General features: G+C 61.2%; 35 protein-coding genes and 9 pseudogenes (2 of these 44 cut by a window edge). 24 read left to right on the top strand and 20 right to left on the bottom strand.

Annotated elements, in window-relative coordinates:
- A protein-coding gene (xylB, locus tag JN403_RS15720; protein WP_205483101.1) for a xylulokinase crosses the window boundary here: on the top strand, positions 1-1,266 show its 3' portion. The gene continues 219 nt to the left of window position 1, outside the view; only the last 1,266 of its 1,485 coding nucleotides appear in the window; its start codon lies off the left edge, out of view; it ends in the stop codon at positions 1,264-1,266.
- Between the two features lie 7 nt (positions 1,267-1,273).
- A complete protein-coding gene (locus tag JN403_RS15725) occupies positions 1,274-1,807 on the top strand; it encodes a GNAT family N-acetyltransferase (protein WP_205483102.1) in 534 nt (177 codons plus the stop codon).
- 1,148 nt (positions 1,808-2,955) lie between these two features.
- Here JN403_RS15725 and JN403_RS15730 read toward each other — a convergent pair.
- From JN403_RS15730 to JN403_RS15770, 9 genes and pseudogenes are all read right to left on the bottom strand, one after another.
- A pseudogene (locus JN403_RS15730) lies at positions 2,956-4,010 on the bottom strand (permease).
- A gap of 84 nt (positions 4,011-4,094) precedes the next feature.
- The gene (locus tag JN403_RS15735) at positions 4,095-5,687 is read right to left on the bottom strand and encodes an ABC transporter ATP-binding protein (RefSeq protein ID WP_205483103.1); all 1,593 of its coding nucleotides are present in this window, start codon (positions 5,685-5,687) and stop codon (positions 4,095-4,097) included.
- Between the two features lie 8 nt (positions 5,688-5,695).
- Positions 5,696-6,718: an ABC transporter permease gene (locus tag JN403_RS15740; protein WP_205483104.1), complete on the bottom strand. Its 1,023-nt coding sequence runs from the start codon at positions 6,716-6,718 to the stop codon at positions 5,696-5,698.
- Entirely contained in the window at positions 6,718-7,788 is a 1,071-nt protein-coding gene (gene yejB, locus JN403_RS15745) for a microcin C ABC transporter permease YejB (protein ID WP_205483105.1), read from the bottom strand. The genes JN403_RS15740 and yejB overlap by 1 nt, the downstream gene beginning before the upstream one ends.
- 1 nt (position 7,789) lies before the next feature.
- Positions 7,790-9,729: pseudogene (locus JN403_RS15750) on the bottom strand (extracellular solute-binding protein).
- Between the two features lie 60 nt (positions 9,730-9,789).
- Complete coding sequence (locus JN403_RS15755; RefSeq protein WP_205483106.1) at positions 9,790-12,528, bottom strand: TonB-dependent receptor; 2,739 nt, start codon at positions 12,526-12,528, stop codon at positions 9,790-9,792.
- A 217-nt stretch (positions 12,529-12,745) separates the two neighbouring features.
- Complete coding sequence (locus tag JN403_RS15760; protein WP_205483107.1) at positions 12,746-13,147, bottom strand: biopolymer transporter ExbD; 402 nt, start codon at positions 13,145-13,147, stop codon at positions 12,746-12,748.
- Positions 13,147-13,854 carry a MotA/TolQ/ExbB proton channel family protein gene (locus JN403_RS15765; RefSeq protein WP_205483110.1) on the bottom strand — a complete coding sequence of 236 codons (708 nt, stop codon included), beginning with the start codon at positions 13,852-13,854 and terminating at the stop codon, positions 13,147-13,149. The genes JN403_RS15760 and JN403_RS15765 overlap by 1 nt, the downstream gene beginning before the upstream one ends.
- 52 nt (positions 13,855-13,906) lie before the next feature.
- Positions 13,907-14,764 (bottom strand): energy transducer TonB, encoded by an 858-nt coding sequence (locus JN403_RS15770; protein WP_205483112.1) that lies wholly within the window; start codon positions 14,762-14,764, stop codon positions 13,907-13,909.
- Between the two features lie 1,196 nt (positions 14,765-15,960).
- On the opposite strand from JN403_RS15770, the gene JN403_RS15775 reads away from it, so the two are divergent.
- Positions 15,961-17,076, top strand: a complete 1,116-nt coding sequence (locus JN403_RS15775; protein ID WP_205483114.1) for a DUF2817 domain-containing protein — start codon at positions 15,961-15,963, stop codon at positions 17,074-17,076.
- Between the two features lie 173 nt (positions 17,077-17,249).
- Here the strand turns inward: JN403_RS15775 and JN403_RS15780 are convergent, their stop codons facing one another.
- Both JN403_RS15780 and JN403_RS15785 read right to left on the bottom strand, forming a co-directional pair.
- Positions 17,250-18,092, bottom strand: coding sequence for an NAD-dependent protein deacetylase (locus JN403_RS15780; protein ID WP_205483116.1), 843 nt, complete (start codon positions 18,090-18,092; stop codon positions 17,250-17,252).
- A 233-nt stretch (positions 18,093-18,325) separates the two neighbouring features.
- Entirely contained in the window at positions 18,326-19,150 is an 825-nt protein-coding gene (locus JN403_RS15785; protein WP_240356597.1) for an HDOD domain-containing protein, read from the bottom strand.
- A 280-nt stretch (positions 19,151-19,430) separates the two neighbouring features.
- On the opposite strand from JN403_RS15785, the gene JN403_RS15790 reads away from it, so the two are divergent.
- Together JN403_RS15790 and JN403_RS15795 are read left to right on the top strand one after the other, a co-directional pair.
- Positions 19,431-20,450: a branched-chain amino acid aminotransferase gene (locus JN403_RS15790; RefSeq protein WP_122625417.1), complete on the top strand. Its 1,020-nt coding sequence runs from the start codon at positions 19,431-19,433 to the stop codon at positions 20,448-20,450.
- 227 nt (positions 20,451-20,677) lie between these two features.
- Positions 20,678-21,919 carry a serine hydrolase gene (locus JN403_RS15795; protein WP_240356600.1) on the top strand — a complete coding sequence of 414 codons (1,242 nt, stop codon included), beginning with the start codon at positions 20,678-20,680 and terminating at the stop codon, positions 21,917-21,919.
- Between the two features lie 257 nt (positions 21,920-22,176).
- Here JN403_RS15795 and JN403_RS15800 read toward each other — a convergent pair.
- The 5 genes and pseudogenes from JN403_RS15800 to JN403_RS15820 form a co-directional block, all read right to left on the bottom strand.
- Positions 22,177-23,102: pseudogene (locus JN403_RS15800) on the bottom strand (LysR substrate-binding domain-containing protein).
- Between the two features lie 48 nt (positions 23,103-23,150).
- Positions 23,151-24,079: pseudogene (locus JN403_RS15805) on the bottom strand (AEC family transporter).
- Positions 24,080-24,248: 169 nt separating this feature from the next.
- Positions 24,249-24,569, bottom strand: a complete 321-nt coding sequence (locus JN403_RS15810; protein WP_172612454.1) for an RcnB family protein — start codon at positions 24,567-24,569, stop codon at positions 24,249-24,251.
- Between the two features lie 82 nt (positions 24,570-24,651).
- Entirely contained in the window at positions 24,652-24,960 is a 309-nt protein-coding gene (locus JN403_RS15815; RefSeq protein WP_205483121.1) for an RcnB family protein, read from the bottom strand.
- A gap of 142 nt (positions 24,961-25,102) precedes the next feature.
- Positions 25,103-25,960: an SDR family oxidoreductase gene (locus JN403_RS15820; protein ID WP_205483123.1), complete on the bottom strand. Its 858-nt coding sequence runs from the start codon at positions 25,958-25,960 to the stop codon at positions 25,103-25,105.
- Between the two features lie 84 nt (positions 25,961-26,044).
- Here JN403_RS15820 and JN403_RS15825 point away from each other — a divergent pair, with 84 nt between their 5' ends.
- The 4 genes from JN403_RS15825 (at position 26,045) to JN403_RS15835 (ending at position 31,925) form a co-directional block, all read left to right on the top strand.
- Positions 26,045-26,458, top strand: coding sequence for a helix-turn-helix domain-containing protein (locus JN403_RS15825; RefSeq protein WP_122625411.1), 414 nt, complete (start codon positions 26,045-26,047; stop codon positions 26,456-26,458).
- Positions 26,459-26,789: 331 nt separating this feature from the next.
- Positions 26,790-30,962, top strand: coding sequence for a DUF6531 domain-containing protein (locus JN403_RS15830; RefSeq protein WP_205483124.1), 4,173 nt, complete (start codon positions 26,790-26,792; stop codon positions 30,960-30,962).
- A complete protein-coding gene (locus tag JN403_RS25900) occupies positions 30,863-31,345 on the top strand; it encodes an RHS repeat-associated core domain-containing protein (RefSeq protein WP_345945850.1) in 483 nt (160 codons plus the stop codon). Before JN403_RS15830 ends, JN403_RS25900 begins: the two co-directional genes overlap by 100 nt.
- A gap of 58 nt (positions 31,346-31,403) precedes the next feature.
- Complete coding sequence (locus JN403_RS15835) at positions 31,404-31,925, top strand: Imm15 family immunity protein (protein ID WP_240357000.1); 522 nt, start codon at positions 31,404-31,406, stop codon at positions 31,923-31,925.
- 85 nt (positions 31,926-32,010) lie between these two features.
- On the opposite strand, the gene JN403_RS15840 is transcribed toward JN403_RS15835, so the two are convergent.
- The 4 genes and pseudogenes from JN403_RS15840 to JN403_RS15855 all read right to left on the bottom strand — a co-directional run bounded on the left by JN403_RS15840 (position 32,011) and on the right by JN403_RS15855 (position 37,424).
- Positions 32,011-33,141 (bottom strand): SMP-30/gluconolactonase/LRE family protein, encoded by a 1,131-nt coding sequence (locus JN403_RS15840; protein WP_240356602.1) that lies wholly within the window; start codon positions 33,139-33,141, stop codon positions 32,011-32,013.
- Between the two features lie 544 nt (positions 33,142-33,685).
- Complete coding sequence (locus JN403_RS15845) at positions 33,686-34,912, bottom strand: cytochrome c (protein WP_122535778.1); 1,227 nt, start codon at positions 34,910-34,912, stop codon at positions 33,686-33,688.
- A pseudogene (locus tag JN403_RS25905) lies at positions 34,909-36,671 on the bottom strand (GMC family oxidoreductase). Before JN403_RS25905 ends, JN403_RS15845 begins: the two are co-directional and overlap by 4 nt.
- 6 nt (positions 36,672-36,677) lie before the next feature.
- Positions 36,678-37,424 carry a gluconate 2-dehydrogenase subunit 3 family protein gene (locus JN403_RS15855; protein ID WP_205483126.1) on the bottom strand — a complete coding sequence of 249 codons (747 nt, stop codon included), beginning with the start codon at positions 37,422-37,424 and terminating at the stop codon, positions 36,678-36,680.
- Between the two features lie 553 nt (positions 37,425-37,977).
- Here JN403_RS15855 and mrdA point away from each other — a divergent pair.
- The 15 genes and pseudogenes from mrdA to phnD form a co-directional block, all read left to right on the top strand.
- Positions 37,978-39,911, top strand: a pseudogene (gene mrdA, locus JN403_RS15860) (penicillin-binding protein 2).
- 283 nt (positions 39,912-40,194) lie between these two features.
- The gene (gene poxB, locus JN403_RS15865) at positions 40,195-41,916 is read left to right on the top strand and encodes a ubiquinone-dependent pyruvate dehydrogenase (RefSeq protein ID WP_205483127.1); all 1,722 of its coding nucleotides are present in this window, start codon (positions 40,195-40,197) and stop codon (positions 41,914-41,916) included.
- A 307-nt stretch (positions 41,917-42,223) separates the two neighbouring features.
- Complete coding sequence (locus JN403_RS15870; protein ID WP_205483128.1) at positions 42,224-42,988, top strand: hypothetical protein; 765 nt, start codon at positions 42,224-42,226, stop codon at positions 42,986-42,988.
- 17 nt (positions 42,989-43,005) lie between these two features.
- Positions 43,006-43,566 (top strand): hypothetical protein, encoded by a 561-nt coding sequence (locus tag JN403_RS15875; protein WP_240356603.1) that lies wholly within the window; start codon positions 43,006-43,008, stop codon positions 43,564-43,566.
- A gap of 76 nt (positions 43,567-43,642) precedes the next feature.
- Positions 43,643-44,932: a hypothetical protein gene (locus tag JN403_RS15880; protein ID WP_205483131.1), complete on the top strand. Its 1,290-nt coding sequence runs from the start codon at positions 43,643-43,645 to the stop codon at positions 44,930-44,932.
- Between the two features lie 434 nt (positions 44,933-45,366).
- Positions 45,367-46,218 (top strand): MurR/RpiR family transcriptional regulator, encoded by an 852-nt coding sequence (locus JN403_RS15885; RefSeq protein WP_205483132.1) that lies wholly within the window; start codon positions 45,367-45,369, stop codon positions 46,216-46,218.
- 178 nt (positions 46,219-46,396) lie between these two features.
- Positions 46,397-46,951, top strand: coding sequence for a D-alanyl-D-alanine dipeptidase (gene ddpX, locus JN403_RS15890; protein WP_240356604.1), 555 nt, complete (start codon positions 46,397-46,399; stop codon positions 46,949-46,951).
- Between the two features lie 263 nt (positions 46,952-47,214).
- Entirely contained in the window at positions 47,215-48,738 is a 1,524-nt protein-coding gene (locus JN403_RS15895) for an ABC transporter substrate-binding protein (RefSeq protein ID WP_205483133.1), read from the top strand.
- A gap of 123 nt (positions 48,739-48,861) precedes the next feature.
- On the top strand, positions 48,862-49,878 hold the full coding sequence (locus JN403_RS15900; RefSeq protein WP_205483134.1) for an ABC transporter permease: 1,017 nt from the start codon (positions 48,862-48,864) through the stop codon (positions 49,876-49,878).
- A gap of 1 nt (position 49,879) precedes the next feature.
- Positions 49,880-50,778: pseudogene (gene ddpC, locus JN403_RS15905) on the top strand (D,D-dipeptide ABC transporter permease).
- 2 nt (positions 50,779-50,780) lie between these two features.
- Positions 50,781-51,815 (top strand): ABC transporter ATP-binding protein, encoded by a 1,035-nt coding sequence (locus JN403_RS15910; protein WP_205483136.1) that lies wholly within the window; start codon positions 50,781-50,783, stop codon positions 51,813-51,815.
- Positions 51,812-52,794: pseudogene (locus JN403_RS15915) on the top strand (oligopeptide/dipeptide ABC transporter ATP-binding protein). The gene JN403_RS15910 and the pseudogene JN403_RS15915 overlap by 4 nt, the downstream one beginning before the upstream one ends.
- 836 nt (positions 52,795-53,630) lie before the next feature.
- A pseudogene (locus tag JN403_RS15920) lies at positions 53,631-55,522 on the top strand (methyl-accepting chemotaxis protein).
- A gap of 719 nt (positions 55,523-56,241) precedes the next feature.
- Positions 56,242-57,075, top strand: a complete 834-nt coding sequence (gene phnC / locus JN403_RS15925; RefSeq protein WP_122535790.1) for a phosphonate ABC transporter ATP-binding protein — start codon at positions 56,242-56,244, stop codon at positions 57,073-57,075.
- A gap of 73 nt (positions 57,076-57,148) precedes the next feature.
- Positions 57,149-57,671, top strand: the 5' portion of a protein-coding gene (phnD, locus tag JN403_RS15930; RefSeq protein ID WP_205483138.1) for a phosphonate ABC transporter substrate-binding protein. 482 nt of this gene lie beyond the right edge of the window; 523 of the gene's 1,005 nt are visible here — the first part of the coding sequence; the start codon lies at positions 57,149-57,151; the stop codon falls past the right edge of the window.

The raw sequence follows: 57,671 nt of genomic DNA on the forward strand, positions 1-57,671 counted from the left end.
ATCGGCTGCATCGGTTTGTCGGGGCAGATGCACGGCGCGGTTCTGCTGGATGCGGCCGAGCAGGTGCTGTATCCGGCGATTCTCTGGGACGACTCCCGCGCCGTGCAGCAGGCGTCGCAGCTTAACGAAGATTTCCCGGAGTACGCCGAGGTCACCGGCAGCCTGGCCATGGCCGGGCTTACTGCGCCGAAGCTGTTGTGGATGCGGCAGGACGAACCGCAGCTGTTTGCGCGCATCGCCAGCGTGTTGTCGCCGAAGGATTACCTTCGTTTGTTGCTGACCGGCGAACAGGTCAGTGACATGTCCGACGCCGCTGGCACGTTGTGGCTGGAGGTGGCGAAGCGCGGATGGTATGCGCCGATGCTCAATGCCACCGGGCTGACGGTCGAGCAGATGCCCCGGTTGCTGGAAGCGCATCAATGGTCTGCCGGGCTGAGCGCTGAGGCGGCGGATGCGCTGGGTTTGCCGTTGGGTCTGCCCGTGGCCGCAGGCGGGGGTGACAACCCGGTTTCCGCGGTAGGCATCGGCGCGATCAACGCCGGCGATGCGTTCGTCACCCTCGGCACCAGCGCGGCCATCGTCGCGATCACCGATCATCCGGCGGGCAACCCGGCCAGCGCCGTGCACAGCTTTTGCCACGCACTGCCGCAGCGCTGGTACACGATGGGGGCGATGCTGGCCGGAGCGAGTTGTCTGCGCTGGGTCACCCGATTGTTGGGTCAGACCAGTGAGCAAGCCTTGCTCGATCAGGTTCACGCTGCGTTGCCGGTCGATCGGCCGGTGGCGATTTCAAATCCGCTGTTTCTGCCGTACCTCGCCGGTGAGCGCACGCCCCACAACGACCCGCTGTTGCGCGGTGGGTTCATGAGCCTGGGCCATGACAGCACGCCCGCGATGTTGGGTTACGCGGTGCTTGAAGGCGTCGGTTTCGGGCTGCTGGACGCGATGAACGCTACGCTGTCGGCCGGCGCCACGGTCAACGCCTGCGCCCTGGTGGGCGGCGGCGCTCGCAGCGAATACTGGGCGCAGTTGCTGGCCAATATTCTGGATCGCGAGGTGTACACGCTGCACTTCAGCGAACTCAGCGCGTGCATCGGCGCGGCAAAGCTTGGGTATTTGTCGATCGGGGAAGGGGCTGAGCTGTTGAAACGGGGAATGCCGGTGAAGGCGCGCTATCAGCCGATGCCGGAAGTGCAGGGTGCGTTGCAGGTGCGTTATCAGAGGTTTCGCGGATTATTGACGGCAGCGAAGGGATTACGGGAGTGAAAGCGAGATGATCACGACGATCAAGCGACTGACCCCTGAATATGCCGCGGCTTATCGAGCACTGATGCTCGACGCATACCGACTGCACCCGGACGCGTTTACCTCCGATGTCAGCGAGCGCGAAGCGCTGCCAATCGGCTGGTGGGAGAAGCGGCTGGCAGTGGGTTCTGAGGTGGCGGACGTGGTGTTTGGCGCAGTTGATGGGGGCCATCTGTTGGGGGTTGCCGGTCTTTCCGTTGAAAGCAGAAAGAAGGCCCGTCATAAATCTACGCTGTTCGGGATGTACGTTCCGCACCCCCATCGCGGCAAGGGTCTCGGGCGGGATTTGGTTGTAGGCGTGCTGGATCATGCACGGGGCCAGTCGCAGCTGTTGCTTGTTCAGTTGACGGTTACGCAGGGCAATCGCAGCGCCCAGGGCCTTTATGAGCGGATGGGGTTTGAGGTGTTTGGCGTGGAGCCGTATGCGGTGGCGGTGGGCGAGGGGTATGTTTCAAAGGTGCATATGTGGTGCGATTTGAAAGGGATAACGGCAGGCGATTGAGGGCAGATCAAGATCCTTAAGGTCAAGATTCTTAAGATCAAGATCCTTAAGGTCAAGAGCGTCTGCCTGGGGGCAGACTGTTTCGCCTTCGGCGAGTTACTTGGAAAAGCACCCCAAGTAACCAAGGGTGCTTGCTCCTGGTTGGGCCCGACTTCGTCGGGTTCCTTCACTCCGGTCCCGCTCCGTGGGCCCGCGCCGAACGGGCATCCATGCCCTGACGGCGCTCTCGCCGCATCCATGCGGCTCGGCCCACTCCGCGATACCTGCGTTCAGCCTGCACCCAAGTCGCGGTTGGCGGTGACTGGGCTTTTGCGCATGAAGATCTAAAGCAGATCAAAAGCAGATCGAGGGCAGATCAACGGCAGGTCACGGGAACGGACTTGTGAGAGTGAGCTTGCTCACTAAGGGGGCGGTACATCCAGTGGATCTGGTATTTGAGATGAAGCGTTCGCGAGCAAGCTCGTTCCCACAGCTATGGGTGGTAGCAGCAAAATTGTTGGTGTATGGGCTGGCCTCTTCCCGGCTAAAGCCGGTCCCACTGATAGACCGCGTACGCCTGCAGGACTGGCTTCAGCCGGGAGGCCGCAGCGGCAGGTCGGGGCGATGGACTTGTCGGAGTGAGCTTGCTCACGAAGGGGGCGGTACATCCAGCGGATATCTGATGTTTGAGATAACGCACTCGCGAGCAAGCTCGTTCCCATAGGTAGGGGTGGCCTCAGCAAGAATGTTGGCGTCTGGGCGGGCCTCTTCCCGGCTAAAGCCGGTCCTACTAAGAAATCGCATGCATCCAGCGGGATGGGCGCCGACTGTAGGACCGGCTTTAGCCGGAAGCTCGTTGATCTTGATCTGCTATTGGTCTTGATCTTCATACACAGCTAGCCCAGACGACACCCATCGCGACTTTGGTGCAGGCTGAACGCAGGTTTCGCGGAGTGGGCCGAGCGGCATGGATGCCGCGAGAGCCGCCCCCGCCATGGATGGCGGATGGCGGCGGGCCCACGGAGCGGGACCGGAGTGAAGGAACCCTGACGAAGGAAGGGCCCAACCGAGAGCAAGCACCCTTGGTTACTTGGGGTGCTTTTCCAAGTAACTCGCCGAAGGCGAAACAGTGTGCCCCCAGGCAGACGCTTGTGATCTTGATCTCAGCCTTACAACAAAGCGGCGCCTACCAACCCACTTACCACGCCGACCAGCATGGTCAGCACCCCCACGACCACCAGCACCTTGGCGTCGAAGGATTTGCGCAGCATCAGCAGCGACGGCAGGCTCACGCTCGGCAGCGTCATCAGCAGCGCCACCGCCGGCGCAGTGCCCAGCCCCAAAGCCAGCAGCGTTTGCACGATCGGAATTTCAGCAGCGGTCGGGATCACAAACAGCGTGCCGACGATCGCCAGCGGCACCAGCCACAACAGGCTGTTGCCCATCGCACCGTCCACGTGAGGGAACAGCCAGACCCGCGCGGCGCCCAGAATCAGCACGGCGATGACGTAAATCGGGATGGTGGTCCAGAACAACTGCCAAATCGTCTTGCCCCATCGCACCAGCAAGCTGCCTTCGTCCGGCATTTCGGCGTTGGCCACGGCCTCCAGCGCCTGCTCTGGCAACACTTCCGGACGAGAAATGCGTTGCGCAATCAGGGAAACACCGATCACCAGCACCAGGCCCGCCACCAGTCGCAGGGCCGTAAAACCCCAGCCCAGCACGAAGCCCATGAACACCAGCGTGGCCGGATTGAGCACCGGGTTGGCGATCCAGAAGGCCAATGCTGCGCCCACCGAGACGTTCTGCTTGCGTAAGCCCGCAGCCACCGGCGCTGCGCAGCAGCTGCACATCATGCCCGGCAGGGCGAACAGGCCGCCGCGAATCGTCGAACCCGGCCCGGCACGGCCGAACATTTTCAGCAGCCAGTCCCGGGGATCAGCACCTGTAGCAGCGAGCCGAGGATGACTGCCAGCACGGCGGCCTTCCAGATGGCCAGAAAATAGACCTGGGCGTAGGCCAGCGCGGCTGCCCACGGCGTGGCCGGGTTGTCGTTGATGATCGAGCCACCGATGGTGTGGGTGTCGGCGGCGATGAAGGACTTCAGGTAATACGGCGACCACTTGACGTAGTACAAGCCGATGGCGGCCACCAGCAGGAAGGCCAGGGGTTTCCACCAGAACGACCAGCCGCGGCGTTCGGAGGTGAGCGGGAGGGCAGTCATGACAGGCACCAGAGCAGGAAATCGAGGGGGCGGGATGATACGCCGTGGCCGGGCATTATAGTAGGTGTCGCAAGGTATGTCGGCTCATGCCCGTCCGCCGAAATCCAGCCCGGAGGCGCGCAACAGTTCCTGGGTGTAGGGCTGGCGCGGGTTGCCGAAGATCGCCCGCGCCGGGCCTTGCTCGACCACCTTGCCGTCTTTGATCACCAGCACGTCGTGGGCCAGGGCGTGAACCACCGCCAGGTCGTGGCTGATGAACAGATAGCTGAGGCCGTGGCGAATCTGCAAATCCCGCAGCAGGGCGATTATCTGCTTTTGCACGGTGCGGTCCAGCGCGGAAGTGGGTTCGTCGAGCAGGATCAGCTCCGGTTCCAGCACCAGCGCCCGGGCAATGGCCACACGCTGTCGCTGACCGCCGGAGAATTCATGGGGGTAACGGTGACGGCTGTTCGGGTCCAGGCCGACTTCGCCGAGCACGCGGATCACCGTCTGTTCACGCTGGGCCGGGGTGCCGATGCCGTGGGTCAGCAGCCCTTCGGCGATGATCTGCTGCACCGTCATGCGCGGACTCAAGCTGCCGAAAGGATCCTGAAACACCACCTGAATGCGCTTGCGCAAGGGCCGCATCAGTTGCTGGCTGCGCAGGCTCAGTTCCTTGTTGCCGAAGCGGATACTGCCTTCGGAGTCGATCAGCCGCAGGATCGCCTGGCCCAGGGTCGATTTGCCCGACCCGGACTCGCCGACGATGCCCAGGGTCTGGCCCTTCAACAGCTCGAAACTCACCCCATCCACCGCCTTGATGTACTGCCGCTCGCGCCGCAACAACGGTTTGGGCAACGGAAACCAGACCTTCAGCGCGTCCACCGACAGCAGCCTCTGGGTGTGCTCGCCGGGCACCGGTTCGCCGTCGGGTTCGGCATTGATCAGCAGGCGGCTGTAGGGGTGTTGCGGATCGGCGAACAGCGTCTGGCACTCGGCCTGCTCGACGATTTCCCCGGCGCGCATCACGCAGACACGCTGGGCAACGCGCCGGACCAGATTGAGGTCATGGCTGATCAGCAGCAGCGACATGCCCAACCGTTGTTGCAGGGATTTGAGCAGCTCCAGAATCTTCAGCTGCACCGTGACGTCCAGCGCAGTGGTGGGCTCGTCGGCGATCAGCAGCTCGGGTTCGTTGGCCAGGGCCATGGCAATCATCACCCGCTGGCGCTGGCCGCCGGACAATTGATGGGGCAGCGCCTTGAGCCGTTGCGGCGGGTTTTGAATGCCCACCAGCCCGAGCAACTCCAGGGTGCGCTCGCGGGCGGCCTTGCCCTTGAGGCCCTTGTGCAGGGCGAGGATTTCGCCGATCTGTTTCTCCACGGTGTGCAAGGGGTTCAGCGAGGTCATCGGCTCCTGGAAGATCATGGCGATGCGGTTGCCGCGCAGCCCCCGCAGTGCTTTGTCGCTGGCTTTAAGCAGATCGACGCCCTTGTAGCGAATGCTGCCCTGGGTGCTCACGGACTTGGCCGGCAGCAGGCGCAGGATCGAATGCGCCGTCACCGATTTGCCCGACCCGGACTCGCCGACCAGCGCCAGGCATTCGCCGGGCTGGATGTCGAGGTCGATGCCGTGCACGACTTCGGCACCGTTGAAGGCCACGCGCAGGTTGCGGATCTGGATCAGAGGGTCAGTCATGGCAGCGCTCAAGTTCGGGGGTCGAAGGCGTCACGGCAGGCTTCGCCGATGAACACCAGTAGCGTGAGAATCAACGCCAGGGCGCAGAACGCCGTGACGCCCAGCCACGGCGCCTGCAAGTTGCGTTTGGCCTGGCCGATCAGTTCGCCCAGGGACGCGCTTTCAGCGGGCATGCCGAAGCCGAGGAAATCCAGCGCGGTCAGTGTGGCGATGGCGCCGGTGACGATGAACGGCAGGTAGGTGAGGGTGCTGGTCATGGCATTGGGCAGAATGTGCCGCCACATCAGAGCGCCGTCGCTGAGACCCAGGGCGCGGGCGGCTTTGACGTATTCCAGATTGCGCCCGCGCAGGAACTCGGCGCGGACCACGTCGACCAGCGCCAGCCAGGAAAACAGCGACATGATCCCCAGCAGCCACCAGAAATCCGGCTCGACGAAACCCGACAGGATGATCAACAGGTACAGCACCGGCAGCCCCGACCAGACTTCCTGCAAGCGCTGGCCGATCAAATCCGCCAGTCCGCCGTAGTAGCCCTGAATCGCCCCGGCGAACACGCCGATCACCGTGCTGATGGCGGTCAGCGCCAACGCGAAGAGTATCGACACGCGAGTGCCGAACAGCACCCGCGCCATCACGTCCCGGGCCTGGTCGTCGGTGCCCAGCCAGTTGCGCGCACTCGGCGGGCTGGGCGAGGGCTCGCGGAGTTCGTAATTGACCGTGTCGTAGCTGAAGGGGATCGGCGCGAAGAGCATCCAGCCGCCCCTGTCGGCGATCAGTTTGCGCACGTAGTCGCTGGAATAGTCCGGCTCGAAAGGCAGCTCGCCGCCGAAGTCGGTTTCGAGATACTGATGCAGGGCCGGGAAGTACAGCTCGCCCTGATAGCGGACGATCAACGGCTTGTCGTTGGCGATCAGTTCGCCGCACAGGCAGATGACCAGCAACGCAACGAACAGCCACAGCGACCACCAGCCGCGACGGTTGGCCTTGAAGTTGGCGACACGGCGCTGGTTTTGCGGGGAAAACTCGAACATCAGGCGCTCCTCGCGGAAAAATCGATGCGCGGGTCGACGAGCGTGTAGCACAGGTCGCCCACTAGCTTGATCAACAGGCCGAACAGGGTGAACAGGAACAGCGTGCCGAAGACCACCGGGTAATCCCGGGAGACGGCCGCTTCGTAGCTCATCCGGCCGATGCCATCGAGGCCGAAGATGGTTTCGATCAGCAGCGAGCCGGCGAAGAACACCTCGATCAGCGCCTGGGGAATGCCCGCCACCACCAGCAGCATGGCGTTGCGGGACACGTGGCCGTAGAGCACGCGCTGCTCGCTGAGGCCCTTGGCCCGGGCGGTGACCACGTACTGGCGGCCGATCTCGTTGAGGAAGCTGTTTTTAGTGAGGATCGTCAGCGTCGCGAAGCCGCCGATGACCAGCGCGCTGACCGGCAACACCAGATGCCACAGGTAATCGCGCAACTTGCCAAGCGGCGAGAGACTGTCGAAGTCGTCGGAGAACAGCCCCTGGGCCGGAAACCAGCTCCAGTAGCTGCCGCCGGCAAACACCACGATCAACAGAATGGCGAACAGAAACGCCGGGATGGCGTAGCCGATGATGATCACCGTGCTGCTCCAGACATCGAAGCGGCTGCCATGCAGGACGGCCTTGCGGATGCCCAGCGGGATCGAAATCAGGTACGTGATCAGAGTTGCCCACAGTCCCAGAGAAATCGTCACTGGCAGCTTCTGCAGAATCAGCCCGGTCACCGTGGCGCCGCGAAAGAAGCTGCTGCCGAAATCCAGCTGCGCGTAGTGGGTGAGCATCAGCCACAGCCGCTCGTGCAGCGGCTTGTCGAACCCGTATTGGTGCTTGATGGCTTCGACCAGTTCAGGGTCCAGGCCTTGGGCGCCGCGGCTGATCCCGCCGGTGGCCGCTACTTCGCCACCGCCCCCACCAATGCCGCCCGTTAGGCCCATGCCCTGAACCCGGGCGATGGCTTGTTCGACGGGACCGCCGGGCGCGGCCTGCACGATAAGGAAATTGACCACCAGAATGCACAGCAGCGTGGGAATGATCAGCGCCAACCGGCGCAGGGTGTAGGCGAACATGTCACTGGCCCTCCGTTGTCAGTGCGGCACGGGTATTGGCGATGCTGCTTTGGGGCGCCAGACGCGCAGCCATCTGCGCATCGGTCAGTGGCACTCGGCTGACTTCCCACCAGCTTTCCAGGCCGACGTCGTAGATCGGCTCGATCGCCGGCTTGCCAAAACGGTTGGCAAACACCACCGGCGTGCCTTGGGAGTAGTAGTTGGGAATCATGTAGAAACCCCACAGCAAAACCCGATCCAGCGCCCGCGCGTAGTGCAGCATGTCGTTGCGGTTATTGGACGCGACCAGGCCGTCGATCAGGCGGTCGACCGCCTGATTGCGCAGCACCATGGCGTTGGAGCTGCCGACCTGTCGGGCGCTTTGCGAACCGAACAGGTTGTACAGCTCACGGCCGGGGAGAGGATCGGATTGCCGTTGCTGGGCAGGGTGACCACGATCATGTCGTAGTCCCGCGCGTTCAATCGGTTCATGTACTGCGCCGAGTCCACGCGACGAAAATTCAGGGTGATGCCGATCTGCGCCAGCACGCGCTTGTACGGCAGCACCAGCCGTTCGAAACCACCCTGGCCGTCGAGGAAGGAAAATTCCAGCGGCTGACCGGCGGCGTTCACCAGCCTGTTGTTCTTCGCGTGCCAGCCGGCATCTGCCAACAGCTTCAGGGCCTTGAGCTGCTTGTCGCGGATGTAGCCGCTGCCGTCAGTCTTCGGTGCGCGCCAGACCTGATCGAAGACTTCATCCGGGATCTGCCCGCGCAACGGCTCGAGAAGACTCAGCTCCTGAGCGTCGGGCAGCTCGGTGGCGGCCATTTCGCTTTTCGGGAAGTAGGTTTGTTCGCGCACATAGAAGTTGCGCATGATCTGGCCGTTGACCCACTCGAAATCCCAGAGCATCGCCAGGGCTTCACGGACACGTTGGTCCTGGAACATCGGTTTGTCGAGATTGAACACGAAGCCCTGACCGGCCACCGGGCGGCGCTTGGCCAGAATGGTCTTTTGCAGGCGGCCGTCCTGCAGGCTCGGCGCGGTGTAGCCGACGACATAGCCGGCCGACGAGAACTCGCGGTTGTAATCGAAGTTGCCGGCCTGGACCAACTGACGGGCCACGTCGACATCGCCATAGAAATTCACCGTCAGCGCGTCGAAGTTGTAGAGCCCACGGCTGACCGGCAGGTCTTTGCCCCACCAGTCCTTGACCCGCTCGAAGCTGACGCTGCGCCCGGCGTCGACCCGCGCGACCCGATACGGCCCGCTGCCCAGCGGCGGTTCGAAGCCGCCACCCTTGGTGAAATCGCGGGTCTTCCACCAGTGCTCGGGCAGGATGCGCAGGCTGGCCAGGTCCAGGGCGAGGGTGCGGTTGGTGCCGGTCTTGAAATCGAAACGGATCTGCCCCGGCGCTTCGATGACCGCATCCTTGACGTCGGCGTAGAGCGGTCGATAGCTGAAGCTGCCCTGGGTGATCAGGGTTTGCCAGGTGTAGCGCACGTCTTCGGCGGTGATCGGCGTGCCGTCATCGAAGCGCGCCTTGGGGTTGAGGTAAAAGCGCACCCACAGATTGTCGGGATCGCGCTCCATCTTCTCGGCAACCAGCCCGTACACCGTGTAGGGCTCGTCCAGTGAGCGGTAGGCCAGTGGCGCATACACCCACGTATCGATCTGGCTCACAGAAATGCCTTGATCGACATAGGGCGTGAGGTAGTTGAACTGGCCGATCTCCTCGGACGCGCGGCTCATCGAACCGCCTTTGGGCGCGTCGGGGTCGACGTAATCAAAGTGCTGGAAATCAGCAGCGTATTTCGGCGCTTCACCATAAACGGTCAGCGCGTGCACCGGTGCGGCGAAAACCTGAGGAGCGCCAAACAACAGCGATGTAAAAAACAGCACCGTGTACAGAAATGCCACGCCCGGCAACAGTCGTGGCAAGGAAAAGGGTGTGGCAGACATGCGGACAATCCTTGTGAGCAGCCCGACGCGCCGCAGGAATGGCGCGTCGGGCACTAGCGCTTAGAAGTGATACGTCGCCCGCGCGAACAGCGTGCGGCCCAGTGGATCGGCATAACGAGGGTCGTAGCCGGACTGAAAGTTGTACGCCTGGTTGGTGAACGGCGGGTCGCGGTCGAACAGGTTGCGCACGCCGGCATCGAGGTCCAGCACCTTCTCGAAGGTATGGCCCACAGACAGGTCCCACAGCGAATACGACGGCACGGTGCCGTTGGTGCTGCGGTCGTAGTCGTTGTAGCCGCTGGTGAAGCGGTTGGTCAGGGAGGCACGGCTGTCGCCCAGGGTCCAGCTGCCGATCAACACGTGTTTCCAGCGCGCAATCACGCCATCACCCTGGAAGTCGCCAACCTTGTCGGTGTACGGACCGTCGATGATGTTCTGGAAGTCGTAGCGGTTGACGTAGGTCCCGGTCAGCCCCAGACCGAACTGGCCATACGGCGTGTTCGGGAAGCGGTAGTCCAGGGTCACGTCGACACCGTTGGTCTTGACGATGCCCAGGTTGGAGTTGCCGGTCACGATGTTGGCGATGGAGCCGTCGGCGTTGCGGATGATGCGATCGCCGTACAGGTCCGATTGGTCGAACACGGTGGATTCCGGGAACGACTGGATCTGGTTGGAGATGTGAATCCACCAGAAATCCAGGCCCATGGAGAGGTTGTTCATCGGCTGATACACGAAGCCCAGGGTGACGTTGCGGGCTTTCTCCGGGGACAGGCTCGCGTTGCCGCCGCTGCGGTTGAGGAACTGCTGATTACAGTCACGACCGGCCTGACCGCCCGGTTGCACGGTACCACCGGCGCAAAGCGTCGGATCATCGTAGTAACCCTGGCTGTAGGCCAGGCTTTGCGGGGCATACAGCTCGTACAGCGACGGCGCACGGAAACCTTCGCTGTACGCGCCGCGCATGACCAGCTCTTTGAACGGCTGGAAGCGGAACGAGTATTTCGGGTTGGTGGTGCTGCCGAAGTCGCTGTATTTGTCGTGGCGCACGGCGGCCGTCAGTTCCAGGCTGTCGATGACGGGGACGTTGAGCTCGGCGTATTCGGCCTTGACGGTGCGATCGCCGGACACCGAGCCTGCCGAATCCAGGCCTAGGCTGTCGATGTCGTCGACGAAGTCCTCGTAGTTCTGGTGCAGCTTTTCCTTGCGGTATTCGCCGCCCAGCGCCAGGCCGGATTCGCCGGCACCGAACCAGTTGCCGATCTCGCGGCTGATCCGTCCGTCCACGCCGTAGACGCGGCCGACGGCGGTGGAGTATTCGCCGTGGTACGCGGCGTCGTCGATGAACTGCTGACCCGCCGCCGATTGCGGGCCGAACGGGTTGAGCAGGCCGCTGGCCAGGCCCGCCTTGAGGGCGGCGTCGCTGGCGTAACCCGATGTCACGCTGGAAACGACCTTGCTCTGGTTGTAGTTGGCGCCCAGGTTGTAATCCCAGCCGCCGACGGTGCCGTCGAAGGTCAGCAACAGGCGCTGGTTGGTGTTCTGGTCCTTGCTGCCACGGGGGCCGGCGGCCGTTTCACGCCAGGCGGTGTCCACCGGCTGGGTCGGGTCGAGGGCGAAGTTGTTCGGGCCGGGGGTAATGCCGTTGCCGGGGTAATACGGGGAGGACGGGTCGATGCTCAGGCCGGTCAACGGCGCCGGGCCGATGCTGGTGGCGTTGTTGTTGCGGGCGAAGAAGTATTCGAGGCTGACGTTGTGGTCTTCGGCCAGCTTGCCGGTGGCGCGACCGAAGAACGAGGTCTTCTCGGTCTGCGGCACCAGGTCGATGTACTCGCGGGTACTGAACCGGCACAGCCCGTTCACGCTGACCAGGCTGGCTCCGTTGCAGTTGGGCGCGAGGGGGTTGCTGCTGTTATTGCCTTGGTAGTAGTTGCCGGGGTAAGCGGTGCCCGAGGTCTGGTTGAGGCCGCGGCCCGGGACGTAATCCTTGTCGAAAGAGCGGTCGTTGGCGTCGAGGTTTTGCTGCTTGTTGTAGTTGAACACGCCCATGACGTTGAAGCGGTCTTCATCCAGATCGCCGAAACCCCAGCTGGCGCTGACGTCCTTGCTGGCGCCGCCGCCGCTGGCCGTCGGGGTGTCGCCGCCGAGGCTCAGGGTGCCGTCGGTCAGCGACTTCTTGGTGATGAAGTTGATCACCCCGCCGATGGCGTCGGTGCCGTACAGCGCCGAGGCACCGTCGCGCAGCACTTCGATGCGGTCGATGGCGGCGAACGGAATCATGTTCAGGTCGATGGCGCTGCCATTGGGCGTGCCGACGCCGGACAAGGCGTTGTTGGCCAGACGACGGCCGTTGAGCAGGATCAGGGTTTTGTTGGCACCGATGCCGCGCATGTCGGCATAGGACGCGCCGCCGGTTGACGCACCGACCGAGCCTGCGCTGTTCATCATTGACTGGCTGCCAGTGATGCGCTGGACCATTTGTTCGGTGGTAGTTACGCCCTGTTTCTTCAGTTCATCGGCGCGCAGGATGGTCACCGGCACGGCGGTTTCCGCATCGGCCCGGCGCACGGCCGAACCGGTCACTTCCACCCGTTTGAGCTGGGTGGTCGCCGGCGCGGCAGCCACCGCTGCAGCGGGCACAGCGGCTTCACTGCCGGTCGCGGCCTCGGCTGCGCTGTCCGTGCTGTCGGCGCCATAGGCCGGGCTCATGCCGACCGCCAGTGCGCAAATCAGCGCACGAGGGTGGCGTTGTACGGCAACAACAAGGGGCTTGAGGGTAAAACCGGGAAAGCTCATCAGCATGGTAGTTTCCGACTTATTCCAGATGTTATTGAAATGGCCTTGTGAGCCCTCGTTGCTCCGACGCGGTGATAGCGGTCGGGAATTTCCTTATTTCAAGCAAGCCGCTCCCCTCCGGGGCAAAAACCCAGACGGCGGTGAATCGGGAGTAGGGTGCGCAGGGCCGCAGCGGGGTGCGGCGCCTGCTTCAGGTGCAGATCAGGTGCGGGTCATGGGCCGATCATTTGGACGTCATCACTGAAATCTTGGTGATGCCCGAGCGCTCGATGGACGCCATCGCCTTGGCCACCTGGCCGTAGTTGACGTTGGTGTCGGCCTGCAATTGCACGCGCACCTCCGGGTCCTTGGCCTTGACGTCCTTGAGGCTGAGCTCCAGGGATTCCGGCGCGACTTCGGATTTGGCCAGGTAGAACTTGCCGTCCTGATCAACGCTGACCACCACCGGGTCTTTCTTGTCGGCGGCGGCGACAGCGTCGGTTTTCGGCAGGTTGACCTTGATCGCGTTGGTCATCAGCGGCGCGGTGACGATGAACACCACCAGCAGCACGAGCATCACGTCCACCAGCGGTGTGACGTTCATTTCGCTGAGCACTTCATCGCTGTCTTGGGTGGAGAACGACATCAGCTCGCCTCCCGCACAGCCTGGCTGTGCTTGCTGGCGATGGCCTGACGGTTGATGGCGAAGGCGCTGCGCTGGGCGAGGGCGTCGAAGTCGTGGGCGAAATCATCCATGTCGGCGACGGCGAGCTTGAGACGACGCAGGAAGAAGTTGTAGATCAGCACCGCCGGCACGGCGACGGCGATGCCGACACCGGTGGCAATCAGCGCGTGACCGATGGGGCCGGCGACGGTTTCCAGGCTCGCCGAACCGCTGGCGCCGATGCTCTGCAATGCTTCCATGATCCCCCAGACCGTCCCGAACAGGCCGATGAACGGCGCGGTGCTGCCGATACTGGCGAGAATGGCCTGACCGGCTTCCAGGGCGCGGCGTTCTTTCTGGATCTGCTGGCGCAGGTTGCGTTCCAGGCGGTCGGAGCGGTTGATGGTGTGGGCGAGCTGCTGGGTGTTGCGCGGCGTTTCGTCCACCGCCATGGCTTCGAAACCGCTGTTGGCGATGCGTGCCAGAGAGCCCGGGTATTGACTGGAGTGCTCGGCGGCGGTGAGCAGATCCGGCGCCGCCCAGAAGGCTTTGGCGAACTGTTTGTTCTGGGTCTTCAAGCGTACGTACTGTGCGGATTTGATCAGCAACAGTCCCCAGCTCAGCACCGAAAACACCACCAGCGCCCAGAGTACGCCGGGGACTATCATCGAAGAGATCGATTCGTTCATGGTTACACCTCACCCGCTATATTAAGAGTTATTGTTGATGGGCTGACCGGGTTCATTCGGGCAGCTTGAAGTCGATGGTTTGCGTCGCGAAGCCTTCGATCGGGGTGTCGCCGCGCTTGGCCGGAATAAACTTCCAGTTGCGCACCGTTTCCACCGCCGCATCGTCCAGCACCTGCTTGCCGCTGGATTTGGTCACCTCCACCGTGCCGGCGCGGCCGTTCGGCAACACCTTGATGCGCAGGATTACCCGGCCTTCCATGCCCTTGCGCAACGCCGCGCCGGGGTATTCCGGTGGCGGGTTGCCCAGGCTGGCGAGCCCGGAAATCGCCGCCGACTCCTTGACCGATGCCGCCGGTGCAGCAGCCGGCGCAGGTGGCGCTGGCGAAGGTGACGGGGCGGCAGGCGCCGGTGGGCTCGGCGCAGCCGGTGCAGCCGGCGCGGGCGGTGTGGGCTTTTTCACCGGTTCGGGTTTCTTCACCGGCTTGGGCTTCTCGACCTTCGGTTTTTCGACGGGCTTTTCCACCGGTTTCGGCGGCGGCTTGACCGCGTCGGGGTCCTCGACCGGTTGCTCCGGTTCAGGGGGCGGCGGTGGTGGCGGTGGCGGTTCAGGCGGCGGCGGTGGCGGTGGCTCAGGTGGAGTTTCCGGGGTTGGCGGTGTCGGGCTGGTCAGTTCCACGGTCATCTCGGGCACTTGCGGCGCCACTTCCGGGACGTCGGCTTTGGCGGTTTGCATATACCACCAGAGGGCGCCGTGAATAAGGACCGAGGCGGCAATCAATATCAACACGTGCGACCGGCTTAATTCACCCGGGCGCGATGTGTTTTCCTTGAAAGGAATACGCGGCCAGGCCATGGACAGTGCGTCCGGCGCCGGGTCAGGTATGGCTTTCGTTTTTACCGCGTCATTCATTAAAGCTCCCTCGGGTCGTTGAAGGGCAATAAGGGTCCGTTCAAACAAGTTGCCCTGTTTGAAGTTGACGTCCGTGCTGTCGCAAGCACGAGACCTGGGAGAGCAGGTCTCTAAAGAACCACTCTTATAAGAGCTGTGGCAGCGTGAGCTATGGAGACGACATTGCAGTTCCCTGATTGCTTGTTGAGTACGAAGAAGTACGTCTTTGTTTCAGCGTCACTGGCTAACGAACATCGCTATTGCAACCGCTATGCCAGTCCAGGGCTCTAGCCAGCGCTTTCTGGCTTGTACAGGGACGATGTCGCATTCCTGTAACTTTTTAGCGAATTTCGTCAGAGGTGGGTCTGTTCGCTCTATGGAAGCAGGGCAAGTTGCCGAACCATGGGGCGAACCTATCCACACAGGTTCACCGCGGGTTTGCAAGGTGACCTGTTCCGATTGAATCAGAAGTGCGTTGCACCAAACTTGAGTAAGTGGGTGCAAGTTGGTGCGTGAGTGCTTAGGTGATCATTGTGGTAAGTCCTGAAAGTGTGACTTGTCAGTCATAAGGTGAAGGGTTGCTAACAGCGACGCACACTTCCTGAAAATGATGACTGATCGTTTTTAGTGTGTATGGATCAACAGCAATCCCTCCCGCTCGTTATTTAAAACGTTATTTGAGCGGGCGTATCTATGCCGAGAGATGACCATAAAAAGTGGCGGCCGGATCGCTATAAAAGCAACAGCCATTGAAACGAAAAAAATATCGGGCACTCCAGCGAGTGACCGCCGCGTCTCAGCCGGAGCGCTGAAGGGAAATGTGGCGGACGGCAGGCTCGCCGAGAGATGGGTGCAGCGGAAAAGGCAAGGTGCGGCGCGGGCGTGTGGGGTATGAAGGGCGCATGTCTGGCACGAATCGAATTCCTTATCGACGGACGCCAGACTTCTGGTCGGCGTCCTGCACTGTTTCGGACGGGGTAGTGTCCGGTTCCTGCACACGGGTGCGGGGTTCGCACCGTTCGGCAGCGTAGACTCTCGGCAGCCTGGGCTGGACGCGAGGCATTTCGTGGTACTGACGTTCCACTCGAGAATTACTAGAAAAAGTGTGCCAAAACGTGTCCGGTTGTAACATTTCTGACGCAGTGTCTCTTCTTCGTGGCGTACGGCCTGTCTGGTACGGGCCTGGACGCTCGGTGTCACCCCTTTGGAGCGCATTCATGAGCCACCTTTTTCCCGATCGTCCGGGCTATCGCCAGCTTCGCGAGCGCTTCATTGCGGCAGCGACCACTGCGGGTGCGCGGTTGAGCGAATACGTCCATCCGCTGGCCGGGCCTTTTGGGGAGACGCTGGCCACGGACGTCGCCTGGCTCGGCGATCCGCAGGCGCGGCGGGTGTTGGTGGCGTTGAGCGGCACCCACGGCGTCGAGGGCTATTACGGTTCCGATTGCCAGAGCCGCTGGCTGGAAGATTTTGATCCAGGCGCATTGCCCGAGGGCGTGGCGATCCTGATGATTCACCTGATCAACCCCTGGGGCACGGCGTGGATGCGTCGGGTCAACGAGGACAACCTCGATCAGAACCGCAACTACCTGGACTTCAGCCGACCATTGCCGGACAACCGTGCCTATGGCGACGTCCACGGCATTTATGCCTGCGAGGAGCTGCGCGGGCCAAAGCGCGACCAGGCGGATGCGCAGTTTCAGGCCGCGATCGATGGGCTGGGCTGGGCAGGGTTGATGTCCGTGGTGGAAGCGGGGCAGTACGCATTCCCCGATGGGTTATTATTCGGCGGCAGCGAGCCGAGCTGGTCCAATCGCACGCTGCGCAGCATCGTCGGGGAGTACTTGCAGGATGCCGAGGTAGTGAGCTGCTTTGACCTGCACACCGGCGCGGGGGATTACGGTCATCCGATGCTGATGAGCATCGTCGAGTCAGCCTACCCCGCGCTGGAGGACGCCAGGGCGTTGTTCGGGCCCTGGTTGTTTACGCTGATCACCGGCGCCAATCGGGTCAGCGCAACCGGTGTCGCGGCGACCTCCACCGGATACACCTCGCAGATGCTCCTCGACGCCTCGCCGGGCGTGCATTTAATGCCGTTTGTCATCGAGTGCGGCACGTACCCGGGCGCGGCGGTGCACGGGCATTTGCGTGATGATCACTGGCTGCACCTGCACGGCGATCCGCTGGACGAGACGGGGCGGCGGATCAAGCAAGGGCTGCTGGAGCAGTTCTATCCGGCGGACCCGGACTGGCAGGAGGTGGCGTGGGTCAGGACGCGGCAGGTGTGGAACAGGGCGTTGGCGGCGTTGCCGGGGATTCGCGCAATCAGATGAGGGATCGGGCAAGGTGGGAGCGGACTTGCTCACGATATAGGGTGGCCATCCGCCAGATCTTCAGCGACTGAAATGGCTTCTTCGTGAGCAAGCTCACTCCCACATGGACGAGGTTTGCCGCGCGACAGCCCTGGGTCAGGAAGGCGGAGATCTCCCACCTGTCATTGCATCCGTTAACCCACCAGCAGCCGCTGCGCCAAGGCCGGCAACAACACCTCGCAGGAGGCTTCAATCTTGAGATCCAGCAGATCATCGGCCCGTGTTTTCCCCAGATTGATGGCGATCAGCGGTTTGCCCTGATCTTTGATCGTGCGGCACAGGCGAAACGCCGAGAACGCCATCAGCGACGACCCCACCACCAGCAGGCCCTGAGCGTCTTCCACGCGCTGCATGGCCTTGGCTGCAGTGGGTGGCGCCACGTTCTCACCGAAAAACACCACGTCAGGTTTCATGCGTTCACCGCCACAGTGGGGGCAGTGGGGCACCTGGAAGCGCTCTTCGAAGGCGGGGTCGAGCAAAGTGTCGCCATCAGGCGCCTGCACCGCATCGACGCCGGCCAGGTAAGGGTTTTGCTCGACGAGGGTCAACTGAACGATGTCCCGCTCTGTGCGCTGGCGGCAGTCCAGGCACACCACCCAATGCAGGCTGCCGTGCAATTCCACCACGTCATGACTGCCGGCCTGATCGTGCAAGGCGTCGACGTTCTGGGTGATGACCCCGCTGATGAGATCGTGCTGCTGCAAGCGGGCAATCGCCTCGTGGGCGGGGTTGGGTTGCGCGGCGCGAACCCGGGGCCAGCCGAGCATCGCCCGGGCCCAGTAACGACGCCTGGCCTCGGGCGCGTTGAGGAATTCCTGAAACATCATCGGCTGCCGACCCCGCCGCACGCCCTCGCTGTCGCGGTAGTCCGGAATCCCGGAAGAGGTGCTGATCCCGGCGCCGGTCAGCACGACGAATGAGCGGTCTTGCATCCAGTGCAGCAGGGTGTCGACATGGGTATCGGGTACATCAGGCATGCACAGGTCCTCAATCGCGGCTGTGCGCTGATACTAGTAGGACCGGCTTCAGCCGGGAAGGGGCCTGAGTGAGCACCATCGGTTTTGCAGTGTGACGCCTGACGCTTTCCCGGCTGAAGCCAGTCCTGCAGGTTGACCGCGTTGTGTCAGTCGGACCGCGGTCAATGTGTGGGACCGGCTTCAGCCGGGAAGAAGCCGGTGTAAGCACTATCAATCTCCAACCCGGACCTTGACTAGCTCAACAACTCCGCAAACGCCTTGTCATCCTCAAGCACCTTCGGCAGCGCCGCGAACATCGCATCCAGGTCAACACCCTCCAGCAACGGGCCATCCACTTCCTGCTTCGCCTGCACGGTGGCGCCGCCGTGATTTTCCAGCGCGGCAGAAATAGTCAGTGCCTGAGCAACAATCCGTGGCTGGGTTGCGTCCCCCGGCGCCTGCATCGGCCGCGCCTGATAGGCGATGGCGTTCTGGATGACCGCCGGCAGTCCCCAGCGCCGGGCCAGTTCGGCACCGACTTCCGGGTAACCAAAACCCAACTGCAACGTTTCAATCGCCGCACGCCCGGTCGTACCGGTCTTGGTCACGCCGTTGATGCGCTCGGCAACGGCGGGCGCGCCGGTCTGGATCAACAACTCGCCGATGTCGTGCATGACCCCGCAAGTGAAGGCGATTTCCCCATCGGCGCCGGACTGTTTCGCCAGCAGACGGCAGATCCCTGCCACCTGAAAGCTCTTCAGCCAGAAACCCTTCAAATCAAAACTGGGTCCTGCCTTGAAAGCGCCGGTCACCGCCGACGCCAGCACCAATGTGCGCAAGGTGTTGAAGCCCAGGCGCATGGCGGCATCCTCAATGCTCGACGACTCCCGCGCCCCGCGAAAGCGCGCGGAGTTGGCCAGCCGCAGGATTTTCGCCGCGATCACCGGGTCCTTTTCGATATTGCCGGCGATACTGCCCAAGTCCGACGACGGGCTGTCGAACTGTTTGATCAGGTCCTGCGCCACCTTGGGAATGCTGGGAAGACTGCTCAAATCGGCAAACAACTGATCGATACCCATGGGTGCTGCTCCTGTCTCGGACGATTTACACACCATAGGCAACATTGGCGAAACTGCACGGGTCCGCCAGCGGTTTTGCTACAGACGGCACAAACACCAACGCTTGAGTCGGGCCCCGGCGGATCTTTTTCAGCTCATCTGCCGGCGAGGCGGTTTGCGCGGAGAAAAATCAGTAATATGGCGACACACCGGAACGGGTCGCGTCCTGCTCCGGGCCTTATCGATGAAACGCCAGACGCCGGACACTCCCGGCCGCGCTGGCCTGGACATAGAGGGTGTCATGGGTAACGAAAGCATTAACTGGGACAAGCTCGGCTTCGACTACATCAAGACCGACAAACGCTACCTGGCTCACTGGCGGGATGGCGCGTGGGACCAAGGCACCCTGACCGAAGACAACGTGCTGCACATCAGCGAAGGCTCCACTGCGCTGCATTACGGCCAGCAATGCTTCGAAGGCCTCAAGGCCTATCGCGCCAAAGACGGCTCGATCAACCTGTTCCGCCCCGACCAGAACGCCGCGCGCATGCAGCGCAGTTGCAGCCGCCTGCTGATGCCCCATGTGCCGACCGAGCAGTTCATCGAAGCGTGCAAGCAAGTGGTTCGCGCCAACGAGCGTTTCATTCCGCCGTACGGCACCGGCGGGGCGTTGTACCTGCGTCCGTTCGTGATCGGCGTCGGCGACAACATCGGCGTGCGTGCTGCGCCCGAGTTTATCTTCTCGGTGTTCTGCATCCCGGTGGGCCCGTACTTCAAGGGCGGCATGAAACCGCACAACTTCGTCATCTCCAGCTATGACCGCGCCGCGCCACAAGGCACCGGCGCTGCCAAAGTCGGCGGTAACTACGCAGCGAGCATGATGCCCGGCGCCGAGGCCAAGAAAGCCAACTTCGCCGATGCCATCTACCTCGATCCGTTGACCCACACCAAGATCGAAGAAGTCGGCTCGGCCAACTTTTTCGGCATCACCCACGACGACCAGTTCATCACGCCGAAATCGCCGTCCGTGCTGCCGGGCATCACCCGCCTGTCGCTGATTGAACTGGCGCAAAGCCGTCTGGGCCTGAAGGTCACCGAAGGTGAGGTGTTCATCGACAAGCTCGACCTGTTCAAGGAAGCGGGCGCGTGTGGCACTGCGGCGGTGATCACCCCGATCGGCGGCATCAGCTACAAAGACAAACTGCACGTGTTCCACAGCGAAACCGACGTCGGTCCCGTGACCCAGCGCCTGTACAAAGAGCTGACCGGCATTCAGTCCGGCGACATCGAAGGCCCGGCGGGCTGGATCGTCAAGGTCTGATCCGACGCGTTCTGCAAGCCTGAAAACCACCGCTTTCGTGCGGTGGTTTTTTCGCCCTCGCTTCGCTCACGTACGTCATCGCAGATGTCAGGGTATGAAATCAGTGAACTGATCGCCCGGTGCAACGCCGGTGGGTGGGCTATGGTTGGAACGGGCGCGTGCTTTCAGTAGCACCGGCTTTAGTCGGGAATTCAGCGTCCTTTACCGACGACAAAAAAGGATACGTCATGCACTCACCCGTCTTTCGTCCTGCCGCCTTCAGCCGGCCGCTGGCCCTGTCCCTCGGTTTGCTGGCCGCCGTGTCCGTGTCCACCGTGTGGGCCGACGACTATCCCCACGCCCAGGAGCCCATCGGCACGGTCGAGCAGATCTACGACGGCGCCATGCTCCCGGACCTGGCGGTCAGCACCTATCGCAATATCGGCCGGCTGTTTCCCACCCACACCATCAAGGCCGGCGAACACCCCTATGCGCTGCCCAAGTCAGACCGGCAACTGCCCAACGTGCGCTTCACCGTCGAGGGCACAAAGTACGACCTGTACGACTTCGTGGCGCTGGACAGCATTACCGCGATGCTGGTGATCAAGGACGGCAAGATCGTCTTCGAGACGTACCAGCGCGGCAACACCGAGAAAACCCGCTGGATGTCGATGTCGATGGCCAAATCCATCACCTCGACCCTGACGGCGGCGGCGATCAAGGATGGCTTGATCAAGGGCCTCGACGCCCAAGTGGTCGATTACGTGCCGGCCCTCAAAGGCAGCGCCTATGAAGGGGTGACCGTGCGCAACGTGCTGATGATGTCGTCGGGGGTGAAGTGGAACGAAACCTACACCGATCCGGCGTCGGACCGCAGGGCCTTGCTCAAGGCGCAGATTTCCCAGCAGCCTCACTCGGCCATGACGCTGATGGCGAGCCTGCCGCGCGCTGCGGAGCCTGGTACGGTGAACAACTACAGCACCGGCGAAACCCAAGTCCTTGGCGAGATTGTGCGCGGGGCGGTGAAGATGCCGCTGGCCGAGTACCTGTCGAAGAAAATCTGGCAGCCGTTCGGCATGGAAAGCGACGCGACGTGGTGGCTGGACTCCCCTGACGGCGTGGAGATCGGCGGCAGCGGGATCAGCGCCACGCTGCGGGATTACGGGCGCTTCGGGCTGTTCTTCATGAACGATGGCAAGATCAACGGCACCTCGATTCTGCCGGACGGCTGGGTCAGTGAAGCGACGCGGCCGACCACCCTCAAGGGCGGCAAAAGCCTGGATTACGGCTACATGTGGTGGACCGCCTGGACTGCGCCCTCGGTGAAGGACGGCGCCTATTCGGCGGTCGGCATTCAGGGCCAGAACATCTACGTCAACCCGGCCAATAACGTCGTGATCGTCACCTTCGGCGCGCAACCCAAACCGGTGGACAAAGAACCCATCGACCCGATGGCCTTCTTCGATGCGGTGGTCGCGGCGTTGAAGTGATTGATGAGTGAGATATATAGCCGGGTCCACTGGATGTACGCGACCTCAGTGGGACCGGCTTCAGCCGGGAAGAGGCCTGTGCAAACGACATCATTTTTGCGGAGTCTTCGCAGACGCCTTCCCGGCTAAAGCCAGTCCTACTCATGCGTTCACTCACCCTCTTGCTGAATGCACGCGATCCCTCGTGGGACCGGCTTCAGCCGGGAAGAAGCCGGTTCACGCGCTATCAATTTCACGGTATGACATTTGATGCCCTGCTAACGCCGGTCCCGTGATCCCTTCGGTTCAACCCCGTACTCCGCGAGCAACACCTCCATCCAATCCATGAACACGCGGCACCGCTGGGGAGGTGCCGGCGATGGGCGTACAACAGCGACACCGGCATCGCCGTCGGCCGGTACTCGGGGAGGATTTCGATCAAGTCACCGCGCTGCTGCTGGTAAGGGGCAGCCAGGCGCGGAATCTGGATGATACCCAGGCCGCCGACACACGCCGCTTCATAGGCTTCGATGTTGTTCACCGTCACGCTGCAGGGCATCGACACGTGGAAATCCCTGCCCTCGCGACAATATTCGAACAGCGCATCGGCAGCGCCAAATGCCGGCGCATAGTTGACCAGCCGGTGCTGCTGCAGCTCTTCCAGATTCCGCGGAATGCCGAAGCGGTCGGCGTACCCCTGGCTCACGCAGTTGATCATCCGAAACAGGCCGACGCTGCGCGCGACCAGCGGCGTGTCCGGCAACGCGCCGATGCGCAGCACGCAATCAAAGCCCTCGCGGACCAGATCGACGCGCCGGTCCGTGCTGCTGATCTCAAGTTCGATCAGCGGGTGCCGCTCAAGAAAATCACCCAGCCGTGGCAGCACCAGCCGTCGCGCGATGGCGGTGGGCATGTCCACCCGCAGCCGCCCGCTGAGCGCCGAGCTGTCCTGCCGGAACAAACCTTCAAGCTCGTCCATCTGGCCGAGCAGATCCTTGCTGCGCTCATACAGCGCCTGCCCGTTGGGCGTTACCTGCACCTTGCGCGTGGTGCGCAACAGCAGTCGCGCGCCGAGCAGTTCTTCGAGGCTGCGCACATGCTCCGACACCGTCGAGCGCGGCAAGCCCAAGGCATCACCCGCGTGGGTGAAGCTCGACAGCTCGGCGACCCTGACGAAGGTTTTCAGCAAGTCCAGCTTGTTCATTGCGACGCACCCACCTCTATGCCCGAGCTTTTGCCCGACGCCCGCTCTTCAACCGTTGATGTAGTAAATGCACAGCGACAGCGTCACCAGCGAGCCCAGCGTCGAGATCAGGATCGTGCTCGACACCACCGACGCTTCGCGCTTGTAATACTCGGCCAGCATGAACGGCCCGGTGCCGGTGGGGAGGGCGCTCAGCAGCAGCGCCGAGTTGGCCCACAGCGGCGGCAGGTGAAACACCCGAAAGGCCAGAAACCAGGTCAACAGCGGGTGGGCAATCAGCTTGATCAGCACCAGCAGCGTCGTGCCCTCACGGGGGCCCTGCTGTTTCTGGGCGAGAAACAGGCCGAGGGAAATCAGCGCGCAGGGCGTCGTCGCAGCACCCAGCAGGGTCAGGAATTTGTCCAGCGCACCCGGTAAGGCCACGCCGGTCGATGCCCAGCAGGCGCCGAGGATCGGTGACACCACCAAGGGGTTTTTGCCAGCGCCAGCAGCACTTTGAGCACGATGCGGTGAACCCGGGCCTCGCTTTGCAGGCCGATTTCGATGCACACCAGGGCGATGCCGAACACCACGCAGACCACCAGCAGCGACGCGATGAGCGCAGGTTCCAGGCCGTCCTGGCCCAGCACCATGACGCACAACGGAATGCCGATGTAGCCCGTGTTGGCGTAGGAAGCGCTGAGGGCATCGATGCTGGCATCGGCAAAATGACCCGCCTTTCTGCGCCGCAGCAGCAAGGTAATGACGAACATTGCCATGGTCGAAAGGGTAAAGGTCAGTACAAAGCCCGGGTGCCAGATCTGTTCCCAGGTGGCGCGTGCCGTGGCGGTGAACAGCAGCGCTGGCAAACACAGCCAGACCACCATTCGATTGATTTCAGAGGCGGCGGTGGGTCCGAGGCGGTTGGTGCGGCGACAGAGGTAGCCCACCATGATGAGGGCGAAAATGGGCAGCAAAACATTCAAGACGGAAGACATCGAACCCGGGCCTATGGCGCAACAAACGAGAGCGGCAGAGTAGAGGGCGCGATCGTTAGGCTGCAACCTTTCTTCTCAGCGAAAAAACCAAGGGGGCGGGCGTTTGCATGGCGAGGCGGACAAAGCGATGCCCGACGGGCGTCGGGCACGGTGACGGGCATAGCGGTAATTACTTTTTCAGCGGTTTGAGGTTGCCCGGCGCGATGTCGAGGACCTTGCCGTCTTCCATGTTAATCAGCGCGTATTTATCGCTGATCAGCACCCATTGCGTACCTTCCTTTGGCGCGTGCAGGCCCTTGCCCTCCCAGTCCTTGACGCCGACACGCTCGTCTTTGTACAGGTCATGGGTGGTGTCGCCGACCTTGTACTGTTCATTGGTGTGTTCCGCCTGCACGCTCTTAGTCGCAGGGGTTTGCGCCATGGCAGCGGCGCTGGCCCCACCCAGACAAGTGACCACGGCCACACTGGCCATCAGTTTTTTCATGTTCATGGGAATTCCTCTGGTCGTTCTTATACGTTCTTGGCGTTGGCGCGCGCCACGCAAACCCGGCGCGCTGGGTCAGTGCCCCGGCTTATTTTTCAACCGGAACAATCTTGGTGATCTGGCCGTTGGTGGTCTGCACTTCGACGTACTTGTCGTTGATGCGCACCCACTGACTCATCTTGGCCGGTTCTTCCAGACCCTTGGTTTTCCAGTCCTTGATGGCCGCTGCCGGACGCTGAAATTCCTGCGGTGAACGGCTGCCGACTTCAAGCTCCCGCATGTTGTCTCTGGAAGGTTGAATGGTCGGCTCCGTGGCGTCGGCGGCTTGCACCGTGAAACTCGCAACGGAAATGCATCCCAGAATCGCCAGACTGGCAATGAGCGATTTGCTGTTCATTCGAAACTCCTTGGCCAGCGCGTGATGCGCTGTCACTAGTTCCGACCGTGCAGGGCGAAAATCATTCACTGCCCGTGCTGGCTCGCCGCACGCCTGCGGTTGCGGTTGCGACTGCTGATACGGGACGGGGGCGGCAGCGAGTTTACCGGGGTAGCGCTTCAGCAATACTGCTGGCCAGCGGCGTGGTGGGCCGGCCCATCAGGCGGCTTAACTGCCGACTGTCGTCGAACAGCGCACCTTTGGCGGCGGCGGTATCGGAGTTGGCGAGTAACTCGGCGACGAATTCCGGAAGCCCGGCCTGCAGCAACGCACCCTTGTAATCGGCTTCTGGAAGATCGGTGTAGATAACAGGCTTGCCGGATTGCTCCGCGATCTGAGCGGCGAATTCCTTCAGCGTGTAGGACTCGTCGCCGGCCAGCTCGTACACCTTGCCCGCCTGATCCTCAGCCGCTGTCAGCACAACGGCTGCCGCCCGCGCGTAGTCGGCCCGCGCGGCAGAGCTGATTCGGCCTTCGCCCGCGCTGCCAAAGTGCGCGCCGTTCGCCACCGCGTGGGTCACGCCGGCGGTGTAGTTCTCGTGGTACCAGCCATTGCGCAGCACCACCGCCGGAACGCCGGATTGCGCCAGCGCTGCCTCGGTTTGCCTGTGTTCTTCGGCCAGCCCCAGCGCGGAGGTGTCGGCGTGGAGCACGCTGGTGTAAGCCAGCAGTTTCACCCCGGCGCGCTTGGCCGCGTCGATCACCGCCTGATGCTGAGTGACACGCTGGCCCACTTCACTGGAGGAGATCAGCAGGACCTTCTCGGCACCTTCGAAGGCGCCGTCCAGCGTGGCGGGCTTTGAATAATCGGCCTGGCGGACCTGCACGCCCTTGGCGGCAAGATCGGCCACTTTGGCCGGATCTCGGACGGCCGCAACCAGACGCGAGGCGGGTACGGTTTCGAGCAATTGAGCGATGACGAGGCGGCCTAGCTGACCTGATGCACCGGTGATGACGATCATGATGAGTCCCGAACGAGATTGAATGAGCCTCCAGCATAATCACCATGCTAACCTTTCGTAAGTACGCACAAAAAGGTAAGCGTGATGAACGACAGTGCTATTCCCGCAGCAGGCAGCGTTTCCTTGCTGGAGCGCATCCGTACCGGTGAGGTGTTGGCCAGGGATTGCCCGTCGCGGGAGATCCTCAATCATGTGTGCAGCCGCTGGGGCGTGCTGGTGCTGGTGGTGTTGCTGGACGGCATGCACCGGTTCAGCGAACTGCGGCGCAAGATCGGCGGTGTTAGCGAGAAGATGCTTTCGCAGACGCTGCAAAGCCTGGAACAGGACGGGTTTGTCGACCGCAAGGCACTGCCCGTGGTGCCGCCCCACGTCGAATACCGCCTGACGCCGATGGGCGAGGAGGTGGCGTTGCAAATGGACGGGCTGACGACCTGGATCGAGGAAAATCTGCCGCGCATTCTGGCCGCGCGGGAGGGTAGGGCAGCGGTGGTGGAGTGATCGGGTAGGGTGGGTTAGGGCCTTGGTGTTGTAGTGCCATGATGCGCAAGAACTTGCGCAGTTGATGGTTGAAGTTTGTGTGGTTAATACGTTTGAGGCCACGTTGTCCGTGGCCTGCAGACGAGTGCGCAAGAAGTTGCGCAGGGGTGCGCAACTTCTTGCGCACTTTTATTTGTTCTTAGGGTTGGCGTTCGCTAAAAAACCTCGCTTTTCTTCTTAAACTATTGATTTTGCTTGGCTAATTCATAGCTGGCACAGCCCTTGATATCTCCGTGGCCCCCGGATTGGCATTCACGCCTTCTCGGATGGTTTTTGAGCACGGAGAGCATCCTTGGCAAACCCCGCAGTTACGTCCGGCAGCGACGCAAAAAACGAGCCTCAGCTGGCGATCGTTCCGCTTGATCTGATTCAGCTTGAGGACGTCGGGGCCGGCGCGGCCCATGTCGATGCCTGGCTGCAGGACATCAGCGGCGGGGTCGTCTCCCTTGAGCGGATCAAGAGCGCTGCCGGTTTTTTGCCCGTGGTGGGCAACATCATGGCGCTGGTTGATGCGCTGAATGACATCGTCCGGCTGGCGACCAGTGAGAAACGCGACCCTCTGGATTGGGTGAGTCTAGGCATCAATTTGATTGGCGTCTTGCCGACACCGCCGACCATGGCGGCAGCGCGGATGAGCCTGCGGCCGACGCTGTTTCTGGTGCGTCAGGAGATGCGGCAGGCCGGCAAGATGGTGCTGGGTGACGCGCTGATCGAGATTTTGATCGGGCACCTCAATGCCACCATCGTCGGGACCCTTGATGACTTTGTGACGCAGGCGCAGGGGAAACTGCCCGGGATTCTTGAGGATGCCGGGAAACTTGGGGAAGGCGTGCTCCTTGAGATCGCTGCCGGTCTTGAACAGCTGGTTGACCCGAAGCTGAACGCCAAGGCTGATTTGCTTGAGGCGCAGCAGCTGGTTCAGGCCGCAGGCGATCTTTGGGCCTACGATCCTCAGGCGGCCATTGGCAATATCTTTGCGGCGGCTGCGGATGTTTGCGTTGCTGCGGGCAAGGGTGCGGTGAATGGCGCCGTCGAACACCTTGTGCCTGAAGCGGTTAAAAAGGAGGTGGGCAGGCAGGCCAAATTGTTGCGCGCCATGGGGTCAGAGCTTCGGGTCCAGATTAATAGCCTAGCGGATCCTGGGGTTCAAAACTCGATTGGGGCGTTGCTGCAGACGTTGGCCGGGGCAGTTGTAAGTTGGCGTTCCCGCAATGGGCATGGTCAGTCTTTCAACATCAAACCGGGGGTGGTTAATCAGGCCAAGCGACGGGGCAGCGAAGGCAAACTCGAAGTTGTTCAGCGTGAGAAGCCTGCCAAGGGCCGGCCCAACGTACTGAAGAAGTGCACATGTGCCTGTCCTTGCGCCTGTAACTGCGGCTCAACGGGGAACAGCATCAGTTTTGCGATGGGCTCGGAGTCGGTCAGTCATACCGATTTCAGCCTGCCGGGGCCGTTTCCGATTGAGTGGACGCGGACTTATTGCTCAAGTCTGGATGCCTACGATCATGACGTGGTGGGCGCGCGATGGATCACGCCGTTTACCACGCGCTTTGATCTCGTCGGCGATGGTTTGGTGTTTCATGACTCGGATGGGCGTAGTCATGAATTTCCTCTGCCCAAGTTAAAACTCTTTCACTTCAACGCCATTGAAAACCTGACGGTCGTTCGCCTCAGCAAAGATCGGCTATTGCTGATGCGTGGCCTGGATCATCGGGAAACCTATGTTCGGCGGGGCAAGCGCTTTGTTCTGATTAACAAGGTTTTGCCTAATGGCGCAGGGGTGATGCTGCATTACGAGCATCGCCATGATGGGCAGTTGGTGCTCTCCGAGTTAGTGACTTACTCCGAAAAGGACGTAAACAAAGTCCATCTTCGCCTGGGTACTTTGATTGATATTCAGGGGCGTCTGACCGGCCTTTGGGAAGTTCGTGACGGCGACGTCAAACGCCAACTTTGCGCGTATCAGTACGACAATTCTGGTGACCTTGTTCTGGCTCAGGATGAGAACGGCGCTGCATGGCGGTACCAATATCAAAACCATCTCATCACCCGATACACCGACCGCACTAATCGAGGCTTGAACCTGCAATGGCAAGGCACAGGTCCCGGCGCAAGAGCTGTTCGCGAGTGGGCCGACGATGGCAGTTTTGATACTCGATTGGCGTGGGATGAAAACATTCGTCTGACCTACGTCACTGACGCTTTGGGTCATGAAACCAGGCATTACTACGACAGCCTGGGTTACACCTATCGCATCTGCCACGCTGACGGCCGTTCGGAGTGGTTCTTTCGCGATGCCGCCAAGAACATCATCCGCCACGTCCACACCGACGGCAGCACCGACCGCTATCGTTACGACAAGCTCAGCAACCTCACCGAACACACTCGCGCCGATCACAGTGTGATGAACTACGCGTACGATGATAAGAGTCATCTGATCAAGATCAGCGATGGCGAAGGCGGGTTGTGGAAACGGGACTATGACCATCGCGGAAATCTGGTTGAAGCGATTGATCCGCTAGAGAACGTTACTGAATACGCCTACAACTCGTTCGGTCTTCCTACAGCGATCAAGGACGCCAACGGCAACACGAAGGCGTTGGCCTACAACGACGCCGGACAACTCGTTAAGTACACCGACTGCTCGGGCAAGGTCAGCGAGTGGGAGTACGACGAACGCGGCCAAATGGTTCGCTTCACCGACCCGGCCGGGCACAGCACCACGTACGAATACAAAGCCGGTCAGCTTGTCCTGATCAGGCACCCGGACAAAACCGAAGAACGCTTCAGCCGCGACGCCGAAGGTCGTTTGCTTGCCCACTCCGATGGCCTTGAACGCTGCATCACTTGGCGCTATTCAGCTGCGGGCTTTATCGCCGAACGCGTCGACGCCGCCGAGCAAACCTTGCGTTACCGCTGGGACAAACTCGGTCGTCTCGTTGCGCTGGAAAACGAAAACGAACGCCGCGCCCATTTTCATTACGACCCGGTCGGCAGGCTGCTTGAAGAGCGCGGCTTCGACAATCGCTCGACTCGCTATCAGTACGATCCCGAAACCGGCCGCCTTGCCGAGACTATTAACGGCCAGCGCAAGATCGCGCTGACCTTCGACCCGATGGGCCGTCTCACCGAGCGCCGGGCAACCCTCGGCGACAAGTCCCAAAGCGAAACCTTTGCCTACGACGGCAACGGCCATTTGGTCATGGCGACCAATGCCACCAGCAAGCTGCAATGGTTTCACGACCCGGCCGGCAACCTGCTACGCGAGCACCAGCATTATTCGAATCTGGATAAACCCCTGGTTGCCGTCTGGCAGCACGAGTACGACGCCCTTAATAATCGCGTCGCGACCATCCGCCCGGACGGGCATCGCGTCAGCTGGCTGACTTACGGCAGCGGCCATCTGCTGAGCCTGAAGCTGGACGAACATGAACTGCTCAGTTACGAGCGCGATGACCTGCACCGCGAAGTCGCCCGTCATCAGGGAAATCAACTGGTGCAGACCCAGCAATGGGACCCAGCGGGACGCTTGCAAGCCCAACTACTGGGCCGAGCAGACGACAAAGCCACACTCATCAAACGCGCCTACACCTACGACGCCGCCGGCCAACTCACCGACATCAAGGACAGCCGTCGCGGGCAACTGAGTTACCGCTACGACCCAGTCAGTCGCCTGCTCAGCGCTACCAGCCGCCTGGGCGTGGAAACATTCGCCTTCGATCCCGCGAGTAACCTGCTCGACGCCAGCGCCGCGCCCGTTCGCCGTCCGTTAGATCCGGAGCCGACTCAAAACAAACTCGTGGACAACCTGCTGCGCGACTACGCCGGCAACCACTACGAATACGACGAACGCGGCAACCAGACAGCCCGCTGGACCAACGGGCTGCGCAGCGAACTGCACTGGGACCTCTTCGATCGCCTCGCGCATTTCCGCGATCCGCGCCTCACCGTCGACTTCGGCTACGACCCATTGGGACGGCGCCTCTACAAACTCTCAAAAGCCCACTACAGACCGCGCCCTGAAGCCGGCACTGGCTGGAACGAAAACGAACACGCCCGCAAAGAGCGCGAACTCGGCTGCGGCTTCACGCTTTACGGTTGGGATGGCGACAACCTGGCTTGGGAAAGCAGCCCCCGCCTTACGCCGGAGCGCTCGGCCGCACGGTCCATTACATCCACGAGCCCGGTACTTTCGTCCCGGTTGCCCAGGCCATCCGCCACGAAACCATCCGCCTCGTCAGCCAACCGACCTATCAGGGCCGCTACAACTTCAAAGAAGACCCGTTGTGGACCTACAAACCCGTCGCGCTACCGATTGATGCACTCGCCTGGTACCAGTGCGATCACCTCGGCACGCCCCAAGAAATCACCGACCAAAACGGCAACACCGCCTGGAGCGCGCAATACAAAGCGTGGGGAGAGGCCCAAGAGCAGCGCTCTAAATTCGCCCAACAGATCGGCCTAACCAACCCAATCCGCTTTCAGGGCCAATACCACGACCACGAAACCGGCCTGCACTACAACCGCCATCGGTACTATGATCCAAAGGTCGGGCGGTTCATCAGTAAGGATCCGATTGGCTACAGTGGCGGGCTAAACCTCTACCACTACGTGCCGAACCCGACGGGATGGATTGACCCGCTGGGGCTCGCCAAAATTGGCGGGCGAACGGGGGTACGCCCAGACAGGCACAACAAAAAGTCGAAAAACGTCAGGGTCCTGCTGACATCACTCGGATTGACCGTCCAGAGGAGGACGTGCCATACAGTCAGTGGCATGCCCACTGCAAGTGCGGATCTGGCTATAACCTTGACGGATCAATCCATGACAAAGGCAAGGGAGAGGTGAAGTTTTCTAGAAAGACTATCGACTGGCTGAACAGTCATGGATGGAGTATTCCGAAAAAATGAAGTTAACGAAGCTATTTCGCAAAATAATCAGTAAAGAACCCTATAACGATTTGAGCGTATTTTTCTCAGATTTCGAAAGTTTCGAAGAAATACCTTTGATTTCTAGGCATCACCGATTGAAGCTTTTAACGAAAAGTATGGAGAACGACAATGTTTCGGATTTTTTGATCGGTCTTTCATTCTTTCTCATGACCTCGATTAGGACGCTTTCAGTCACTAAGAAAAGCAAAGATATCTTTTTCGCGGTAAGTTTTCCTGACTTTGATCTGTTCGCAGAACAGGGTGTGTTGATGCCGCACATATTCATATACCCAGCGGCAGTCTCAACTTGTTTCGTGGAAAAGATAAAAGCCAAGCAGAGAACTGAAAGCTCACGAGAGATGAATGAAGTAAAAAGACATTTTGCAAGATGCAACCTTGAACCGATTTTTGAATTTTATGAAAGCCGATTCCACGACTCGGCTAGCGGGGAGGACATAATAAGGATTTACGCAGTCCCTAAAAAACTTGGGGTGTAAAAACCCTAAAGGGTGCGGTCCCCTTTAGTCCAAGAGCAGTGCGCAGGTAGACGGTCGATTGACCGTCTTATGATCCAGTCAGCCCCTACACCGCAAACCCTGTCCCACGCGTATTCACAAAAAGCGAATAAATCGAGTGACTGCTCGCCATGAACAACCGATTCCCCTCGCGTCCGCCGAAGCACAGGTTCGGGCAGCGTTCTGGCAGCGAGATGTGCCCGATGGCCTTGCCCTGGGGGTTGAACACGCGCACGCCGTCGAGTTTTTCCAGGTCGGCCTTGGGGTCGCCATTGCCGCCCCAGCCGCACCACAGGTTGCCGGCTTCGTCGCACTTCATGCCATCAATGGCGGCGTAGTCCAGGCCTTCGATGTGTTTGCGGCGTTCGCCCAAGGTGCCGTCGTCCTTGACTGCGATGGCCCAGATCAGGCGGTTCGGTTTGGCGCGACCTTCGACGACGTACAGGGTCTTCTCGTCAGGGGAGAAGCACAGGCCGTTGGGGCCGGCGAGGTCGTCGATCACCCGGGTGACTTTCCTGCTCTCGCCGTCGATGCGGTAAACCGCATGGGGCTGGGTCGGGGTGATTTTGTGGCCTTCGTAGTTGTTGCTGGTCTGGAAGGGCGGGTCGCTGAACCAGATCGAGCCGTCGCTTTTGCAGACGATGTCGTTGGGGGAGTTGAAGGGTTTGCCGTCGAAGCTGTCGGCCAGCACGGTGATGGTGCCGTTGTATTCAGTGCGGGTGATGCGCCGGCCTTCGCTGGTGGTGGTGGAACCCTCGCAGACGATGAGGCGGCCCTGGCGATCGCGGCACATGCCGTTGGAGAAGTTGGAATGCTCGCGGTAAACGGTGAAGGTGTCGGTGATTTCGTCCCAGCGCATGATGCGGTTGTTGGGGATATCGCTGACCAGCAAATAGCGTCCGTCGCCGACCCACACCGGCCCTTCGGCCCAACGCATGCCGGTGGCGAGTTTTTCGACGCTGGCGTTGAAGACCCGTAGTTCAAGAAAGCTGTCGTCGAGAATGTGAATGAGCGGATCCGGGTAGCGCTGGCTCAAAGGTTCGGCGGCGGACGCGAGGCGGGGCAGAGCGGAGCTGCCGACGGTGGCCAGGGTGGCGGAAACGGCGAGGGATTTTTTCAGGAAGCTGCGGCGGGTGTTGCCGCTTGACGGTTCTGGGGTTTCAGCGTGCTCGGGCAAGGCGGACAGGTATGAGTCCATGTAGCGATCTCCGTTGTTTTATTTTTTTACGGGAACGTTAGTAATACCTTCTGATAGGACATCGTACAAGTTAATGATCGCTTGTGTATCGAGCCCACCCTCCGAAGGCATCGGCGCCCAGACTGGCCTCTTCCCGGCTAAAGCCGGTCCCACTAAAAGCATCACATGCGGTCAGTGGGACCGGCTTTAGCCGGGAAGCTTTTGATCTGCTTTTGATCTTCTACGCGGTAGTCCAGACACCACAAAACGCGACTTGGGTGCAGGCTGAACGCAGGTTTCGCGGAGTGGGCCGAGCCGCATGGATGCGGCGAGAGCTGCCCCCGCCATGGATGGCGGATGGCAGCGGGCCCACGGAGCGAGACCGGAGTGAAGGAACCCTGACGAAGGAAGGGCCCAACCGAGAGCAAGCACCCTTGGTTACTTGGGGTGCTTTTCCAAGTAACTCGCCGGGGGCGAAATGTCTGCCCTTAGGCAGACGCCCTTGATCTTCCCCAAGGCCGGGCGCGCTCCCAGGCCAGGCCAGGCCAGGCAAAGAACGAAAAACCTACTTCGCCCTCAACCCCTCCCGCACATCCTTCACATCCGAACCGGACACCGCCGGCGCCGCATTGCCCCACGTATTACGCACATACGTCAGCACATCCGCGACATTCTCATCCGACAGATTCCAGCCAAACGCCGGCATCGCCGGAGCCGTAGGCGCAGCATCGGTAGCACCGGCACGACTGCCTGCCAGCACCACACGAATCAGCGAAGACGGGTCATTGCTGTTCACCAACGGCGCCATCGCCAGTTTCGGGAACAGATGGGCCGCACCTTCACCCGTCGGCGTATGGCACGCCGAGCAACGATCCGCGTAAATCGCCTTGCCCGCCACCATCGCCGCATCGTCTGCAGCAATCGGCTTGGCCGCTTCCACCGGCTTGGCGCCATCCTTCAAGTACACCGCCACCGCCAGCAAATCCTCATCCTTCCAGTGCTGGGATGAATGCTCCACTTCCTCGGCCATCGGCCCGGACGCGATGTCGAAACGGTTCGCGCCGGTCTTCAGGTATTTGACGATGTCGGCCTCGCTCCACGCACCGATGCCATCGTGGCCCGTGGAGGTGATGTTCGGCGCGACCCAGTTCTGCAGATTGGCGCCGGTGAGGAACTGATCGTTCTTGTCACCGCCAATCAGGTTCTTCGGGGTGTGGCACGTGCCGCAGTGGCCCAGACCTTCCACCAGATACGCGCCGCGGTTCCACTGCTCGGACTTCTGCGGATCGGCCTTGAACTCGCCTTCCTTGAAGTTGATCAGGTTCCAGCCGATCAGGCTGGTGCGCACGTTGAAGGGGAAGGGCAGCTGGTTGGTTTCAACCTTGTTCTCCACCGGATCCACTGTCTTCAGGTACGCGAAGATCGCCAGATTGTCTTCACGCAGCACCTTGGTGTACGCGGTGAACGGCATGGCGCCATACAGGCGCTTGCCGTCCAGGCCGTGACCCTTGGACATGGCGTTCTGGAAATCCTCGAAGCTCCAGCGGCCGATGCCGGTCGCAGGGTCAGGCGTGATGTTCGCGCCCGCCAGCTTGCCGAACGGCGTATCGAGGATCACGCCGCCGGAAAACAGCGGTTTGCCCGGGATGGTGTGGCACGCCGTGCAGTCGCCGAGGGTAGTGAGGTAGCGGCCTTTTTCTACGATGTTGTAGGAATCGGCGCCGGTTGCTGCGTGCGCAAGGGAAACAGACAAACCGATAACGCCTGCGCAGACTGTCAGAAGAGTTTTCATACGCTGATCATCTCCCCTGGACGCTTGAGATAGCGGGTGCGGATGGCATCCGCCGCTTTGAAGGCCAGTGCCGCGACGGTGCCGGTCGGGTTGTAGCCCGGGTTTTGCGGGAAAGCGGAGGAGCCGACCACGAACAGGTTCGGCACGCCCCACACTTGCAGGTGCTTGTTCACCGAACTGTTTTTGGATCAGCGCCCATGATGAAGCCGCCGACGATGTGCGACGACTGGTATGGCGCGCTGTTCCAGTGCCCCTGCTGAGAGCTGGGCACCATCTGCCGCGGGTTCATGCTCTTGGCGATCTCGCCGACCTTGCCGGTGACGTACGCGGCCATCTTGCGGTCGTTCTCCGGGAAGTCGAAGGTGATGCGCAGCAGCGGGCGACCCAGCGGATCTTTATAGGTCGGGTCCAGCGACAGGTAATTGGTGCGCGTCGCGTAACTGCTCGCTTCGCAGCCGATGGACATGGTGGCGGCGTAGTTCTTCACCGTGGCTTTCTTCCATTCCGAACCCCAGGCCGGGGTGCCGGGCGGGAGAGGGCGGGAGTCGATGGGCGCAGCGCCGATCGGGGTGACGCGGGTGCTGCCGCCGCCAACGAAGCCCAGACCCGAGTGGTCGAAGTTGTCGTTGTTGAACTCGTCGATGCCCATGCCGATGGCGCCGCCGCCGATAAACGGGTTGAAGTTCTTGTCATCGAAGAACATGCGCACGCTGTTGGCGGTCTGGTAGGCGTAGTTGCGGCCCGTGGTGCCGGTGTTGGTCACCGGGTCGTACGGCTGGCCGACGCCGGACAACAGCATCAAGCGCACGTTTTCGAAGATGAACGCGCTGATCACCACCAGTTCGGCGGGCTGTTCCCATTCCTCGCCGTTGGCGTCCATGTAGATGATGCCGGTGGCGCGCTTGCCGCTGCTGTCCATGGTCACCCGCAGGACTTCGCAGTTGGTCATCGCGGTGAAGTTCGGCTTGCGCACCAGCACCGGCAGTACCGTGGTGATAGCGCTGGCCTTGGAGTAGTTGGCGCAGCCGTAGTTGGTGCAGAAACCGCAGAACGTGCAGGCGCCCATGGCCACGCCCAGGGAGTTCACATAGGGGCGCGAAAGCAAGGCCGACGGCACCGGAAACGGCTTGTAGCCGAGGTTTTTCGCGGCTTCGGCGAACAGCGTCGGCGCGTAGGTCTGTGCCGTCGGCGGGTTCGGGTATTCCTCGGAACGTGGACCTTCGAAGGTGTTGCCGCCTTCCTGGATCACGCCCTTGATGTTGCCGGCCTTGCCGGAGATGCCCGCCAGGCGATCGAACTTGGCGTAGAACGGCTCCATCTCGTCCCAGTCGGTGCCCCAGTCCTGCAGGGTCAATTCTGGCGACAGCTCCTTGCCGTAACGCTCGGTCAAGTAGCTGTGCAGCCGGAATTCGTGGGGCTGAAAACGGAACGTGATGCCGGCCCAGTGATTGCCGGCGCCGCCGGTGCCGTTGCCGGGGTGGAACGAGCCCCAGCTACGCATGGGTAGCGCTGTCTCGGTCACGCTGTTACGAATGGTCGTGGTGTTTTGCCGGGTCCTCAGCATCAGGTCCTGACGGCGGTTGTAGCGCAGTTCATCCGCGGCCGAGGCCACGTTGAAGTCAGCAGCGGTGTCGCGCCATGGGCCGCGTTCGAAGCCGATGATCTTCAGGTTTTCGTCAGCCAGTTCATTGGCGATGATGGATCCGGCCCAGCCGAGCCCGACAACCACGACGTCCGTGGATGGTAGTTTTTTGGCCATGTCGAATTAACCCTTCTTGGTCCAGGCGGAGCTGCCGATGATGGAGAGCGGCACCAGATTGAGCTTCTGGTTGTGCAGGCCGATGTACTCGCGGTAGTCGTAGCGGGCACCAGGGAAGCCGATCATTTTCCACGACACCATGTCGCGGTTGCCGCCGTAGACCGGGTCGGCGAAGAAGCCTTCCATGGTGTTGCCGAGCACTTGCTGGAAGAACAGCTTGGCGTCGATGCCCTCCAGCGTGATCTCGCCCTTGTCCAGGCCGGTGAGGACCTTGTCCTGCTGTTCCGCGGTCAGGGCGCTGAAGTTTTTCTGGAACTGCTTCTGGCAGTACCCTTCGAGGCCTGCGAGGCCGAGACGATAGCGCTGGCGCGGCACCAGTTCCGACTGGTCACCCTGCATCGGCGTGCCCCGTACGAACGGGCCCTGCATGTACAGACGGCTGAACGTGCCGTACTCGCCAGCGAGTTGACGGTCGATGAACACCGCGCAACCGGCGTCCTTGCCGCTGACGCTGAGGTCATCGGCAGGGATCAGGCGGGCGACGATGGCTTCCACCGCAGTGGCTTCGGCGTCAGTGAAGAATTGCCAACCGGGCGTGTCGTAGTGCATCGGACCGTTGTGGTCGAAGGGCACCCACTGCGGAACGCCGACGACGGTGGCGGCCTGGGCCGTAGCGGCGGCGCCCACGGCCAGCGTGGTGGCTGAACCTTTCAGCAACTGGCGGCGGGTGAGGCCTTTGGATTTCTCTGTCATTCCGGGCTCCTGCAAAACCACGCCCCCACAGGCCATTGGGGAATGGTCCGTGCCGGGGCTATGCTCTGCGTTCTTTATCACGGGTATTGCCGCGCATACGATGTGCACGGCAAGTGGCTCTTGGCGGGGTGTGACATTGGGTCTCTGGCAGGCCAGCATGCGAAAGGCGCACGCTAGGCGGGGAATTGCCGCAACTGATCATCATCTTTTCACGCCAACTGCCATGGTAGATGTGTTGCGAGTTATTGCCACGGACGATTTTCGTAAATGACTGTTGCCGATTCCGTAACAGTCAGGCCTCGCCCCAGTAACAATGGGCTTTCGCGGAACCCCGGTCAGGTGACCGCAGCGAGTCAGTCATCCGCCCCATACACATGAACCGCGCATGCTCCCGGCCTGCGCGCACTCGCGCAACGGCGTGAATCTGACAGAATCTTCATGAAGGGTAGCCCGTCCCCAGAGCCACTTATTGGTATCGTGCACGCCATTTGCGTCCTGCATCTTCACGCGGGGCGCTGACTGTGCCGTTCATTTTCACCGAGTAGCGACAGAAATGCCCGATCCGATACCCCTAAAAGACCACGAGAAGGAAACCCGGCTGGTCAACAAGCGCTTGATCGCCTGCGCCGTTTTCGTGGCCATGCTCAGCGTTGCGCTGGTCTGCCGCATGTACTTCCTGCAAGTCACCGAATTCGCCTACCACTCCACCATCTCTGAAAACAACCGCGTCCACGTGCTGCCGATTCCGCCTGAGCGCGGGCTGATCTTCGACCGTAACGGCGTGATCCTCGCCGATAACCGGCCCAGCTTTAACCTGACCATGACCCGCGAGCGCGCAGGGGACTGGCACGCGGTAATCGACGAGCTGATGCAGATCCTCAACCTGCCCGACGAGGACCGCATCATCTTCGACAAGGCGATGAAAAACTCGCCCCACCGCTTTGTGCCGGTAACCCTGCTGTATGAGCTGACCGAAGATCAGATCGCGCTGCTGGCGGTCAACCAGTTCCGCCTGCCGGGGCTGGACGTCGAGGCGCAGTTCGTTCGCCATTACCCGCTGGCGGAGCATTTTGCCCATTCCATCGGCTACGTCGGCCGAATCAACGAGAAGGAAGCGACCCAGCTCGACCAGGTCGAATACCGCGGCACACAGTCCATCGGCAAGACCGGCGTCGAGCGGTTCTACGAAAGCGAGCTGCACGGCCATGTCGGCTATGAAGAAGTGGAAACCAACGCCCAGGGCCGCGTGTTGCGGGTGCTCAAGCACACCGATCCGGTGGCGGGCAAAAACATCACCTTGAGCCTGGACATCAAGCTGCAAGAGGCGGCGGAACACGCGCTGGGGGATCGTCGCGGCTCGGTGGTCGCCATTGATCCGGCCACCGGCGAGGTCCTGGCGATGGTCAGCAAGCCGAGCTTCGACCCGAACCTGTTCGTCACCGGCATCAGCTTCAAGGAGTATTCCGCGCTGCGGGATTCCGTCGACCGGCCGCTGTTCAACCGCGTGCTGCGCGGGTTGTACGCGCCGGGCTCGACGATCAAGCCGGAGGTGGCGATTGCCGGCCTGGACAGCGGCGTGATCACGCCGTCGACGCGGGTATTTGACCCGGGCTATTTCCAGCTGCCGGACTTCGATCACAAGTACCGCAACTGGAACCACAGCGGCGATGGCTGGGTGGACCTTTACGCGGCAATCATGCGCTCCAACGACACCTACTTTTACGACCTGGCGCACAAGCTGGGCATCGACCGACTGCACGATTACCTGACCATGTTCGGCATCGGCCAGAAGGTCTCCCTGGACATGTTCGAAGAATCGGCGGGCCTGATGCCGTCGAAAGAATGGAAACGCATCACCCGCCGTCAGGCCTGGTTCCCGGGGAAACGGTGATCCTCGGTATAGGCCAGGGCTACATGCAGGTCACGCCGCTGCAACTGGCGCAGGCAACAACGCTGATCGCCAGCAAAGGTGTGTGGCACCGTCCGCACCTGGCCAAAGAGATCGGCGGCGTGGCGCCGGTGGACGAGCATCCGATGCCGAACATCGTGCTGCGTGATTCCCACGAATGGGATCAGGTCAACAATGGCATGCAAGCCGTGATGCACGACGCGCGTGGTATCGCCCGTGCGGCCGCCCAGGGTGCGCAATACCGCATCGCCGGCAAGAGCGGCACCGCGCAGGTGGTGGCGATCAAGCAGGGCGAACGCTACAACCGCAACAAGACCCTGGAACGGCACCGCGACAACGCCTTGTTCGTCGGTTTTGCGCCGGCGGCCAGTCCCAAGATCGTCGTCGCGGTGATGATCGAGAACGGCGAGGCGGGCGGTCGCGTGGCCGGTCCCGTGGTGCGGGAAATCCTTGATGCCTGGCTGCTGGGTCAGGACGGCCATTTGAAACAGCAATACGCTACGCCGAGTGTCACGCCGATCAATCCGAAGGTGCAGATCGCTGCGCCGAACAAGCCTGCGGGCCAGCCGCCGGTGTGAGGTGTCCTCACTGCACCGGTCGGCAGGAGCGCCACCCCGGTCCCGCCCGGAAGGTTTGCGATGTTCTTGACGCGGGCTGACGCTTCGCCCTTGAAAGGCCGACGCTTGATCCGTGAGAGCGGCCTTGCCCGCGAAGCCTTTGGCGCGGGCACTGCAAGCACAGCCTGCCCCGCGCATCCTCAGAAGCACTGAACTGTCCCCGACGCTACAGGTCGATTTGAGACCACGCGTGGGGTCTGTTTCGGCCTCGCGCGCCAATTCGACTCGACAAGGAATTTGCCCCATGTCCAGCAGAACCATCGCCGACTACCTCGCCCAAACCCTCGCCGCAGCCGGCGTCTCGAAGATCTGGGGCGTCAGCGGCGACAGCCTGAACGGCCTGACCGACAGCCTCCAGCGCCTGGGCAAGATCAAGTGGATGCACACCCGTCACGAAGAAGTCGCGGCGTTCGCGGCCGGTGCGGAAGCAGCGTCCACCGGCAAGCTGGCGGTGTGCGCAGGCAGTTGCGGTCCGGGTAACCTGCATTTGATCAACGGCCTGTATGACTGCCACCGCAGTGGTGTGCCGGTTTTAGCCATCGCCGCGCAGATTCCATCTTCCGAGATCGGCCTGAACTACTTCCAGGAAACCCACCCCACCGATTTGTTCAAGGAGTGCAGCCACTTCGTCGAAACCGTCAGCACCCCCGAGCAGTTTCCGCGGGTACTGGAGCGGGCGATGCGCGCGGCCATCAGCCAGCGCGGCGTGGCGGTGATCGTGGTATCCGGTGACGTTGCCCTGAGCGCAGCGCCGGACATTAAGCCAGAATGGGTCGATCACGCCCCAGCGCGGGTCATCCCGGCAGAAGCCGACCTGCAACGTCTGGTGGACCTGCTGGACAAATCCAAGGCCGTGACCATCCTCGCGGGCGCGGGCTGTGCCGAGGCCCACGATCAAGTGGTCGCCCTGGCCGAAAAACTCTCCGCGCCGGTGGTTCACGCCCTGCGCGGCAAGCAGTACATCGAATACGCCAACCCGTTCGACGTGGGCATGACCGGGCTGATCGGCTTCAGCTCCGGCTACCACGCGATGATGGCCTGCGACACCTTGGTGATCCTCGGCAGCAGCTTCCCGTACCGCAATTTCTACCCGGAAAAAGCCAAGGTCATTCAGATCGATATCGACCCGACCGCCATCGGCCGTCGCGTACCGGTGGCCCTCGGTCTGGCCGGCGGCATCGCTGAAACCCTTGATGCCGTACTGCCGCGCCTCAAGGCGCACACCGACCGTAAATTCCTCGACAAAGCGCTGGATCACTACGCCAAGTCCCGCGAAGAACTCGACGAACTGGCCACGCCGTCGGGCCATGGCGAGGCGATTCACCCGCAATACCTGACGCGACTGGTGGACGCCTACGCCGATCCGGACGCAATCTTCACCGTCGATGTCGGCACGCCGACGTTGTGGGCCGCGCGCTACCTGACCATGAACGGCAAGCGCTCGCTGCTGGGCTCGTTCAACCACGGCTCCATGGCCAACGCCATGCCCCAGGCCCTGGGCGCGAAAGCGGCCTTCCCGCAACGGCAAGTGGTGGCGCTGTGCGGTGACGGCGGTTTGTCGATGCTGATGGGCGACTTGCTATCGATCCGCCAGCTCAATCTCCCTATCAAGCTGGTGGTGTTCAACAACAGCTCGCTGGGTTTTGTGGCGATGGAAATGCAGGCGGGCGGATATGTGCCCCATGACACCGATTTCGACAGCACCAATTTTGCCAACATCGCCATCGGCGCGGGCATTCTGGGGATTCGCGTGGAGGACTCGGCAGACCTGCCGAATGCCCTGAAGAAAGCCTTCGAGCATCCGGGACCGGTGGTGGTGGATGTGGTAACCGCGAAACAGGAGCTGGGTATGCCCCCGAAAATCAAACTCGCTCAGGCGAAAGGCTTCAGCCTGTTCATGCTCAAGGCTGTAATGAACGGTAAAGCTGACATGGTGCTGGAACTGGCGAAGACCAATTTGCGCTGACGGGCTCCTGGTTCCACGGGCGTTGTGTGCAATGCACAACGCCTGAAGGGTCATTCCGAATTTTCTTCGCGCAGCGAAAGTCGAGAAATACGTCTGTAGATTTTTAAATCGCATCTCTTTCGTTTTCAAAATCTAGATTGTTTGGAAATAGATTTAATTGCGAAACGTACTATGAGATGCCCAGCCTGCTGTATTTAAAAAGATTTCTACTTTGCTACGCGTTACGGACTGATCCCGCCCGGTTTGAATCTACGCGACTCAGAACCTAGGCTCTGAAGACCACAAACACATTCAAAGGACGATGATCATGGATGATAAAAAACGGAAGGACACAGCCAACGCCGAGCATGTCGCAGGGGATCGAGATCTTCAATTTGGGGGGAGCGGCTATGTTCGATATGTTCAGGGGAGGTTTGTCACGGATCCAACCGTGAATATTGATCAACGGTTTTATGTCATTACTTACGGCGAGAGCGCCAATGTCCCAAGTACGATAGTGGGTCGGCTGCCGGATGGCGCTATTGATCCTGGTTTTGGAAGTTTGGCCATCCCCTATGTCGATGATGACCTGAGAGCCTTGATTGATATTCAGGGGCTGATTTTCAATAACAACGGCAAAATTACGTGCGTGGGTATTACCGACGTCACGACCGAATCCGGCCGCTACTTTTACCCTGCTGCCATCCGTATTACGACTTCAGGCGCAATGGACGAGAGTTTCGGCAATAAGGGGCGGCGGATTTACAATGTCGACCTTTCTAAAGAAGGGATTAGCGCTGCAGTGGACGTTACCCATGTCACCGGATCCGAAAAATCGCATATTCAAGCGCTTTCCCACGGCTTCGAATCCGTCCGACGAACCGTACAGGAGAGCGGGGACATACTCTTTTTCTGCAAACTCTTTAACGGCAACACCCGTGTTCAATCCTACCATCTTGTAAAAATTGCCGAGAATGGGGAACCCGTAGATTCATTCGGTATAAACGGGGTCGTGACGATACCTTCGGGGGTCCGGATCGTAGGGTGCTATGGCTGGACTACGGCATTGATGGCGACGGAAGTATCACGCTAGCCGGCAGTAGGCAGGGAGTGGGCGTTACAGAGGGCGTGGTGGCGAGATACACCTCGGATGGTCTACTCGATTCAGGTTTTGGCGTTGACGGTGAGCAAATAATCAAGCTCAGAACGGCAGGTAATTCCGTTAAGAGAGTCACGGTATCAAAGGCCGGCGAAGTCACGATGTTGGTTTCGGTGCAGGACCCACCAGGTGCCGTCAAGTTTGCGGTGGCAAAACTGGACAGGAGTGGGAATCCAGACGAGCTTTTCAATGGCGGCAAAGCGCTTTTATTGAATGAGATGGGCGGCGCTTCAAATGTGTTCGTTTCCATGGAAGTGGGCACGGACGGACGAATCATCGTGGCCGGGGAAGATGCCATAACTAAGAAGCATGCTCGCCTGACGCGGATTATGCCTAACGGAGCCCTGGACACCGAATTTGGTAATACCGGATCCAGAACCTATGACGAGCTGTGGGCATTTCTCAGGCTGGCGATTCAAAACGGCACGGACATACTCGCGATTGCGCATGACGCTGATTCCAATTTTCCATCCGAGCAGTTGCTCGTAAGGTTCTTCGGCGATGCAGGGTAGAGGGATGTGCGTCTAGCTCTTTTTAGACAGCGTTGCGTTTGAGTCCTGAGTTCAAACTTATCAAGGAAAGATCATTGTGAATTATCAAGATAAAAGCAATCCCCTGGCGCCTCGGGCCGCCGGAGCACTGGATCCAGACTTCGGTTTTACTGGCTCAGTCCCGTTGGCAGTATTTCCCGAACCTAATCTGGAGGCCAATCAACGATTCTACGTGGTGGGTCATGGGAGTTTGACCAACGAGCGTGAAAGCTGGATATCCCGCTACGACGCCAACGGTTCGCTCGATACCTCGTTCAATGGCGGCAGGCTGAACATACCGTCATTGCTGGTTCAAGCCGGCGAGTACGCATTCATCGTCATTGATGCCATGATCTTTGACGCTGACGGGTCAATAACCTGTGTGGGCGACGCCATGGCTAACGCCTACGACGGTTACTATTGTTCGTCTGCGGCACTGCGACTCACTTCAACCGGGGAATTGGACACAACCTTTGGAAGTACCGGTAATGGCACCGCTATTTTCGGGAATCGCGAGTTCTTTGAATTTACTGACCCCTCCAATGAAATAAACCCGCGCTTCGCTTCCTTTCGACGCAGTCAGAAAACGGGAGGCGGTACCCTGTTCCTGTCGAGAATTCCAAGCGAACGCAATCGACCCGCTTCGCTATCGGCGAGCTATCTTGTGAAAATAACACCGGACGGATCACCCGATACCGGGTTTCACGACAACGGCTTCCTTGAGGTGGAGCCGGCCACTGTCGGGACCAACTGGAGTGACTACGGAGTTGATGACAAGGGACGACTCACTGCCATCGGCGAGACTATGTCTGGCGGTCAACTTCACGGTATGGCGGTCAGGTTCACGCCCGATGGCACACTTGACCCGACCTTTGGCTCCGGTGGAAGAGTCATGATCAATGACCAAGGCGTGCAGCATAAGGTACTGCAACTTGATGTCTCGGCTGACGGTAAAAGTACGGTGCTCGTCACCTTTCCTGAGCAAGGTGACACCCAGTTGGCACTGATGAGACTGGCCGAAGATGGCACCGCCGACAGCACGTTCAATAATGGGACTGCATGCGTAGTGGATTCCATGGCTGGCGCACGGTGGGCGACCCTGCAAGTTGACAGTCAGGGGCGTTCGTACGTTGCCAAATCCGGTAATGGTGGCGAGCTACGGCCACGTCTGTACAGGGTGGCGCTAGATGGCTCTATGGACACTGATTTCGGTTCAAACGGCTCTGTCGAGTATTCGGATATCAAGACGTTGAGGCTGTACGCCATTCAAAAGCGCACTGATCTGCTGGCCGCAATTCTCGAATCTGATGCGCCGAATGAGTCATTTGCCCGGATTCTCGGATCATGAGTGCAGCGACTCATTTGCAACGCCCTCGATGTTCACGCGGGTCCGACAGGGCAACCGCTGCCACGTGAGGAGCGTAGAACGAGGAGTTGCTCACGGAGCTTTGCCGCGAATCAGCGAAATATTCGCCATTCGCGGCTTCCGTCGTAGCGCACCGGGCGTCATGTTTGAATATCGCGCGCATCGATGCCTCTTCTGCCACGCACCGGCTCCCTCCCCACTAGCGTCCCTCTATCAATAAATTTTGCCCAAAAAAGTCGCGTTTTTGTCCACGTCCGCACCACCCTGAATCACCAATATCCCCCGCCTGAAATCTCTTGAAAAAAGCGTTGTAAGGCCGCGAAGCACGATGTTATGTTGCTAACATCCTGTTGCAAAATGACCGTCGGATAACATTATTTCGGTCCACGCAACCCGGCTCCACCAGCGGAATCTCCATGGAAAAGCGTCCCTTCCTTGATGCACTGGAACAGCGGTTCAGCGACCTGACCCCGACCGGCAAGCGCATCGCCGGGTACCTGCTGGCCAATCCGCAGAAGCTGCCGTTCGAGACCGCTGACAGCATCGCCCAGCAGACCGGTACCACCGGCATTTCGGTGGGGCGGTTTCTGCGCTCCCTTGGCTATCGCAACATCGACGACGTCAAACAGAGCCTGCGCGGTGACAGCGCCAGTCCGTGGGTGATCACTGATCGGCTCGGCGCTTTTCGCGAAGAAAACACCCAGGGCGATGCACTGGAACGTTCGATGAACCGCGAGCTGGAAGCCATCCAGCGGGTCTACGCGCTGGCCCGTAGCGAAACCTTCGCCCATATCGTTGAGCGGCTGCACAGCGCCGATGCGGTGTTCATCGTCGGCATCCAGACCACTCGCGGCATCCTCAACGCGTTTTTCAGTCATCTGGAGTACATCCGGCCCAAGGTGTACTACGTCGACGGCTTGTCCGGCACCTACGCCGAATCGCTGAATTCCCAATTTGAAAATCCCTACGCCGTGGTCGCCGACTTCCGCACCTATTCCGCCGTCACGCGGACCTTCTGCGAAGTCGCCCATCAGCAAAACGTAGGGCTGGCATTTATCACCGACTTTCACTGCCCATGGGCGCGGGATTACCCGAGCGATCTGCTGCAGCTCAATTCCGACGTGGGGCAGTTCTGGGATTCCCTGGCGCCGCTGACCTGCCTGTTCAATTTGATGGTGTCGGCGGTGGCCGACCGTTATGGCGACCGCCTCGACCAGAGGCTGGCGAAGAACCGCGAGCTGCAACAACTGTTTGGCCAGTTTGAATAAACCGGATTGCCCGGTTGAAGCCGGTTTCACAAGGGCAACAGCTTCCCGGCTAAAGCCGGTCCTACGGGAGTAAGCGGGGCCTGCTGAATGACTTGCGCCATTAGTAGGACCGGCTTCAGCCGGGAAGCTTCATCCCCAACACATGATGAATGAACACGCTGATCTGGAGTGTCGTTACGTGAATAGCCCCCTCGTCGAAGTCGACGCCCACGCGCTGCAGGTCGAGGTCGACTTGATCTACGCCGGCGTCGACAACCTCGCCGGCAAGCAGATTTACCAGGATCCGCGCTGCCTGCTGCACCGCGACGCCGAGCGTTGTCTGCGCAAAGCCAGTCGTCTGGCGCGCCAGGCAGGATTCAGGCTGAAAATATTCGACGCCTATCGTCCGGCTTACGCGCAGTACCTGCTCTGGCAAGCGCTGCCCAACCCCGAATACGTGCGCGATCCCGGCCTGGGTTCCCATCACACCCGGGGCGTGGCGGTGGACCTGACCCTGATCGACGCCAGCGGCCAGGCGCTGGACATGGGCACCGGTTTCGATGACATGCGCGAGCAGTCCCATCAGTTCTTCGCTGACCTGCCCGCCGACATACAGCGCAATCGCTTGCTGTTGCTGGGGATCATGCTGGCGGCAGGCTTCACCTACATCGACAGCGAGTGGTGGCATTACGAACTGCCGGACGCCGACAACTACCCGCTGATCGACGACGGCTCAATCCAGCCCGCCACCTGAACACGCGAGACGCAAGACGCAAGACGCAAGACGCAAGACGCAAGACAAGACAGGACACACGAACAACCGACCGGGACAACCACGAATCCCGGCTGAATCTGGCGCCACCCGATCTCGCAAGGGCAGGGTGCGCCATTTCGCAGGCCTGACGCCTGTGAGCTTGAACTGCCCGGTATAGCTTCAATAACAAACCTGACGAACTTTCACACATCGAACGATCAAGGAACCGGCATGAAATCAATCGTTACCCCCGCACGCTGGCGATGGCAGTCCTCTGCACTGCGATGGGCCTCGGCGCCTGGCAATCGGCCAGCGCAGCCGTGGCCCAGGACACCCTGATGATCGGCAAACCGTCCGACCCGCAGACCCTCGACCCGGCCGTGACCATCGACAACAACGACTGGACCGTGACCTACCCGGCGTACCAGCGGCTGGTCACCTACAAGGTCGAAAACGGCAAGGGCAGCACCGAAGTCGCGGGGGAGCTGGCCAGCAGCTGGACCACCTCGGCAGACAACCTGACCTGGGAATTCAAGCTCAAGCCCGGCAACAAGTTCGATGATGGCGCCGAGGTCAATGCCGAGGCGGTGAAGTTCTCCTTTGATCGGGTGATGAAGCTCAAGCAGGGTCCGTCCGGTGCGTTCCCCGAAGACATGGCCGTCTCGGTGGTCGACCCGCTGACCGTGCGCTTCACCCTCAAAGCGCCGTACGCGCCTTTCCTCTCGACCCTGGCCCACAACGGTGCGGCGATCATCAATCCGGATGTGGCGAAGAAGGCGGAAGGCGCTGACGCGTATCTGTCCACTCACACCGCAGGTTCCGGGGCGTTCAAGCTGGTCAACTGGCAGAAAGGCCAGGCCCTGACCATGGAGCAGAACAGCTACTACGCCGGCCCCAGGCCGACCCTGAAAAAGGTCGTGGTGAAGATCATCGGCGAGGCCTCCGTGCGCCGTCTGCAGCTGGAACACGGTGATCTGGACATCATCGAAGACATGCCCGAAGACCAGCTCGAAGCGCTGGCGAAAAAATCCGGCATCGTTGTCGGCGATTACCCGTCGCTGCGAGTGACGCTGCTGTACCTCAACACCCAGAAAGCGCCGATGAACAACCCGGATGCGCGGCGGGCCATCGTCGAATCCCTGGATTACGACGGCATCATCAACGGCATCCTGAAAGGCAAGGCCAAGCCGCTCAATGGCCCGATCCCCCAGGGCATGTGGGCCTATGACGAGAAGCTGCCGGCGTTCAAGCAGGACATGGACAAAGCCAAAGCCGATCTGGCGAAAGTGTCGCCGAAGGTCAGCAACCTGACGTTCATGTACTCGGACAAAGACCCGAACTGGGAGCCGATTGGTCTGACCCTGCAAGCCGGTCTGCAACCGCTGGGCGTGAACCTCAAGCTGGAGAAACTCGCCAACGCCAGCATGCGTGAGCGCCTGGGCAGCGGTGACTTCGACATCGCCATTGGCTCGTGGAGCCCGGACTTCGCCGACCCCTACATGTTCATGAACTTCTTCTTCGACTCGAAGCTGAAAGGCCTGGCCGGTAACCGTTCGTTCTACGACAACCCGGCGGTGGACAAACTGATTCGCGAATCAGCGACCACCAACGACATGGCCAAGCGCACCGAGCTGTACCAGCAGGCGCAGAAGATCGTGCTCAACGACAGCGTCTACGCCTACCTCTACCAGAAGGCCTACACCTTGCCGATGAGCGAGAAGGTCAAGGGCTACGTGTTCAACCCGATGCTGGAACAGGTGTTCAACGTCGGCACGATCACCAAGTAACCCTTTTATCCCGTTAATCGCTGTGATTTACAGGGCTCCGCAAGGGAGGCGGGGTCCTGTGGAGCAGCGCTGTGTCCGCGAGCTGTTTCGCGTTATTGACCGACTGCGTGACCGAGGTGCCCCATGGCCTTCCTGAATATGCTGCGCAAACGCCTGGGCGGCCTGCTGCTGGTGGTGTTCGGCGTTTCCCTGATTACCTTTTCCATCTCGCACCTGATTCCGGGCGACCCCGCGCGACTGATCGCCGGGGACCGCGCCACCGACGCCATCGTCGACAACATCCGCCACCAGTTGGGGCTGGATCTGCCGCTGTATCAACAATACGGCCGCTACATGCTCGACCTGCTGCACGGCGACCTCGGTACGTCGATTCGCACCCATCGTCCGGTGCTCGAAGACTTGCAGGCGTTCTTCCCGGCAACGCTGGAGCTGGCGCTGGCGGCGCTGACGTTGTCGATTCTGGTGGGTGTGCCGTTGGGCGTGCTCTCGGCGGTGTACCACAACCGCTTCATCGACCAGGTCGCGCGAACCCTCGCGGTGACCGGGATTTCGACCCCGGCGTTCTGGCTCGGGCTGGGCCTGATCCTGCTGTTTTACGGCCACCTGAACTGGCTGCCCGGCAGCGGGCGCCTGGATGAAGGCCTGGACCCGCCCCGCACCGTCACCGGTTTTTACCTGATCGACTCGCTGCTGGCAGGCGACACCGGGCTGTTCTTCAACGCCGTGCAGCACTTGATTCTGCCGGCCATTACCCTGGGCTTCGTCAACCTCGGCGTCGTCGCGCGGCAGATCCGCTCGGCGATGCTCGACCAGCTTGGCGAAGATTACATCCGTACCGCTCGCGCCTATGGCCTGTCGAAATGGGCAGTGATTCTGCGCCACGCCTTGCCCAATGCGCTGATTCCCTCGGTGACGGTACTGGGCCTGACCCTGGGCGATCTGCTCTACGGCGCGGTGCTCACGGAAACCGTGTTCGCCTGGCCCGGCATGGGTGCCTATGTGGTCAAGTCAATCCAGTCGCTGGATTTCCCGGCGGTCATGGGCTTCGCGATCATGGTTTCCTTCATTTACGTGCTGCTGAACATGGCGATCGATCTGCTGTACCGCCTGATCGATCCGCGCATTGGCGAGGTCAACTGACATGACGACTCCAATCACCGCGCCCGCTGTGGCGCCACTGCCGGCCGCCTCGCGCTGGCAGGACAAATGGGCGTATCTGGCTCATCAGATTCGCCGCAGTCCGCTGACCATGGCCGGGCTGCTGATCACTGTGATGGTGCTGTTGGTGATGGCCTTTGCGCCTTGGCTTGCGTCCCATGATCCCAACGCGCTGAACCTCACTCAGCGCCTGGCCGCGCCGTCGGCCGCCCATTGGTTCGGCACCGACGAAGTGGGCCGCGACCTGTTCAGCCGCGTGTTGTACGGCAGCCGGCAATCCGTCGGCGTCGGTCTGTTCGTGGCCTTTGCCTCGTGCTTTGCCGGCGGCTTGTTGGGCTGCATGTCCGGGATCATCGGCGGGCGTTTCGACGGGCTGATCATGCGCCTGATGGACATCATGCTGTCGGTGCCGTCGCTGGTGCTGATCATGGCCCTGGCTGCGGCGCTGGGCCCGAGCCTGTTCAACGCCATGCTGGCGATCACGCTGGTGCGGATTCCGTTTTACGTGCGCCTGGCCCGTGGGCAGGCCCTGAGCATCCGCCAGATGGGTTACGTCAAGGCGGCCGAAACCTTCGGCGCCGGGCGCTGGCACATGGTCATCTGGCACGTGGCGCGCAATGCCATGCCGCCGTTACTGGTGCAGCTGAGCCTGGACATCGGCAGCGCCATCCTCATGGCCTCGGCCCTGGGCTTCATTGGACTGGGCGCGCAACAGCCAACGGCAGAGTGGGGCGCCATGGTCGCGACCGGGCGCAACTACATCCTCGATCAATGGTGGTACTCGACCTTTCCCGGCGTGGCGATTCTGATCACCGCCACCGGTTTCAACCTTTGGGCGACGGCGTGCGGGACTTGCTCGACCCACGGCAGCAGGGGAAATGACCATGCAGGCATCTGTTCAACAACCCCTTGCGGCGCAGGCCCCGGTGCTGGTCATCGACGACCTGCGCATCGAATTCCCGGCCTACAAGAGCACGGTCAAGGCGCTCAATGGCGTGTCGCTGCACGTAAATCCCGGCGAGATCGTCGGGGTCATCGGTGAGTCCGGTTCGGGCAAGTCGGTCACCGCGATGCTCAGCCTGCGCCTGCTGCCGGAGCGCTCCTACGAAGTGAAGAGTGGCAGCCTGAGTATTCTCGGCCGCGACATGCTCACCGCCAAGGAGAAGGACCTGTTGAGTGTGCGTGGCCGCGACGCCGCCATGATCTTTCAGGAGCCCATGACCGCGCTCAATCCGACCCGCCGCATCGGTCGGCAGATGCTCGACGTGATCATCCATCACCAGCGCCTGAGCAAGGCCGACGCCAGGGCCAAAGCCATCGCGTTGCTGCGGGACATGCACATCGCCGACCCCGAGCAGGTGATGAACAGTTACCCTTTCGAACTTTCCGGCGGCATGCGTCAGCGGGTGATGATCGCTCTGGCGTTCTCCTGCGACCCGCAGTTGCTGATCGCCGACGAACCGACCACCGCGCTGGACGTCACCGTACAGCGGCAAGTGCTGTTGCTGCTGCGGGAAAAGGCCCGTGCGCGGGGCACGGCGATTTTGCTGATCACCCATGACATGGCGCTGGTGTCGCAGTTCTGCGATCGGGTTTACGTGATGTACACCGGTGCGGTGGTGGAGCAGGGCGTCACCGCGCAGGTGATGGCCGACCCGCGACACCCGTACACCCAGGGTTTGCTCAGCGGGTTGCCGGAGCAGGTCGAGCCGGGCCAGGACCTGATGACCATTCCGGGTCAGGTGCCCAATCTTTCCGCGCTGCCGGAAGGCTGTACCTTTCTTGATCGCTGCGCCTATGCCACCGCCCAATGCCTGCAGCGCCCGCCGATGCAGATCATCGATGCCGCCGCAGACCGCAAAAGCGCCTGCTGGTTGAGCGCGCCGTTACACATCACCGCACAGGAGTCGCGGCCATGATCCGTTCAGCCCTGCAGACATTGCCCGGCCAAAACCCGACCATCCTCGGCCTGCAAGACGTGCGCGTGCATTACCCGATGGGCAAGGACTGGCTCGGTCGCCCGAAAGCCCTGGCCCATGCCTTGAACGGTATTGATCTGCACGTCCGCGCCGGCGAAACCCTCGGCGTGGTCGGTGAATCCGGCTGCGGCAAAAGTACCCTGGCGCAGTTGTTGATGGGCTTGATCAAGCCGACCTCGGGCCGGCTTGACTGGGTCTACAACAGCGACAAGGAACGCAGCAGCAACGTGCAGATCGTGTTTCAGGACCCGCAGTCGTCCCTCGATCCGAGGCTGCCGGTGTGGAAAATCATCACCGAGCCGTTGTTCGTGCAGCGTTCGGCGCCGCGTCACGAAATGCGTGGCATCGCGGAGAAGGTGGCGGCCCAAGTGGGTATTCGTACGGAATACCTTGATCGGTTTCCCCATCAGTTTTCCGGCGGGCAGCGTCAGCGGATCGCGATCGCCCGGGCGTTGTCGTCCAACCCGGACATCATCGTGCTCGATGAGCCGACGTCAGCGCTGGATATTTCGGTGCAGGCGCAGATCCTCAACTTGTTGGCGGAGCTGCAGCGCAGCCGGGACCTGACGTACATTTTGATTTCCCACAATGTGTCGGTGGTGCGGCACATGGCCGACCGGGTGGCAGTGATGTACCTGGGGCAGATTGTGGAGTTGGGTACCGCGGCGGAGGTGTTGGAGCGACCGCGCCATCCGTATACGCAGCTGTTGCTGGAGGCGGTGCCGCGTCTGGGGGTGGCGGTGGACGACGCTCAGGTGTCGGCGCCGACCGAGCTGCCGGGCAATCGGACGTTGCCGACGGGGTGTTTTTTCCGGGATCGTTGTCCGAAGGCAACCTCGGGTTGCGAGAGGCCGCAGGCGTTGTTGCCGGCGAGGGGGCGGTGGCGGGGGAGCGGGTGCGGTGTCATCTGGAGTCGTGATGATGCGTGCTGCGCAGGGAGATCAAGGGCATCTGCCTGGGGGCAGACTGTTTCGCCTTCGGCGAGTTACTTGGAAAAGTCGAAAGTCGCACCATCCCCAAGTAACCAAAGGTGCTTGCTCCTGGTTGGGCCCCTCCTGCGTCGGGGTTCCTTCACTCCGGTCTCGCTCCGTGGGCCCGCGCCGAACGGACATCCATGTCCTGACGGCGCTCTCGCCGCGTCCCTGCGGCTCGGCCCACTCCGCGAGACCTGCGTTCAGCCTGCACCCAAGTCGCGATTGGCGTCGTCCGGACGTCTTGCGTATGAAGATCAAGATCAAAAGCAAATCAAAAGCTTCCCGGCTGAAGCCGGTCCCACTGACGGCTGTGCGGGATTTTACTGGCTGAATGCGCTGCTTTTAGTGGGACCGGCTTTAGCCGGGAAGAGGCCGGTGTGGGCTATGGGGTTGTCTCGAGCTGACACCCGGACGCTTGATCGTTCCCACGCTCTGCGTGGGAATACATCCCCTGACGCTCCGCGTCATATGGCTGCGCGAACACGTCGGCAATTCATCGCGCCCATATTCGACGTTTGTTAGTTAAGCCGTATATAAACAACGGTCTTTATTGGATCCACTACTTGAACTAACGTCCCGCAATTGCATTGAAGTTCAACTATTTCTCTTCCCGAAGAACAGCGCTCAACTTTCATCACCACCCAGCCCTAAATTCCGTGCCGTTGCAGCCGAAACATCTTTCAGGCCGTGCCTTCTCTTTCCTGCTGCACCGGTGCAAAGCGCAGCGGACCTATCGGCATCGCACTCTTGTCGCTGTCATCTCTGTTATGGACACACGCATATGATCAAACGTCTGGGTTTCAGCAGAAAAATCCTGCTGGCTGCTGCACTCATCGTGGTAGTTGCTTTCTCGTGTTTCATTCTGGTGAACGACTATCGCCAGCGCCAAACCTTGAAAAACAGTGTCGCCTCCGAACTTCAACAGTTGGGCAGTCTGACCACGCAGAACATTCAAACCTGGCTCGACAGCCGCACGCAGTTGCTCAACTCCATGGCTCAGCAGATCGCTGTGGACGGCCCATCGGCAAGCAGCCTGGAGCGCGTGATCGGTTTGCCGGTTTACCCGGACAACTTCCAGCTCAGTTATTTCGGCAGCATGGACGGCGTGATGTTTTCCGTGCCGACGGGCAACCGCCCGGCCGACTATGACCCGCGGGCCCGTGGCTGGTACAAGGCGGCGGATGCGGCGCAGGGCATTATCGTGACCGAGCCCTACATCGCCGCGTCGTCGGGCAAGCTGGTGGTGACGCTGGCCACACCGGTGCGCCAGCAGGGGCAAATGATCGGCGTCGCGGGCGCGGACATTTCCCTGGACGCGATCAGCAAGACCATCAACTCGCTGAACTTCGGCGGCCATGGTTATGCGTACATCGTCAGCGCCGACGGCAAGATTCTGATTCACCCGGACAGCAAGCTGATCCTCAAGAACGTCAGCGAGGCCTATCCGAACGGTGCGCCGACCATCGCGCCGGGCGTTGCGGAAATCGAGTCCGGCGGCAAGGCGCAGATCATCTCGTTCACCAAGGTGGAAGGCCTGTCATCGGCGAACTGGTACGTGGCGCTGGTCCTCGACCGCGACGCGGCCTATTCGATGCTCAGCGAATTCCGCTCTTCGGCGATTCTCGCCATGGTCATTGCGGTGGCGATCATCATGCTGCTGCTGGGGCTGTTGATCCGCGTGCTGATGCAGCCGTTGCACCAGATGGGCCGGGCGATGCAGGACATGGCTGACGGGGAAGGCGACCTCACCAAGCGTCTGGTGATTGTGTCCCAGGATGAATTCGGCGCGTTGGCGCAGTCGTTCAACCGTTTTGTGGAGCGTATTCACGGCTCGATCCGCGAAGTGGCGTCGACCGCCGGGCAACTGGGTGAAGTCGCGGCCCGTGTGGTCGGGGCCTCAAACTCGTCGATGGGCAATTCCGATCAGCAGACCAGCCGTACCTGCAGCGTGGCCGCCGCGATCAACCAGCTCGGCGCTGCCGCCCAGGAAATCGCCCAGAACGCCGCGCTGGCGTCGCAGCATTCCAGCGAAGCCACGCAGTTGGCCAGTGAAGGTCAGGGCGTTGTCAGCCAAACCATCAAGGCGATGAACCAGCTGTCCGAGAAGATCAGCGAGTCGTGCGCCAATATCGAAACGCTGAACAACAAGACCGCCAACATCGGTCAGATTCTGGAAGTGATCACCGGCATTTCCCAGCAGACCAACTTGCTCGCGCTCAACGCCGCCATTGAAGCGGCGCGGGCGGGGAAGCGGGGCGCGGCTTTGCGGTGGTGGCGGACGAGGTGAGGAATCTGGCGCACCGCACCCAGGATTCGGCGCAGCAGGTGCAGGGCATGATCGAGGAGTTGCAGGTCGGCGCCCGTGATGCGGTGATCAACATGACCGAGAGTCAGCGCCAGAGCGAGAACAGTGTGACCATCGCCAATCAGGCCGGCGAACGCCTCAACAGCGTGACCCGCCGGATCAGTGAGATCGACGGGATGAACCAGTCGGTGGCGACCGCGACCGAGGAGCAGACGGCGGTGGTGGAGTCGATCAATGTCGACATTACGGAGATCAATACGCTGAATCAGGAAGGGGTCGATAACCTGAAATCGACGCTTGATGCCTGTGCTCATCTGGAGCACCAGACGGCGCGGCTGCAGCATTTGGTGGGGACGTTCAGGATCTAGATCAAGAGCGTCTGCCTGGGGGCAGACCGTTTCGCCTTCGGCGACTTACTTTTGAAAAGCACCAAAAGTAAGCAAAAGTGCCTGCTCCTGGTTGGGCCCTTCCTTCGTCAGGGGTCCTTCACTCCGGTCTCGCTCCGTGGGCCCGCCGCCATCCGCCATCCATGGCGGGGGCGGCTCTCGCGGCATCCATGCCGCTCGGCCCACTGCGCGAGGCCTGCGTTCAGCCTGCACCCAAGTCGCGATTGGCGGTGACTGAGCCTTTTGTGTACGAAGATCAAAAGCAGATCAAAGCACGCATAGTAGGACCGGCTTCAGCCGGGACGAGGCCCGTCTGTACACCCTCAATCCTGCGGCGCACCACCCGACGCTTTCCCGGCTAAAGCCAGTCCCCCTCACTGCATCGGGTTGTGCCAACGGACCAACGGCACGAATTATTTATTTCAGCCCTGCCAGAACCCTCCCCATTCGGCCTTCAACATCCGCGCAACTTGTCTATCCCCCACGGCTGCTAAACCGCCCTTCGACGTCCTGATGTCCACAAACCCCCGAAAAATCCCGCATCAAACCGTCTCCGAAGTGAAACGCCGCCGTCATCGTCGATTCATGGAACTGCCACAGGCTGCCCCTAATGTCACTCGCACCGAACGCGGCCATGGAGGGTCGTGCGGCTGATCATTCACCCCCGGCAGGACGCTGGAATCACAAGACCAGAGAAGCCCATGACCGCAGCCATCCACGTCGACCGCCTGAACAAGACATTCGCCCGCAAGACCGCTTTGGTTGACCTTGCATTGTCTATACAACACGGGGAAATGGTGGCGCTGATCGGCGCTTCCGGTTCCGGCAAATCCACCCTGTTGCGCCATCTGGCCGGGCTGGCCTGCTGCGATCGCAGCAACGGCGGCAGTGTTCAGGTGCTGGGCCGTGAAGTGCAGGCTTCGGGCCGGCTCAACGGCAAAGTGCGCCGACTGCGCGCCGACATCGGCTACATCTTTCAGCAATTCAATCTGGTCAATCGCCTCAGCGTGCTCGACAACGTCCTGCTCGGTTGCCTCGGTCGCATGCCGCGCTGGCGTGGCAGTCTCGGGCTGTTCAATGCCGAGGAAAAAGCCCGCGCCATGGCCAACCTCGACCGTGTTGGCCTCGCCGATCTGGCGCCGCAACGGGCCTCGACCCTGTCCGGCGGCCAGCAGCAGCGGGTGGCTATCGCTCGCGCGCTGACCCAGCAGGCCGAGGTCATTCTGGCCGACGAGCCCATTGCCTCACTCGACCCCGAGTCAGCGCGCAAGGTCATGGAAATCCTCGCCGACATCAACCGCCGGGACGGCAAGACCGTCGTCGTCACCCTGCATCAGGTGGATTACGCCGTGCGCTATTGCCCGCGTGCCGTGGCACTGAAGGGCGGGCGCATTCACTTCGACGGCAACGGCAGCGAGCTCAACGGCCAGTTCCTCAATGACCTGTACGGCGCCGACGCTGACACCAGCCTGATGTTCGACGGCACGGCACGGGACAGCGAACGACCGTCGCGACTGATGATGGCCCGCGCCTGATTCAGCTGCAGCACTGACAAACCCCATAAACCAGGCAACACCCCAACAACCAACCCAGCTCCGGGAGTTCCCCATGTTGAACCGTATCGGGCGCGTCTTCGCGTCTGCCGCTGTCGTCGCCGGTTGCCTGATGGGCACTGCGCAGGCCGATGACAACGTCATCAACTTCGGCATCATGTCCACCGAGTCGTCGCAGAACCTGAAAAGCGTGTGGCAGCCGTTCCTCGACGACATGTCGAAAAAGACCGGCCTGAAAGTCAACGCCACCTTCGCCTCCGACTATGCCGGCCTGATTCAGGGCATGCGTTTCAACAAGGTCGACGTGGCCTGGCTGGGCAACAAGGCGGCCATGGAAGCGGTGGACCGTTCCGGCGGCGAGATCTTCGCCCAGACCGCTGCCGCCAACGGTGCACCCGGCTACTGGAGCGTGATCATTGCGCGCAAGGACAGCCCGATCAATTCGGTCGAGGACATGCTCAAGCACGCCAAGGAACTGACCTTCGGCAACGGCGACCCGAACTCCACTTCGGGCTACCTGGTGCCGGGCTACTACGTGTTCGCCCAGAACCACGTCGACGCCGCCACCGCCTTCAAAC

Origin of the sequence: Pseudomonas sp. 15A4, assembly GCF_016925575.1 — a bacterium.
Taxonomy (GTDB): Bacteria; Pseudomonadota; Gammaproteobacteria; order Pseudomonadales; family Pseudomonadaceae; genus Aquipseudomonas.

Excerpts from the sequence above, each read along its gene's own strand:
- JN403_RS15725 (WP_205483102.1), top strand. The coding sequence starts at position 1,274 with ATGATCACGACGATCAAGCGACTGACCCCTGAATATGCCGCGGCTTAT.
- JN403_RS15735 (WP_205483103.1), bottom strand. The coding sequence starts at position 5,687 with ATGACTGACCCTCTGATCCAGATCCGCAACCTGCGCGTGGCCTTCAAC.
- JN403_RS15740 (WP_205483104.1), bottom strand. The coding sequence starts at position 6,718 with ATGTTCGAGTTTTCCCCGCAAAACCAGCGCCGTGTCGCCAACTTCAAG.
- yejB (WP_205483105.1), bottom strand. The coding sequence starts at position 7,788 with ATGTTCGCCTACACCCTGCGCCGGTTGGCGCTGATCATTCCCACGCTG.
- JN403_RS15755 (WP_205483106.1), bottom strand. The coding sequence starts at position 12,528 with ATGCTGATGAGCTTTCCCGGTTTTACCCTCAAGCCCCTTGTTGTTGCC.
- JN403_RS15760 (WP_205483107.1), bottom strand. The coding sequence starts at position 13,147 with ATGTCGTTCTCCACCCAAGACAGCGATGAAGTGCTCAGCGAAATGAAC.
- JN403_RS15765 (WP_205483110.1), bottom strand. The coding sequence starts at position 13,854 with ATGAACGAATCGATCTCTTCGATGATAGTCCCCGGCGTACTCTGGGCG.
- JN403_RS15770 (WP_205483112.1), bottom strand. The coding sequence starts at position 14,764 with ATGAATGACGCGGTAAAAACGAAAGCCATACCTGACCCGGCGCCGGAC.
- JN403_RS15775 (WP_205483114.1), top strand. The coding sequence starts at position 15,961 with ATGAGCCACCTTTTTCCCGATCGTCCGGGCTATCGCCAGCTTCGCGAG.
- JN403_RS15780 (WP_205483116.1), bottom strand. The coding sequence starts at position 18,092 with ATGCCTGATGTACCCGATACCCATGTCGACACCCTGCTGCACTGGATG.
- JN403_RS15785 (WP_240356597.1), bottom strand. The coding sequence starts at position 19,150 with ATGGGTATCGATCAGTTGTTTGCCGATTTGAGCAGTCTTCCCAGCATT.
- JN403_RS15790 (WP_122625417.1), top strand. The coding sequence starts at position 19,431 with ATGGGTAACGAAAGCATTAACTGGGACAAGCTCGGCTTCGACTACATC.
- JN403_RS15795 (WP_240356600.1), top strand. The coding sequence starts at position 20,678 with ATGCACTCACCCGTCTTTCGTCCTGCCGCCTTCAGCCGGCCGCTGGCC.
- JN403_RS15810 (WP_172612454.1), bottom strand. The coding sequence starts at position 24,569 with ATGAACATGAAAAAACTGATGGCCAGTGTGGCCGTGGTCACTTGTCTG.
- JN403_RS15815 (WP_205483121.1), bottom strand. The coding sequence starts at position 24,960 with ATGAACAGCAAATCGCTCATTGCCAGTCTGGCGATTCTGGGATGCATT.
- JN403_RS15820 (WP_205483123.1), bottom strand. The coding sequence starts at position 25,960 with ATGATCGTCATCACCGGTGCATCAGGTCAGCTAGGCCGCCTCGTCATC.
- JN403_RS15825 (WP_122625411.1), top strand. The coding sequence starts at position 26,045 with ATGAACGACAGTGCTATTCCCGCAGCAGGCAGCGTTTCCTTGCTGGAG.
- JN403_RS15835 (WP_240357000.1), top strand. The coding sequence starts at position 31,404 with ATGAAGTTAACGAAGCTATTTCGCAAAATAATCAGTAAAGAACCCTAT.
- JN403_RS15840 (WP_240356602.1), bottom strand. The coding sequence starts at position 33,141 with ATGGACTCATACCTGTCCGCCTTGCCCGAGCACGCTGAAACCCCAGAA.
- JN403_RS15845 (WP_122535778.1), bottom strand. The coding sequence starts at position 34,912 with ATGAAAACTCTTCTGACAGTCTGCGCAGGCGTTATCGGTTTGTCTGTT.
- JN403_RS15855 (WP_205483126.1), bottom strand. The coding sequence starts at position 37,424 with ATGACAGAGAAATCCAAAGGCCTCACCCGCCGCCAGTTGCTGAAAGGT.
- poxB (WP_205483127.1), top strand. The coding sequence starts at position 40,195 with ATGTCCAGCAGAACCATCGCCGACTACCTCGCCCAAACCCTCGCCGCA.
- JN403_RS15870 (WP_205483128.1), top strand. The coding sequence starts at position 42,224 with ATGGATGATAAAAAACGGAAGGACACAGCCAACGCCGAGCATGTCGCA.
- JN403_RS15885 (WP_205483132.1), top strand. The coding sequence starts at position 45,367 with ATGGAAAAGCGTCCCTTCCTTGATGCACTGGAACAGCGGTTCAGCGAC.
- JN403_RS15895 (WP_205483133.1), top strand. The coding sequence starts at position 47,215 with ATGGCAGTCCTCTGCACTGCGATGGGCCTCGGCGCCTGGCAATCGGCC.
- JN403_RS15900 (WP_205483134.1), top strand. The coding sequence starts at position 48,862 with ATGGCCTTCCTGAATATGCTGCGCAAACGCCTGGGCGGCCTGCTGCTG.
- JN403_RS15910 (WP_205483136.1), top strand. The coding sequence starts at position 50,781 with ATGCAGGCATCTGTTCAACAACCCCTTGCGGCGCAGGCCCCGGTGCTG.
- phnC (WP_122535790.1), top strand. The coding sequence starts at position 56,242 with ATGACCGCAGCCATCCACGTCGACCGCCTGAACAAGACATTCGCCCGC.